This is a genomic window from Streptomyces sp. NPDC026062, from assembly GCF_055568375.1.
In genome coordinates this window covers 24,196-81,866 of record NZ_JBVHOQ010000020.1, presented here as the reverse complement: position 1 = coordinate 81,866, position 57,671 = coordinate 24,196, and the positions used below count along the sequence as shown (strand labels likewise).

The following is a 57,671-nucleotide window of genomic DNA, read 5'->3' as shown; positions in this document are numbered from 1 at the left end:
AACCTGCTCAAGGACATGCGCTGGAAGGACGACTCGCTCGGCCGGAACCTGCTCAACAACCAGAACGACGTCGTCAAGCAGTTCGCGGCCGGCCAGGTCGGGATGTTCATGGGGAGCCCGGGAACGTACCGGCTCGCCAAGATGCAGTTCGGCATGGAGGACACCGACGCCTTCGGAGTCGGCGCCATGCCGCAGTCCGGCGGCAACGCCACGCTGACCGGCGGCGACATCTACATGGTCCCGAAGTCGGCCGACAAGCGGCACGCGGCGGCCGCGGTCAAGTGGCTGACCTTCGCCTACGCCCAGCCGCAGTACAGCACCGCGATCGCCGCGCAGCAGGCCAAGGCGCTGTCCACCGACCCCAAGTCCGCGGTCGGCGTGCCGACCCTGCCGGTCTTCGACGCCGGGCGGCAGAAGCAGATCAACGCGGCCATCGAGCCGTACGTCAACGTGAAGCCGGAGCACTTCAGGCCGTACACCGACGGTCTGGCGAAGCTCGACCTCAAGGCCGAGCCGCCGTACCAGGCGCAGCAGCTCTACACGGCGCTCGATTCGGTCGTCCAGTCGGTGCTCACCAAGCGCGACGCCGACGTGGACGCCCTTCTGGCCGCGGCCGAGAAGGACGTCAACGCCAAGCTCTCCGCCGGCCAGAAGTAGTCCGCCATGAGTCTGCTCACGCCTTCGAGGCGCCCCGCCGCCGTACGCGAGGAGCCGCTGTCGCCGGACGCGGACCGGCGGAACGCGCCGCGCGGCGGGGCCCTGCGCAAGCAGTTCACCGCCTGGCTGTTCCTGGTCCCGACGCTGCTGGTCTTCGGGCTCTTCGCCTGGTGGCCGATCGTCCGCGGCCTGCTGATCAGCTTCCAGCGGACCAATCTCGTCGATCCCGCCGTCTGGGTGGGCCTGGACAACTTCCGGGCGGTCTTCGACGATCCGCTGCTGGGCACCGCCATCGGCAACACCCTGCTGTTCGTCGGCCTCGGTGTCCTGATCGGCTTTCCCGCGCCGCTCTTCCTGGCGGCCGTCATGTCCACAGTGCGGCGCGGCGCCGGGGTGTTCCGCTTCCTCGTCTATCTGCCCGTGGTCATTCCGCCGGTGGTGGCGATCCTGCTGTGGAAGTGGTTCTACGACCCGGGCAGCGGGCTCTTCAACAGCGCTTTGGGGGCCATCGGTCTCGGGCCGTTCTCCTGGCTGGAGTCGTCCGACAGCGCGATGCTCTCCCTGGTCCTGGAGTCGACATGGGCGGGCATGGGCGGCGCCGTGCTGATCTATCTCGCGGCCATGGTCGGCATCCCGGGTGAGCTGTACGAGGCCGCCGAGATGGACGGGGCCGGGATCTGGCGGCGGCTCTGGCACATCATGCTTCCGCAACTGCGCCCGGTCATCGGTCTTCTGCTGCTCGTGCAGCTGATCAACACGGTGCAGGTCTTCACCGAGCCCTACGTCTTCACCGGCGGCGGCCCGGAGAACTCCACCCTCACCGTGCTGCTGCTGATCTTCCGGTATGCCTTCCAGGACGGCGCCTACGGCCAGGCGGCCGCGCTCTCCTTCCTGATGGTGCTCGCCCTCGCCCTGCTCTCCGCGGTCTATCTGCGGGCCACCCGCAGCTGGAGCAAGTCATGACCTCCCTCACCACCTTCGTCTCCGTCAACGACCGTCAGCGGCCCGGCACCCGGGCGGCCGTGCGCTCCATCCAGGTCCTCACGCTCCTCCTGCTTCTGCTCATCGGCATCGGACCGCTCTACTGGATGGTCAAGGGCGCGGTGTCGCCGCCGACCGAGCTGACGACGCATCCTCTCGCCCTGTGGCCGGACCGGCCGCTGACCGGCAACTTCACCATCGCCTACCGGGACCTGGGCGTCGGCCACTACCTGATGAACACCGTTCTGGTGGTGGGCGGTTCGTGGCTGGTCCAGCTCTTCGTCTCGGCCACCGCCGGCTTCGCGCTCTCGGTGCTCCGGCCCCGTTTCGGCAAGGTCGTCTACGGGGCGGTCCTCGCGACGATGTTCGTGCCCTACACCGTGAACATGGTCAGCCTCTTCATGACCGTGATCGATGTGCCGCTCCTCCACCTCAACCTCGGTGACACCTACTGGGCGATCTGGCTGCCCGCGGGAACGAACGCGTTCACGGTGCTGCTCGCCAAGCAGTTCTTCGACGCACTGCCCCGGGAACTCTTCGACGCCGCCCGGGTGGACGGCGTCAGCACCCGCCAGCTGCTGACCGGAATCGTGCTGCCGATGAGCCGGCCGGTGCTCGCCGTGATCAGTCTGCTGGCCGTCATGCACAGCTGGAAGGACTTCATCTGGCCGCTGGTCGCGATCACGGACCCCGAGAAACAGCCGATCAGCGTCGCACTCGCACAACTCGCCACCCAGGCGCCGCAGGACCAGCTCATCGCCGCGATGGTGCTGGCCGTCGCGCCGCCCGTGCTCGTCTTCGCGGTCTGCCAGAAGTACATCGTCGCCGGGCTCGGTTTCACCGGCGTCAAGGGCTGAAGTCCGGCCCCACCTCTCATCGCAGCTTCCTCTACGGGACAAGAGAAAGGCACTGCCATGTCAGTCGCACGCCGCAGGTTCCTCCAGGGCACAGCCGTCGCCGCGGGCGCGGCCCTCATCCCGGCGGGGGCCGCGTACGCCGCGGACCCCGTCACCCTCACCGCCGAGGGCATCACGCTCGTCGGCCGCAGCGACGGGAGTGTGCTACTCAAGGACGCCGCCGGCACCGACCGTCTGGTGCTCACCCACTTCATGATCAAGGACAGTGTGCTGGGTCAGCAGCGCACCTTCGGCGGTACCCCGTCCCAGATCACGCTGGCCGACGGGCGCCCCGCGCTGCGGATCCGGTACATCCTGGGCGGCGGCGCCCCCGGCGTCACCGTGACCGGCACCTTCGACGTCACCGCGCACAAGGCGCATCTGAAGTGGGAGGTCAGCGGCTCCACCACGCTGACGCCGACCGGTTTCCTGTTCGCCCGCGCCGCGCAGGGCAGCGGCGCGACGGAGTCGTACGAGGCACTGACCGCCTGGGAGAAGGACGCCCGGGGCGGCATCCCGTACGAGGTGAACGCGGGCGCCGTCTACACCGAGTCGTGGCCGGACGCCACCGCGTTCGTGTGCGTCTCCTCCACCACCCCGGCCTACACCAACGCCACCTGGGTGCACGCCCCGGGCACCTCGACCGGCACGACCAGCGCCGTCACCGAGGCCGACATCGTGTTCGGCGGCATGCGGCCGCGCGGTGCGGGTGCCCTCGCGACCGGCCGGCCGCTGGGCGTGGAGGTCTGGACCGACCAGCCCTTCAACCTGTACAAGGCCGCCGGGCAGACCATGACGCTCAGGGCCCAGGTGGTCAACGGGGCGGGCTCCGACCGGAGCGTGACCATGAACTGGTGGGCGCGCGACTTCTCCGGCACCCGGATCGCCGGCGGCACCCTCTCCCGTACGGTGGCCGCCGGAACGGCGTGGGACGCGTCCTTCCCGATCACCTCCCCCTCCCAGGGCATCGTCTTCACCGAGGTGGAGGCGGTCTCGGGGAGCGACACGGCACTGGCCCGCACCAACCTCACGGTCCTGCCGGACTTCGCGTACCGGGCGGGCGACGAGTCGATGTTCGGCCTCGCCAACTACCCTTGGCTGCTCAAGCCGAGCCAGGACGCGGTTCTCGGGCTGATGAAGACGATAGGCGTCAAGCGGATCCGCAACGCCTACGCCGGAGCGCCCGGCATCGACATCGCGACCCTCGACGCCCACGGCATCGGGCACAACGTCGAGCTCAGCAGCATCCCCCTCGGCGGCACCGCCGAGCAGATCGCCGCCTGGGCGGACACCAACGTCGCCAAGGCGATCGACTCGGGCGCCCCGTACTTCGAGGTCGCCAACGAGGTCAACACGCCCTGGATGTCGGGGCGGGGCGCCGATGTGTACGTCAGGGACGGACTGCGCCAGGTCACCGACCGGCTGGCCGCCGCCGGCTCGACGATGAAGGTCATGAACGCGGGTCTCGGCGGCATGGACCACATCTGGACCGAGAACTTCCGCGCCGCCGGCGGCTGGGACCTCATCGACGCCTTCGCCATCCACCCGGGCCGGGGCAACTTCACCGCCGACTACGCGCCGCCGGTGGAGGACTGGACCCTGGGAACGACCGGCTCGTACTGGAACTTCCTCGGGGCGGTGCGCAAGGCTCGGGAGATCGTCGACACCTACGGCGGTGACAAGGAGCTCTGGCTCAGCGAGGCGTACGCCCCCACCAAGCCCAACTCCTGGTGGCACGACACCTACCGGCACGCCGCCGAGAACGTGCTGCTCTCGCTCGCCCTGGCCAAGTCCGAGGGGGTACGGGGCGTCAACTGGTACCAGCTGCACGACTCGGTCATCAGCCATCCCCAGTCGGCGGACCCCGCCAACGTCGAGTACCACACCGGCCTGATGAACCGTGACACCAGCGCCAAGCCCTCGCTGCTCGCGTACGCGACCGCCGCCCGTGTCCTGGACCGGGCCTCCTACGTCCGTCCGCTCGTCTTCGCGGACCCCGACGTCAAGGGGCTCCTCTTCAGCACGCCGGACCGCGGACCCGTCTCGGTCCTGTGGAGCCGCAAGGACGGCTACGTCCTCAACGCCGACCACGGAGAAGGCTCCTGGTACGCCTCGCCGGAACCCTGGACCGACACCTGGACGACGCGGACCGATGTCGTCGCCCACTCCGGGGCGGTCGCGGGCACGGTGACCGTACTGAACTGCATCGGCCAGGAGAGCACGCTCACCGCCGCCGGCGGCAAGGTCACGCTCACCCTCGACGGCGCCCCGCGCATCTACTACGGCCTCGCCGCCAACCCCGACTGGAAGTAGGAGCCTCCGGGCCATGAGGAACGAAACCGCACGTCACGACATCACCGTCGTCGGCGGCGGCCTGGCCGGGGTATGCGCGGCCATCGCCGCCGCCCGGCTGGGCCGCACCGTCGCCCTGATCAACAACAGGCCCGTCCTCGGAGGCAATTCGAGCAGTGAGGTCCGCGTCTGGGTGTGCGGGGCGACCGGGCACGGAAGGAATCACTTCGCCCGCGAGGGCGGCATCATGGGCGAGCTGTTCGTCGAGAACCAGTTCCGCAATCCCGACGGCAACCCGTACTACTGGGACGCCGTGGTGCTGGACGCGGTCCGCGCCGAGCCGGGCATCACGCTCTACCTCAACACCGATGTGCGCGAGGTGGACGCCGAGGGCCCCGAGGACGCCCGGCACATCACCGCCGTCACCGGCTGGATGATGGGGTCCGAGCGGCGGATCCGCTTCGAGAGCGAGATGTTCCTGGACTGTTCGGGAGACGGGCTCATCGGCCACCTCGCCGGTGCCCGGCACCGCGTCGGGCGGGAGTCCCGGGCCGAGTACGACGAGCCCTGGGCCCCGGAGACGGCCGACTCCCTCACGCTCGGCTCGACGCTGCTCTTCTACACCAAGGACGCGGGGCACCCGGTCAAGTTCGTCGCACCCGACTTCGCCCGGAACATCGCGGAGACCACCATTCCGCAGCGCCGCATCATCAGGTCCGGGGACAACGGCTGCGCGTACTGGTGGATCGAGTTCGGCGGCGAACTCGACACGGTGCACGACAACGAGCGCATCCGCGACGAACTGTGGGCGGTCATCCACGGCATCTGGGACCACATCAAGAACTCCGGTGAGTTCGACGCCGCCGGCATGACGCTGGAATGGGTGGGTTCGGTGCCGGGCAAGCGCGAGTACCGGCGCTTCCTCGGCGACTACGTCCTCCACCAGAACGACATCCTCGGCCAGACCGAGTTCGCCGACCGGGTGGCGTTCGGCGGCTGGTCCATCGACCTGCACCCGCCGAAGGGGGTGTACGCCACCGAGGACGGGGCCAGGCAGCGGTACGCGGACGGGATCTACCACATCCCGTACCGCAGCCTCTATTCGGTGAACACGACGAATCTGCTGTTCGCCGGGCGCGACATCTCCGCCAGCCATGTCGCCTTCGGCTCGACCCGGGTCATGGCGACCTGCGCCACCCTCGGCCAGGCCGCGGGCACGGCCGCCGCCCTGTGCGCCGAGGGCGGCTTCGCACCGCGTGCGCTGGACGCCGCCGAGCTGCAGCGGACCCTGCTGCGTGAGGACGCCTCGGTGATCGGTCTGGGCTCCTCGGACCCGGACGATCTGGCGCTGACCGCCGTGGCCACGGCCTCGTCGGCCCTGGCCGGGCCGGACGCGACGGTCCCCGGCGAGCGGTGGCCGCTGACCGCCGACGCCGGTCTCGTGCTTCCCGTCGATCCGGAGCTCACCGCACTCGACCTCCTGGTCGACGCCACCCGGGACACCGAACTCGTGGTCGAGCTGTACGACCCCGAGCTCGGACAGAACTACGTCCCGCGCCGCCTCGTCGCCTCCGCCACCGTCCCGGTCGCCGCCGGACCGGAACAGTGGGTGCGCACGGGGCTGCGCTGGTCGCCGAAGAGTTCCCGCAACGCGTTCGTCGTCGTACGGGCCTGCGAGGACCTCGCCCTGTACACCGCCCCCGAGCCGGCCCCGGGGGTGCTGGGCCTCACCCGCGTACCGCTGCGCCCGCAGGACGAGTCGCCGCAGCCGCTGCGGGAGTGGACCGACGCGGGACTGCTGCGCCGCACGTTCTGCCTGCGTACGGGAGCGAACGCGGCGTACTCCCCGGACAAGGCCGTGGACGGGTACGCCCGCCCGTACGCGGGACCGCACATGTGGGTATCCGAGCCGCTGCGGGAGGGCGGGGAGGAATGGCTGCGGCTGTCGTGGCCGCGGCCGGTCACCCTGTCGAGGATCGAGGTGCTCGCCGACGACGACGTCAACGAGGACCTGATCAATCTGCACCACCACAGGACCCCGTTCGACACGCTCCCCAGCCTGCTGCGCGACTACCGGGTCGAGGCGCGCCGGCCGGACGGCACCTGGCAGGTCGTCGCGCGGACGTCGGACAACCGGCGCCGCCGCCGGGTGCACACCCTGGACGGGCCGGTCACCGCGGCAGCGGTGAGGATCGTCGTCGAGGCAACCAACGGGGCGGCGTCGGCGCGTGTCGTCGCCGTACGCGCCTACGCATAGGAGCAGCAGGTGGTCACACGAGTCCTGGTCACCGGGGCGGCCGGGCGGATCGGCCGGGCGGTCCTCGCCCTGCTGGCCGAACGTTCCGTCGAGGCGAACGCTCTCGTCCTGGAGGATCCGGGCGATCTGACCGCCCGGCTGGTCGTCGCCGGGGACGCCTCCGACACGACGGCCGTGCGGGCGGCGCTGGACGGGGTGGACGGGGTGATTCATCTGGCGGCGATCCCCACGCCGGAGCGCACCCCCGCGCAGCAGCTCTTCGCCGTCAACACCCTCGCCACGTTCACCGTCCTGGAGGAGGCGGGGCTGGCCGGGGTGCGGCAGGCCTCGGTCGCCAGTTCCTGGGGGGTCACGGGCCTGCCATGGACGGCGGATCCCGCCCCGCACCCCGCCTATGTGCCGGTCGACGCGTCGCTGCCGTCGCAGGTGGCCGACGCGTACGGGCTGTCCAAACAGGTCGACGAGCTGACGGCCGCGACGATGGCGCGGCGGCACGGGATGAGCGTGGTCTGTCTGCGCTATCCGTTCGTCGGCGGGTTCGACGAGCGGCTGCGCGCGCACGCGGCGCGGCTCACCGAGCGGCCGGAGCTGGGGGCCCGGGACCTGTGGACGTATCTGGAGGTGCGGGACGCGGCGCGGGCCGCCCTGCTGGCTCTCGGCGTCCCGGGTCCGGGCGCGCACTCCGTCCATGTGTGCGCAGCCGAGACGCTCGTGCCGTTCCCCACGGAGGAGCTGATGCGCCGCTACCACCCGACGACCCGGCTGCTGTGTCCGCTGCCCGGACGCACCGCACCGGTGGACACCACGGTTGCCGAGCGGCTGTTCGGCTTCACGGCCGAGCATCTGCTCGACGCCTGAGTGAACTCCGGGAGGGGCTTCCCGGGAGAGGAGTGCCGCAGACGGAACCTCACCGATTGATCGGTTAGCTTCCGATAGTGATCACTTCTGTACGGAAAATTGCGGTGCTGGCAGCTCTGGGCACGGTGCTCGGAGCTGCCGTCGTCGGCTGCGGGAGCTCCGGGGACTCCCCCGGCCCTGCCGCCGCCCGTGTCCCGTCCGCCGCGCACACCCCGGCCCACGCCCACGCCACCGCATCCCCGGCCGCGGAGAAACCGCCGGTCCTGGCGCCGGGGCCCCGCGGCCTGACCCCCGTCCTCGAACACGGCCCGAACCGTACGGACAAGGTCGTGGCGCTCACCTTCGACGCCGATATGACGGCCGACGAGGGGCCACGCGCGGCGGCGGGTGAGCACTTCGACAATCCGGAGCTGATCGCGCTGCTGCGCCGGCTGAAGGTACCGGCGACCGTCTTCATGACCGGCCGGTGGGCCGAGGAGTATCCCGCCCAGGTCCGGTCCATCGGCACGGACCCGCTCTTCGAGATCGCCAACCACTCCTACAGCCACTACGCCTTCACCTCGCCCTGCTACGGACTGCCGACCGTGGAGAAGGACGCGATGCGCGGGGAGGTGGAGCGGGCCTTCGGGGCGATCAGGAAGGCCGGAGCCCGCCATGTGGTGCCGTACTTCCGCTTCCCCGGCGGCTGCTACGACGACGCCTCGCTGCGCGCGCTCGCGCCGGAGAAGGTGACGGCGGTGCAGTGGGACGTCGTCAGCGGCGACGCGTTCGCGACGGACGCGGACGCGGTGGCGGAGCAGGTGCTGGACGGGGTGGAGCCCGGGTCGCTGGTCGTCATGCACTGCACCCGCAGCGCGGCTCCGGTCACCGACGAGGCGGTGGAACAGGTGGTGCCGGAACTGCGGAAGCGCGGATACCGCTTCGTGAAGGTGTCGGAGCTGATGGCCGGCTGAGGCGTCTCAGCCCGAGCAGGCGGTGCGCTCCGCCTCCTGCCACGCACAGACCGGACAGAGCGTGATGCCCTTGACCGACTGCGCGTACTCGGTCGGCTTCCGGCACAGCACGCACTCGGCGTACGGGGGGCCCGCGGCGAGCGCGGGAGCGACCGGCGCTTCACCGTACGAGCCCCCGCCCGACCCGTTGCGCGAGTCGTGGCACGCCACGCCGTCCGGCGCCTCGCACGGCCCCTCGTACGGCTTGTTCGCGCGTTCCTTCGCCGGCTCGTTCATGCGGACGAGCCTAACTCTTCGTCCGTGGACCGGCGTCGGACGCGGCCCGGACATGGTGAGAGGGTCCGCGCAGTCCAACGGGGCCTGACGACGCGGTCACGCCCCTCCCGTACTCAGCCGCGTACCGAGGTGAGCCGGCAGGCGAGCGCGCCGGCGGCGGCTGCCACGGCGCCGGCCACGAGGAACGGGACGACGGGCACCTGGACCGTCCCGGTGCGCGAGCCGGTGACCAGTCCGGTGACCGCGGAGTTCGCGGGCGAACCGCTGGTCACCAGGGTGAGCAGCGCCCCGGTCACGGTCGCGGCGACCGACCAGCCGCGCCCGTGCAGCAGCGGCCGGGCGCACAGCGCCCCCACCGCCGCGCCCAGCAGCACGCAGCAGGCGGCGGCGAGCAGCCCGGCGAGGGCGGCGGACGCCGGCGGGACCCGGACGGTGTGGTCGGTGCTCGCCGGTTCGCTGATCAGCAGCACGAACGTGGTGGCGGCCGCACCCAGCAGTCCGGCGCACCCCAGCGCCGTGGACAGGGCCGCCAGGTGGGCCCGCGGCTGCCCGCCCGCCGCCGCGGCGACGACGGTACGGGCGGCGGCCGGTTCCTGGGTGGCGCAGACCTGGACCAGCCAGGCGGTGACGGGCAGCAGGGCGGCCGCCGCGAAGCCGAGCGAGTCCAGTACGGGCTGCCCCGCACGGACGCCGACGCCGAGGAAGGCCACGTACAGCACGACGGGGGCGAGCCAGCGCTGGGAGCGCAGCAGGAGGGCGGCGTGGTAGCGGATCAGCGCGGTCATGACGCCTCGCCGGGAGCGGCCGGGAGCCGGGCGGTGCCGGGGCCGCCCGGGAGGGCCGAGAGCCGCACGATGTGCCAGGGCGGGCGGGCCGCGAGCAGGGCGCCCAGCAGTGCGTCGGAGTGCGCGGCGGCGACCGTGAGCCACAGCGTTCCGTCCTCGGCGGCGGTCCGCTCGGGGGCGCCTGGCAGGGTGTCGGGCAGCGGGGTGGCGGGCGGGCCGGTCACCTCGATCCGGACGCGGGGCCCGGCCGTCGCCGCGGGCCGGCCGGTGGACACCAGCAGCCCGGTCCCCTCGACGCGCAGGACCGTGTCGACGGTGCCCGCCAGCCGGCGCGGGTCGTGGTCGACGAAGACCACGGTGGATCCGGCGGCGACCCGCGCCGCCACGGCCCGGTCCAGTTCGTCCCGGGCACCGGTGTCCAGGCCGGTCCAGGCCTCGTCCAGCACCAGCAACTCCGGTTCGGCCAGCAGCGCCTGGGCGACGGCGACCTTCTGGCTGGTGCCCTTGGAGAGCTCCGCCATCGGGGTACGGGCGTGGCCCGCGGCCCCGAAGCGGGTCAGCCACTCCTGTGCGCGTGCGGCGGCCTCGGCCCGGCGCAGTCCGTGGATCCGGCCGAGGTGGACGAGATACCCGGCGGCGGTGAACGGCAGGGCCGCCGGGAAACGTTCGGGGACGTAGGCGGTGCGCGGCCCGGTGCCGGTGATCCGGCCCTCGGTGGGGGCGTCGATCCCGGCGAGAAGCCGGAGCAGGGTGGACTTGCCGGTTCCGTTGGCCCCTTCGACGCGGACGAGGGCGCGGGCGGGCAGACCGAGGTCGACCCCGCGCAGCACCCATGGCCCGGCAAGGCCGTACCGCCGGCCCACCCCGTCCAGCCGCAGGGCGTCCGTACTCAGTTGGACGACGCCTTCTCGGTCTTGAGCTCGCTGGGCCGTACGATCACGAACCCCTCGCCGTCCAGACGCAGTTGGACCGCCTCCCCGGAGCCGCCGCGCAGCATCGAGCCGACGCTCTGCGAACGGTGCAGCGAGGTGTTCAGATGCGCGCTCCAGCCGACGACCGCGTCCGTGTCGACGCAGACCGGCTGCTGGGGCGAGACAGGGATCACTATGGGGTGCCCCTCGCACATCAGGCCGAGCTTTCCGTAGCCGGTGAAGACGCTGTTGAAGAGCCCGCCGCCGGTCATTCCGGCACCCTTCACGGTCTTGATCTCGTACGCGAGCGTGGCGTCGAAGCACAGGACGTTGCGGCCGTTGAGGGTGAGGACGTCACCCTGCTCCATCTCCACGATGAAGCAGTTGGCCGCCTCGTGCGCGAACCACGCCTCGCCCTGTCCGCGCACCGCCATCAGCGGCAGGCCCTCGCCGGTGACGGCACGCTTGAGCATGCCGCCGAGGCCCTGGCCCTTGCGCTCGAACTGGAGATCGCCACGGAAGGCGATCATCGATCCCTGGCGTGCGTGCATCTCGCCGTTGACCGCGTACTTGATGGATTTGGCGTTCTGCAGGGTCATTCCGGGGGCGGTCGCCGGCTGCGCCATGTGCTCGCTGGAGAATAGATCGCTCTTCATGCGGTGCATCCTCGCCCGGAGGATTTCATTCCGCCAAGAAGGAGTTCCGGGGCGCCTGGCAGACTGGACGGGTGAGCAGCAACGACACCTCCGGACCCCCTTCCGTTCCCGCCGCCCTGCCGGCGGACAGCCCCTTCCGCTCCGAGCGGACGGACCGGGACGAAGCACCTCAGTACGTACTGCCTTTGGTGGTGCACATCGAGAAGACGGACCCCCCGGCCCGCACCGACGCGCTGCGCACGGCCGCGCGGGCGGTGCTGGTGATGCTCTCCGACGAGCGGTCCGTGGGCGAGGGCGAGTGGGCGCAGGTGATGCGCGACTGGCAGGACGCCCGGATCCGGAAGGTGGTGCGCCGGGCGCGCGGCGCGGAGTGGCGCAAGGCCTGCGCACTGCCCGGGATCACGGTCACGGGCGAGACGGCAGAGGTGCGGGTCTACCCACCGGTGCCGCTCGACGGCTGGCCGAAGGAGCTTGCCAAGCTCCAGGTCTCGGGAACGGACCTGGACGACCCCGAACCGCCTGCCGCGCCCGACCTCGCCGGTCCGGTCCTCTGGCTGAACCCGGAGCTCGGCATGTCGGCGGGCAAGGAGATGGCGCAGGCCGGGCACGGGGCGCAGCTCGCCTGGTGGGAGCTGTCGGAGACGGAGCGCAAGGCGTGGCGCGAGGCGGGCTTCCCGCTCTCGGTCGCCACTCCGGACGCGGGCCGCTGGCGGGAGCTCACGGTGAGCGGACTGCCGGTGGTGCGGGACGCGGGGTTCACCGAGATCGCCCCCGGCTCGTGCACGGTGGTCGCCGACCATCCGGCGCTGCGCCGCTGACGGACGGGCGGCGGGCGTGAACACGTCGTTCACGTCACGGCCCCCACGTTCCGGTGCCCTGAGCTGCTGCGCACCCGTCCGGCCCCGGAACCTCAAGTCAAGCTCTGAACGTCTCCCTTCCCGGATTCACCGCTGCGCCGCGGGGTCATGACCCCTGCACGGAGCGAAGGAGGGGGACACCATGAAGCTGGGGACGGGGATCGGCTGGCGGCCGGAGATCGCCGATGCGGTGGAGGCGCTGCCGGGGATCGACTGGGTGGAGGCGGTCGCGGAGAACCTCTGCGACGACCATCTGCCCGCCTCGCTGGTACGGCTGCGGGAGCGCGGCGTGACCGTGGTGCCGCATGGCGTCTCGCTGGGCCTGGGCGGGGCCGACCGCCCCGACCCCGGCCGGCTCGCGGGCCTCGCCGCACGCGCCGCGCTGCTGGGCACGCCCCTGGTGACCGAGCACATCGCGTTCGTCCGGGCGGGCGGCGCGCGCACCGGGTCACCCGTGCTGGAGGCGGGGCACCTGCTGCCCGTCCCGCGTACGTGGGCGGCGCTGGACGTGCTGTGCGAGAACGTACGGGTGGCGCAGGACTCGCTGCCGGTGCCGCTGGCGCTGGAGAACATCGCGGCCCTGATCTCCTGGCCGGACGAGGAGCTGACCGAGGGGCAGTTCCTGGCGGAGCTGGTCGACCGCACGGGGGTGCGGCTGCTCATCGACGTGGCCAACCTGCACACGAACCACGTCAACCGGGGCGAGGACCCGGCCGGGCCCCTCGACGAGCTGCCGGTGGAGGCCATCGCGTACGTGCATGTGGCGGGCGGCGTGGAGAAGGACGGCGTCTGGCACGACACACACGCCCACCCGGTCACCGCTCCGGTGCTCGGTGTCCTCGCCGAGCTGTGCTCCCGCGTCGACCCGCCCGGGGTGCTGCTGGAGCGTGACGACGACTTCCCGCCGGCCGCCGAGCTGGCGGGCGAACTGGACGCGGTCCGCGCCACGCTCGACGCGCACCGGGGCGGTGTGCGGCCCGCACAAAAGGCGGCCCCGCGCCCCGCGCCCCCGGCCGCCGTCCCACGGCCCGACGGGGACGGTGGGGCCGGCGGGAACGCCGGGGCCGGCGCCGCCGGTGACGCCGTACGGGACCGGGTCGCGGTCGCTCAGACCTCGCTGCTCTCCGCCCTCGTCGCGGGCACCCCCGCCCCCGAGGGTTTCGATCAGCGCCGGCTCGGCGTCCAGAGCCGTGCCCTGGCCGCCAAGCGCGCCGATGTCGTCGCGAAGGTGGCCCCCGAACTCCCGGAGATCCTGGGCCGCCGCGACTACCGGGACGCGTTCCTCGCGTACGCCAGGAGCCGTCCGATGTCCGCCGGATACCGGCGCGACGCCCTGGACTTCGCCGAGCGGCTGCTCATCGCGGGCCACCCTGCGGACGACGCGGCGCGCCGCCGGCTGACGCACTGGTGGCAGGACCGGGCGGCCTCCAGGCCGCCCCGCCGTACCACCCGGCTCGTCCGGGCGGCCCGTTCCGTACTCGCAGGAAGGTGACCGGGATGAACACACTGGCCCTGGTCCTGTATCTCGCCGTGGCGATCTCCTCGACGCTCCTGATCGTGGGGCCGGGCCGTGCCCGCCACAGCCCCGGCGGGCCCGTCCACGACCTGGCCGAAGTGGCGTTCCTGAACGGCGGGCCCGGCCGTGTGGTGGACACCGCGCTGGCCGCGATGCTGGAGGACGGCCGGCTGGTCATCGGCGGGCCCGGGATCATCGCGGTCCAGCGGCCGGTCGCCCACGACCCGGTGGAGCGGGCCGTGCTCCAGGAGCAGGCCGCCGCTCCGAGCGGCGCGCTGCACACGCTGCGGAACGCGGTGATGCGCCACCCCGCCGTGCAGGAGGTCGGTGACGGGCTGGCCGAGCGCGGTCTGCTGAACGTGCCCGGGGCGAACCGGAAGTGGCGCCGCTGGGGCATGACGCAGGGGCTCGTCTGCCTGCTCGGCCTCCCGGTCTCCTTCGCACTGACCATCTCTCAGTTCGTCGGGGAGGACGACTACTCCGAGAGCACCTTCCCGTTCGTCCTCCTGGTGTTCCCGGCGCTGGCCGCCGGCACCCTCATCGGGTTCATCCGGGCGGCCACCGCCCGCGCCCGGATCACCAAGGCGGGGCGCAGGGCCGCGGCGGCGTTCCGTACCGCCCACATGTCGCGGACGGACGCCGCCCATCTGCTGGCGACGGCCGGGCCCAGGGCGCTGCCCGACCCCGTGCTGCGCGCACATCTGGTCACGGCGGCCCGGATGCGGCCCACGGGGTCGTCCGCGTCCTCGCACCACACGGCGGACTCGTCGGGGCTGCTGCTCGTGCCGGCGGTGTGGTGCGCCGGATCGGGCCCCGGCGACAGCGGCTGTGGCAGCTCCGCCGGCGGCGGAGGCGAAGGCGGTGGCGGCGGCGGGTGCGGATCGGGATCCAGCTGCGGTTCCGGATCGAGCTGCGGTTCCGGATCGAGCTGCGGCAGCAGTTCCGGGTCCAGTTGCGGCGGCGGGTCCAGCTGCGGCAGCAGTTCCTGAGCGTTCGCCGCCCGCGTCATGGACTCCCCGGCGCCCCGGGCCCGTACGTATCGCACATGACACCGGTGCGGCGCGCTCGAAGCGCGCCGCACCGGGAGCCGAACCCGGTGTCGCTGGAACGGCGGCCGGCACGGGGTGCCGGTGATTCCGCTGTCTGATCTTCCGGGTTGGGGTGGTCGGAACCCGCTCGCTACGCGAGCCCGGCCACCAGGTCTGCGACCGACTTGCGCCGGCCGGTGTAGAAGGGGACCTCTTCGCGGACGTGCATCCGCGCCTCGGAGGCCCGCAGGTGACGCATGAGGTCGACGATGCGGTGCAGCTCATCGGCTTCGAACGCCAGCACCCACTCGTAGTCGCCGAGGGAGAAGGAGGCGACGGTGTTGGCGCGCACGTCGGGGAAACCGCGGGCCATCTTGCCGTGGTCGGCGAGCATGCGGCGACGGTCCTCGTCGGGCAGCAGGTACCAGTCGTACGAGCGCACGAACGGGTACACGCTGATGTAGTCGCGCGGCGTCTCGTCGGCGAGGAACGCCGGGACGTGCGACTTGTTGAACTCGGCGGGGCGGTGCAGCGCCATGTTCGACCAGACCGGGTCGAGGCTCTTGCCCAGCCGGGTGCGCCGGAACAGGTTGTACGCCTCCTGCAGCGCGTCCGACGTCTCGGCGTGCCACCAGATCATCACGTCGGCGTCGGCCCGCAGGCCCGAGACGTCATAGGTGCCGCGCACGGTGATGTCCTTGGCCGCGAGCTGGTCGAACAGCTCCTGGACCTCACCGGAGTACGCCGCGCGGTCCGTGTCCGCGGGCAGCACGTCGCGAAGTTTGAAGACGGACCACAGTGTGTAGCGGACGACGTCGTTGAGGTCCTTCGCCTTCTTGCCGGCGTTGGGGGCCTTGCTTGATGTCACAGTCTCAGGAGCACTCATACGGCTATTGTCCCGCCTCGCTCCCTGTGCCCTGAACCAGGGTGGGGGTGGCGATGATCTCCCCGCCCTCGTCCCCGCCGCCCGCCCCCATGACGTCCCGGGCGATCTCGTCCGCGGCACGGTGGGCACTCGCGACGCAGGCGGGGATGCCGACCCCGTCGTAGACCGCGCCGCAGACGCGCAGCGCGGGCAGTTTCGCGACCTCCTCACGGATCCGGGCGACACGGCCGAGATGACCCACGGGGTACTGGGGCAGCCCGCCGATCCAGCGGGTGACCTCGGTGGAGACGGGCTTCGCGGTGAGTCCGGTCGCCGCGGTGAGATCGGCCAGCGAGACACCGACGAGCTCGGCGTCCTCGCGGTGGAGGTGGTCCTCCTCGCCGTAGCGGCCCACCGAGGTCCGCAGGACGAACAGGTCCGGGGCCGCGTCGGAGACCCACTGCCACTTGTGGGTGGAGAACGTGGAGGCCTTGATGGTGCGGCCGTCGACCGGGGGCACCAGAAAGCCCGAGCGGCCGTCGAAGGCCTCGGAGCCCGCCACGTCCGAACGCCGGAACGCCATGGTGATCAGGGCCATCGACGCGTACTCGACGCCCGCGAGCTCGGCGGAGGCGGCCGGGGACTCGGCGGCCAGCAGGGTGGAGGCGGACCAGGCGGGGGCGGCGAGGACGATTCCGTCGGCGGTGATCACCCGGGTGTCGGTGCGCACGTCCCATCCGCCGGCGGTACGGGTCAGGCCCAGCACGGGGGTCTCGGTGAGGATCTCGCCACCGCCCGCACGCACGGCGTCGGCGACGGCGCCCGGCAGGGTGCCGATGCCGCCGTCGATGCCCTGGAAGACCGGGCCGGTCAGCTGCCGGGCAGCGGCCTGCTCCTGGATACGGGTGACCCCGTCGAGCAGGGATCCCCCCTGCCGGGCGACCTCGAAGAGCTGCGGTACGGCGGCGCGCATCGAGATCCGGTAGGCGTCGCCCGCGTACACCCCGCCCAGGAGCGGCTCGACGAGCCGGTCGACGACCTCGCGGCCGAGCCGGTCCGCCACATAGGCGCCGACGGCCACGTCGTCACCGACGGCGGTCGGGGTGAGATCGCGTTCCTGCGCGATCCGGGCGAGACCCTCGGGCGAGAGCACGTCGCCCAGGACCGACGGGTCGCCCGGGACACCCATCACATGGCCCTTGGGCATGGGGCGCAGCGCGTCGCGCGTCCACAGCGCGGCGGTGGCGGTGGCGGGCGGCTGGAGCCGGTCCCCGATGCCGACGGCGCGGGCCAGGCCGACCGCCTCCGGACGCCTGGCGAGCATCGACTCGGCTCCCAGGTCGACCTGTACGCCCGCGACCTCACCGGTCATGAGCTTGCCGCCGAGCCGGCCGGTCGCCTCCAGGAGGGTGACCTTCAGCCCGGTGCCGAGAAGGCGGTGGGCGGCCGCGAGTCCGGCGATGCCGCCGCCGATGACGACGACGTGGCCGGGGGCCCTGTCCGGACGCTGTGTTGAACGCTGCATGCCCCCACTCTCTCAAACCTCATCCGAGTCCCGACCGTGACCGCTTCGAAACCGGCACCCCGAAACCGGGGCCACCCCCTCGTACGTCGAACCGGAGCCATCAAGCACACGTCCTGGGGGGACAGTTATGCAGACAGCACCCATCACCCGTACCGGCAGACGGCTGGCCGGCCGCACCCACACCGCGCTCGCCGCCGGGCTCCTGACCGCCGTCCTCGCACTGAGCGGCTGCGGCGCGGCGAGCGACAGCGACAACGGGGGCTCCGACAAGCGCGCCCTCTCCGCCGACCAGCAGGGCAGGGGCGGCGCCGCCGGGGAGGCGGCCTCGGACGCCAGGAAGGACGGGGCCAGGTCGGGGTCGCCGAAGAAATCGAATCCGGTGACCGCGACGCACGTCATCCGCACCGCGTCGCTGTCGGTCGAGGTGAAGAGCGCGCCCAAGGCCGCGGCAGCCGCGCGCACGGTCGCGCAGAACGCCGGTGGCCTGGTCGCCAACGAGACGACCGAGCAGGTGGACGACACGCACGACTCCTCGCATCTCGTCCTGCGGGTACCGCAGGACGAGTACGACGGTGTGCTGCGCGAGCTCTCCGGGTCGGGGAAGCTGCTCTCGCGGACCTCGACCGCTAAGGACGTCACCGACGAGGTCGTCGACATCGACAGCCGCATCGCCACCCAGCGCTCCAGCGTGGCGCGGGTGCGCAAGCTGATGGACCGGGCGGACAAGCTGGCCGACGTGGTCGTGCTGGAGGGCGAACTGAGCAGCCGTCAGGCATCGCTGGAGTCGCTGCTCGCCCAGCAGGCCTCGCTGAAGGACCGTACGACGCTGGCCACGATCACGCTGGACCTGATGGAGCCCGAGACCGCGTCCGAGGACGACGGGGACGACGGTCCGGGATTCCTGGACGCGCTGGCGGGCGGCTGGCACGCCTTCGTGACGGTGCTGCGGTGGCTCGCGATGGCGGTGGGCGCGGCCGCACCGTTCCTGGCCGCCGCGGCCGCGCTGCTGGTGCTGTGGCGGCTGGTGCGCCGCCGGGGCGGGAAGGCGGAGGCACCGCCGGCCGGCGAGTGAGGTGTACCCGGGGGCGCCGCGGCGCCCCCGGGCTCCACCGCGCCGTAGCGTGGGCCTCTCGGACGGGGTGTCGAAAGGACCTGGCATGGCGGCGGAACGACTGGTGGTCATCGGCGGTGACGCTGCGGGCATGTCCGCAGCGTCACAGGCGCGCCGGCTCAAGGGCCCGGACGAGCTGAGCATCACCGCCTTCGAGCGGGGCCATTTCACCTCGTACTCCGCCTGCGGCATCCCCTACTGGGTCGGCGGTGACGTGGCACGGCGGGACGATCTGATCGCCCGGACCCCCGAGGAGCACCGGGCCCGCGCCATCGACCTGCGGATGCGCACCGAGGTGACGGAGATCGATGTCGCCGGGCAGCGGGTGCGCTCACTCGACCGGGACTCGGGCGAGAGGTCCTGGACCGGCTTCGACAAGCTGGTGATCGCGACGGGGGCCCGTCCGGTGCGGCCCGCGCTGCCCGGCATGGACGCGGCCGGGGTGCACGGCGTGCAGACCCTGGACGACGGACAGGCCCTGCTGGACACCCTGGACCGGGCGAAGGGGCGTCGCGCGGTCGTCGTCGGCGCGGGCTACATCGGGGTCGAGATGGCCGAGGCGATGCTGACCCGCGGCTTCGAGGTGACCGTGCTCAACCGGGGCGAGCAGCCGATGGCGACGCTCGACCCGGACATGGGGCGCCTGGTCCATGACGCGATGGACGGGCTCGGGATCACCACGGTGAACGGGGCCGCGGTCACCGCGATCCGCACCGGGCCGGACGGCCGGGTCACCGCGGTCGAGACGGCCGGGGCGTCCTATCCGGCGGACGTGGTGGTGCTCGGCATCGGCGTCGAGCCGGAGACCACGCTGGCCCGCGCGGTCGGGCTGCCGCTAGGCCCGCACCGCGGGCTGCTGACCGATCTGTCGATGCGGGTCGTGGGCCACGACAACATCTGGGCGGGCGGTGACTGCGTCGAGGTCCTCGACCTGGTCGCGGGCCGCACCCGCCACATCGCGCTGGGCACCCACGCCAACAAGCACGGCCAGATCATCGGGTCCAACGTCGGCGGCGGCTACGGGACGTTCCCGGGCGTGGTGGGCACGGCCGTGAGCAAGGTCTGCGACCTGGAGATCGCCCGTACCGGGCTGCGCGAGAAGGACGCCCGCGCGGTGGGCCTGCGCTTCGTCACGGCGACGATCGAGTCGACGGGCCGGGCGGGGTACTACCCGGGGGCGCGGCCGATGACGGTGAAGATGCTGGCGGAGTACCGCACGGGGCGGCTGCTGGGCGTGCAGATCGTGGGCCGTGACGGGGCGGCGAAGCGGGTGGACGTGGCGGCGGTGGCGCTCACCGCGGGGATGACGGTCGAGCAGATGACGTCCCTGGACCTGGGCTACGCCCCGCCGTTCTCGCCGGTCTGGGACCCCGTCCTGGTGGCGGCCCGCAAGACGGTGGCCGCGCTGCGGAAGGCGGGCACCGCCTGAGCGGCGCCCGCCTCCGGGGTCAGCGGGCGGTGCTGGTGTGGACGTACTCGACGAGGCGGGTCAGCGCGTCCGGGTCCATCGACGGCATCACGCCGTGGCCCAGGTTGAAGATGTGGCCCTCCAGACCGGCGGCCGCGTCCAGCACCTCCTGGGCCTTGGTCTCCACCGCGGCGGTCGGGGCGAACAGCACGGCGGGGTCGAGGTTGCCCTGGAGCGCCTTGCCGGGGCCGACGCGGCGCGCGGCCTCGTCCATCGGGACCCGCCAGTCGACGCCCACGACGTCCGCGCCGGCCTCGCCCATGAGGCCGAGCAGTTCACCGGTGCCGACACCGAAGTGGATGCGCGGGACCTCGTAGTGCGCGACGGCGTCGAACACCTTCGCCGAGGCGGGCAGCACGGAGTGGCGGTAGTCGGCGGGGGCCAGGGCGCCGACCCAGGAGTCGAAGAGCTGCACGGCGGAGGCGCCCGCCTCGATCTGGACCTTGAGGAAGGCGCCGGTGATCTCGGCGAGGCGGTCGAGCAGGTCGGCCCAGAGTTCCGGGTCGCCGTACATCAGGGCCTTGGTGTGCTCGTGGTTGCGGGACGGGCCGCCCTCCACGAGGTAGCTGGCGAGCGTGAACGGCGCTCCGGCGAACCCGATGAGCGGCGTGGTCCCCAGCTCGGCGGTGAGCAGGCCGATGGCCTCGGTGACGTACCAGACGTCCTCGGGGGTGAGGTCGCGCAGCCGGGCCAGGTCGGCACGGGTGCGGATCGGCTCGGCGATCACGGGTCCGACGCCGGGCTTGATGTCGAGGTCGATGCCGATGGCCTTGAGGGGAACGACGATGTCGCTGAAGTAGACGGCGGCGTCGACCTTGTGGCGGCGCACGGGCTGCATCGTGATCTCGGCGACGAGCTCCGGCATCATGCAGGAGTCGAGCATCGGGATGCCCTCGCGCGCCTTCAGGTACTCGGGCAGCGAGCGCCCTGCCTGGCGCATGAACCAGACCGGCGTGTGCGGCACCGGCTCGCGCCGGCACGCCTTCAGGAAGGCCGATTCGTGGGTGGCGGAGGACTTCGTCTGGTGGCCCGAGGGGCGGTCAATGGCGCTCACACACAGAATCTTCGCACGCACGGGGAATGAGCCCGGCCCCGCGCGGGTGTCCTTTCGCGCGCGAGGCTCCGGTTCCGCCTACGCTTCCCCGCATGGCTCCGGCGCAGGGACACTTCTCCGATCAATCCGATGGTGCTGACAGCACGGACAGTGCGGAGGGTGGTTCCGTCCCGCCCGCGTTCCGTTCGGCGGTGGACGCGCTGCGCTCGGCGCGGCTGAGGCCCGAGCTGGAGGTGGAGCCGACCCGGCCGCCCAAACGCCTGGCTCCGTTCGCGTACGCGCTGGAGGCGGCGGTCGTCGACGGCGAGGACGATCTCGCCGACGGGCGGCTCGTGCTGCTCCACGACCCCGCCGGGCACGAGGCCTGGCAGGGCAATTTCCGGCTGGTGACGCTGGTGCGGGCCGAGCTGGAGCCCGAGATGGCCTCCGATCCGCTGCTGCCCGAGGTGTGCTGGTCCTGGCTGACCGGCGCGCTGGAGGCGCGTGGCCTGTCGTACGGGGAGGCGGGCGGCACGGTCACCCGGGCGGGTTCGCACTACTTCGGCGCGCTGGCGGCACGGCGTCCGGCGACGCAGATCGAGATCCGGGCGTCGTGGACGCCGCGAGAGGGCCGCGGCGGTGTGCCGGACACGGCGGCGCATCTGATGGCGTGGGGCGACCTGCTGTGCCAGATCGCCGGGCTGCCGCCGTCGGAGCCGGTGGACGCGGCGGTGGTGACGCTGCCGCAGCGGCGCGGTCCGCAGGTCTCCTGACCGAGGGCTGTCCCGACGCGTTCCCACCACTCCAGGTTCCGTGACTCTGCGTCACGGAACCTCTCGCATGTGCCTCACAGGCGCCGGTTCTCTTTTCGTACAATCGATCGCGCGTCCTATTTGCCCGAATTGTTACTCACCAAATAGCGATCTTCCTCTAAAGGAGCAGGGGTCTGCTGCCGAAGGAGTCAGTGACCCTTCAAGCACGGTTCGCTCCGGCTTCATCCCCGAGCCGGCTCCCGTCCCGCCACTCCCCAGGAGGCCTGGTGTCCGTTCTCCTAGAGCAGCCCGCAAGCCTGGTCGCCTACCGCCCGAACAAACCGACGGCCATGGTCGTCGTGGCCGACCCACGCGTCCGTTCCACCGTCACCCGCCATCTGTGGGCCCTCGGAGTACGTGACGTCATCGAGGCGTCGTCCATCGCGGAGGCCCGCCCCCGCGTCGGCAACCCGCGCGACATCTGTGTTGCCGACGTCCATCTGCCCGACGGTTCCGGGCTGACCCTGCTGTCCGAAACCCGAGCCGCCGGCTGGCCGAACGGCCTCGCCCTCTCCGCCGCCGACGACATCGGCGCCGTGCGCAACGCCCTCGCGGGCGGCGTCAAGGGCTACGTCGTCACCGGCACCCGTACCAACATCGGCCACCCCACCCGTCCCGGCGTCGCACCCATCGGCGCCACCGCCGCCCGTATGCACCGCCGGCCCCCCGGCACCCCGAGCCACCCGGGCGGCTACCGCGAACTGTCCGGCCGCGAGGTGGAGGTCCTGCGACTCGTCGCCGAAGGACAGTCCAACAAGGCCATCGGCGTCTCCATGGGCCTGTCCGCCCTCACCGTCAAGAGCCACCTCGCCCGAATCGCCCGCAAGCTCGGCACCGGAGACCGTGCAGGTATGGTCGCCGTCGCCCTGCGGACGGGCATCATCCACTGAACCCCACCGATATCCGCACCCCCGCCGGTGTGCAGAAATGCGGAACCGGCTGGAATACACGCATCGGCGCCCGCCGACGGATCATTCCGTCGACGGGCGCCGCGCATACACAGATACCCTTGACACGTGACCGACGCCCAAGAGACCGCAGCAGACACTTCACTGCGAACCACCGGGGGCGCCCCCCCGGACGACGTCGCCCCGGCGCCGACTCCCTTGCTCGAACCTCGCGAGGGCATTCCACCGGTGGTGGCCTCCGACGATGCCCTGGCCGGGGTGATCGCCGCCTTCGCCGCGGGCTCCGGCCCGGTGGCCGTGGACGCCGAGCGCGCCTCCGGCTACCGCTACGGACAGCGCGCCTACCTCGTACAGCTGCGCCGTGACGGCGCGGGCAGCGCGCTCGTCGACCCGGTCGGCTGCCCCGACCTTTCCGGGCTCGGCGAAGCACTGCGCGGCACCGAGTGGATCCTGCACGCGGCGACCCAGGACCTGCCCTGCCTGCGCGAGATAGGGATGACGCCGACCGGGCTCTTCGACACCGAGCTGGCCGGGCGGCTGGCCGGGTTCCCGCGGGTCGGCCTCGGCGCGATGGTCGAAAGCGTGCTCGGCTACTCCCTGGAGAAGGGGCACTCGGCCGTCGACTGGTCGACCCGCCCGCTGCCCGACCCCTGGCTGCGCTACGCGGCGCTCGACGTCGAGCTGCTGATCGACCTGCGCAACGCCCTGGAGAAGGAGCTCGACCGGCAGGGCAAGCTGGAATGGGCGCAGGAGGAGTTCGCCGCCATCGCCTCGGCACCCCCCGCTCCCCCGCGCCAGGACCCGTGGCGCCGCACCTCCGGCATGCACAAGGTCCGCAGGCGACGGCAGATGGCGGTGGTCCGTGAGCTGTGGACCATGCGTGACCAGATCGCCCAGCGCCGCGACATCTCCCCCGGCAAGGTGCTCGGCGACGCCGCGATCGTGGAGGCCGCCCTCGCGCTCCCGCCGAACGCCCAGGCGCTGACCGCGCTGCCCGGCTTCGGCCACCGCATGGGCCGGCGCCAGCTGGAACAGTGGCAGTCGGCCGTGGACCGGGCGAAGGCGCTGCCCGAGTCGGAGCTGCCGCAGCCCGGCCAGCCCCTCGCCGGACCGCCGCCGCCGCGCGCCTGGGCCGACAAGGACCCGGCCGCCGCGGCCCGGCTGTCGGCCGCCCGCGCGGCCGTGTCCGAGCTGGCGGAACGGCTGCACATGCCGCAGGAGAACCTCATCACTCCCGACACCGTGCGCCGGGTGTGCTGGGAACCGCCGAAGAACCTGACGCCGGACGCGGTCGAGAACGCGCTCCACGGATACGGGGCACGGCACTGGCAGATCGGACAGGTGGCCCCGATCCTGCTGCGCGCGCTCGCCACGGAGGCCTGAGAAGGCTTCGGACGGCCTCGGACCCCACCGCGAGGGGGCGTATTCACGCCAGGTTCCGGCGGCCCCGGCCCACACGCACCGTTGCTCTCCATGGCCCGGTCGGCCCCCTTTTCGGGGCCGACCGGGCCATTTCGCCGATGTGACCTTCGCCGCTCCCGCCACAAGGACTGGGCAGTCTGGTTACCCGCAAGTAGCATGAGGGTGGCGGCGCGCTCCTGGGCGTGCCCCGCAGCAGTGCCATCCCGCACCCTGGAGGAGAGCCACCGTGCCTCGTACCATCCGGGACGTCGTCTTCGTCGACGGCGTCCGCACCCCGTTCGGCAAAGCGGGCCCGAAGGGCATCTACCACGAGACCCGCGCCGACGATCTCGTCGTGAAGGCCATCCGGGAGCTGCTGCGCCGCAACCCGGACCTGGACCCCGCCAAGATCGACGAGGTCGCCATCGCCGCGACCACCCAGATCGGCGACCAGGGCCTCACCCTCGGCCGTACCGCCGGGATCCTGGCCGGACTGCCGCAGTCGGTGCCCGGCTACTCCATCGACCGCATGTGTGCGGGCGCCCTGACGGCCGTCACCTCGACGGCCGGCTCCATCGCCTTCGGCGCGTACGACGTCGTCGTCGCCGGCGGTGTCGAGCACATGGGCCGCCACCCGATGGGCGAGGGCGTGGACCCGAACCCGCGCTTCGTGTCGGAGAAGCTGGTCGACGAGTCCGCCCTGTTCATGGGCATGACCGCGGAGAACCTGCACGACCGCTACCCCACGATCACCAAGCAGCGCGCCGACGAGTACGCCGTGCGCTCGCAGGAGAAGGCCGCCAAGGCGTACGCCAACGGCAAGATCCAGCAGGACCTGGTACCCGTCTCCGTGCGCCGCACCAACGCGGAGGCCGGTGAGACGGGCTGGGGCCTGGTCACCGCCGACGAGCCGATGCGTCCGGGCACCACGATGGAGTCCCTGGCCGGTCTGAAGACCCCGTTCCGCGCGCACGGCCGCGTGACCGCCGGTAACGCGGCGGGGCTCAACGACGGCGCCACCGCCTCGCTGCTCGCCGCCGAGGACGTCGCCCGCGAGCTGGGCCTTCCGGTCAGGATGCGCCTCGTCTCCTACGCCTTCGCGGGCGTCGAGCCGGAGGTCATGGGCTACGGCCCGATCCCGGCCACGGAGAAGGCCCTGGCGAAGGCCGGCCTGTCCATCTCGGACATCGGTCTCTTCGAGATCAACGAGGCGTTCGCCGTGCAGGTGCTCGCGTTCCTGGAGCACTACGGCATCGCCGACGACGACGCCCGCGTCAACCAGTACGGCGGCGCGATCGCGTACGGCCACCCGCTGGCCTCCTCCGGTGTCCGGCTGATGACCCAGCTGGCCCGCCAGTTCGAGGAGCAGCCGGAGGTCCGCTACGGCCTGACCACCATGTGCGTCGGCTTCGGCATGGGCGCCACGGTCGTCTGGGAGAACCCGCACTTCAACACCGCCGGAGGCGACAAGTGAGCTCCACCACTGAGCTTCTGAAGGGTGCGGCCGAGCTGTTCCCCGGCGAGGTCGTCACCCAGGCGCACGTACGCCACCTGGACCTTCCGGCCGGTGCGGGCAGCTTCGCTCTCATCACGCTGGACAACGGCCTGGACCACACCAAGCCGACCACCTTCGGACCGCAGTCGCTGGCGAACCTGAACGCCGCCGTCGACCAGGTCGAGAAGGAGGCCGCCGAGGGTGCGATCACCGGTATCGGGATCACAGGCAAGCCGTTCATCTTCGCGGTCGGCGCCGACCTCAAGGGCGTCGAGCTGCTGAAGGAGCACAAGGACGCGCTCGCCATCGGCAAGGGCGGCCACGACGTCTTCCGCCGGCTGTCCTCCCTCGCGGTCCCCACCTTCGCGTACTACAACGGCGCGGCCATGGGCGGCGGTGTCGAGGTCGGTCTGCACTGCTCGTACCGCACCGTCTCCAAGGCGCTGCCCGCGTTCTCGCTGCCCGAGGTCTTCCTCGGCCTGGTCCCCGGCTGGGGCGGCTGCGCCCTGCTGCCGAACCTGATCGGCGCCGACCGCGCGGTCTCGGTGATCATCGAGAACTCGCTGAACCAGAACCGTCAGCTCAAGGGCAAGCAGGTCTTCGAGCTCGGCATCGCCGACGCCCTCTTCGAGGGTGCGGACTTCCTGGAGCAGTCGCTGATCTGGACCGCGAACGTGCTGAACGGCACGGTCACGGTGGAGCGCCCCGCGATCGACCGCGGTGACGCCTGGGACCAGGCCGTCGCCCGGGGCAAGGCCGTCGCCGACTCCAAGGTGCACGGCGCGGCCCCGGCCGCGTACCGCGCGCTGGAGATCATCGCCGCGGCCAAGGACGGCGACCTGGGCGCCGGCTTCGACCGTGAGGACCAGGCCCTCGCGGACCTGATCATGGGCGGCGAGCTGCGCTCCGGGATCTACTCCTTCAACCTGGTCCAGAAGCGCGCCAAGCGCCCGGCCGGTGCCCCGGACAAGAACCTGGCCCGTCCGGTCACCAAGGTCGGTGTGGTGGGCGCGGGCCTGATGGCCTCGCAGCTCGCGCTGCTCTTCCTGCGCCGTCTCGAGGTGCCGGTCGTGCTGACCGACATCGACCAGGCACGCGTCGACAAGGGTGTGGGCTATGTCCACGCCGAGATCGAGAAGCTGCTCGGCAAGGGCCGCATCAACCAGGACAAGGCCAACCGCCTCAAGGCCCTGGTCTCCGGTGTGCTGGACAAGGCGGAGGGCTTCTCCGACGCCGACTTCATCATCGAGGCCGTCTTCGAGGAGATCGGCGTCAAGCAGCAGGTGTTCGCGGAGGTCGAGGCGGTCGCCCCGGCGCACGCGATCCTGGCCACCAACACCTCCTCCCTCTCGGTCACCGAGATGGCGTCGAAGCTGAAGAACCCGGAGCGGGTCGTCGGCTTCCACTTCTTCAACCCGGTCGCGATCCTCCCGCTGCTGGAGATCGTCCGCGGCGAGCGGACGGACGACGCCTCGCTGGCGACGGCCTTCGGCGTGGCCCGCAAGCTGAAGAAGACCGCGGTTCTGGTGAAGGACGCCCCGGCGTTCGTCGTCAACCGCATCCTCACCCGCTTCATGGGCGAGATCCAGAACGTCATCGACGAGGGCACCCCGGTCGAGGTCGCGGAGAAGGCCATCGAGCCGCTCGGCCTGCCGATGTCCCCGCTGGTGCTCCTGGAGCTGGTCGGCCCGGCGATCGGCCTGCACGTCTCCGAGACCCTGAACCGCGCCTTCCCGGAGCGCTTCACCGTCTCCGAGAACCTGGCGGCCGTGGTCAAGGCCGGCAAGCGCGGCTTCTACGTCTACGACTCCGGCAAGCCGGAGCTGGACCCGGAGGTCGCCGCGCTCCTGAAGCAGGGCGACTCGGTCCTGTCCGAGGAGCAGGTCCGTGACCGCGTCCTGGACGCGGTCGCGCAGGAGATCGGTCTGATGCTGGACGAGGGCGTCGTCGCCGAGGCCCAGGACATCGACCTCTGCCTGATCACCGGCGCGGGCTGGCCCTTCCACCTGGGCGGGATCACGCCGTACCTGGACCGTGAGGGCGTCTCCGAGCGGGTCAACGGCAAGAAGTTCCTGGCGCGGGGTGTGGCGAGCGTTCCGGCGTAGCACCAGCTCCTCGAACACGACGAGGGCCGTACGGGATCGCTCCCGTACGGCCCTCGTCGGTCGCCCGGCCCGCTAGCGGATGCCCTCTTCCTTCACGAACTCCCCCAGCCAGGCACGGAAGTCCGGGCCGAGGTCCTCGCGGTCGCAGGCCAGCCGGACGACGGCACGCAGATAGTCGCCGCGATCCCCGGTGTCGTAGCGGCGGCCCGCGAAGACCACCGCGTGCACGGGGCCTCCGAGACCCGGGTCGACGGCCAACTGGCGCAGCGCGTCGGTCAGCTGGATCTCACCGCCCCGGCCGGGCGGGGTCGTACGCAGGACATCGAAGATCTGCGGGGCCAGGACGTACCGCCCGATCACGGCGAAGTTGCTGGGCGCGGTGCCGGGTTCGGGCTTCTCCACGAGATCGGTGACGGCCAGGACGTCGTCCGCCTCACCGTCCAGGGGGGCCACGGCCGCACACCCGTACAGATGTGTGCGGTCGTCCTCGACCTCCATGAGCGCCACGACGCTGCCGCCCCGCTGCTCCTGGACCTCCAGCATCCGGGCGAGCAGCGGATCGCGTTCGTCGATGAGGTCGTCGCCGAGCAGCACGGCGAACGGGGCGTCGCCGACGTGCGGTTCGGCGCAGAGGACGGCGTGGCCCAGGCCGAGCGGGTTGCCCTGCCGCACGTAGTGGACATCGGCCAGTTCGCTCGACTCGCGGACCTGGCGCAGCTTGCCGAGGTCGCCCTTCAGCTCCAGCAGGTGTTCCAGTTCGTAGGCACGGTCGAAGTGGTCCTCCAGGGCCCGCTTGTTGCGGCCGGTGACCATGAGCACATCATCGAGTCCGCTGCGTACGGCCTCCGCCACCACGTACTCGATGGCGGGCCGGTCCACGACCGGGAGCATCTCCTTGGGAGTCGCCTTGGTCGCGGGGAGGAATCGGGTGCCGAGACCCGCGGCCGGGATGACGGCCTTGCGGGTTCGGCGGTGGTGCGTAGGCATGAACGTGTACTCCACAGCGGGCGGTCGGACGGCGAGGTGACAGAGACGGGGACGGGGCTGGGGATCCAGGGCCGTCAAAAAGAAGGGGGTCAGCCCTTGTCGGGGCTGACGGTGAAGGACAGCTCGTTGCCGGGTGTGAAGAAGACCCTGCCGCGCGCCGGGCCCTGCGTCGGGTGGTGCCAGCGCTGCGTGGGATAGACGTCGATCCGCTTGCGCTCCAGGATGTCGTCGAAGAAGCGCGCCAGCCGGATGCGCGGCCTGCCGGGCTCACGCTCCAGCCAGAGGTCCCAGTCGTCGTGGCCGCCCGACGAGGCCGCCACCACTCCGGCGAACGGCAGATGCGCCTCGAAGGCTCCGTCGTGCCCCACGGAGACCTGGCCCGACACCGTGGACGCGAGACTTCCCTTACGGGGCGTGGCCCCCAGCCGCAGCCGGGACAGGTCGGTGCCCTGCGGAACGACGAGGCCGCCGCGCACGAGCCAGCCGTCCTGCCCCACCAGCACGGCACGCACCTCGGCGTGCTCCACGCGATGGCGGACGAAGACCGACAGATGGCCGTCCGCGGTGCGGTAGGGCACGGGCCAGTAGGCGGGACCTTCCGCCGGGATCCGGCGGACCAGCAGACCTCCGGTGTGGATGCCCTCCACGGCGAGCGGCCGGCGCCCGCCGTCCGGCAGTTCCAGGCCGATGTCGTAACGGCCCTCGGCGAGGACCGGCGGTTCGGCGGGAACCGCGTACACGGACCGCAGCACGCCCGTCGCCTCGTCCACCGAGGTACCCAGGGCGGCCAGGCTGACCAGCGTCTCGCCCCTGCGCGGGGCGACACGGAGCGCGGGGGGCTCCTCGCCGGGGTGCAGCAGGACGCGGACCTCGATCGTGCCGTCGCCGCGCACCAGTACGTCCGCCGGGACACCGGACGGGGCGGCGGCCGGGGCCGGGGCCGGGGCGGTGTGGTCCTCCGGTACCGAGGCCCTCACATCCCGCAGAAAGGCGTCGTAGCGGAAGGCGATCTGTTCGGCGCTGTAGAGCGGGGCCGTGGCGTAGGCGCCCTGGGACAGCTTCTCCCGTTCGGCCGGCTGCTCGATGAGGTGGCGCATCGCGTGCGACATGGCCTCCTCGTCACCCACGGGAACCAGGATGCCGTTGTGGCCCGGAACGACGATCTCGCCCGGACCGAAGGGCGCGTCGGCGGCGAGGACCGGAAGCCCGTGGTGCATGGCCTCCACCATGGTGAGACCGAAGGACTCACGGCGGGCCGCGCTCACCGCGAAGGCGGCCTTGTCCCACTCGGCGGTGAGGTCGGGCAGCGCGCCCATGAGGCGGACCGCGTCGCTGAGCCCGTGGGCGTGCACGAGTTCCTGCAGCCGTGCCTGTTCGGGCCCCCGGCCGAAGATGCGCAGCCGCCACTCCGGGTGGTGGGGGGCGACCAGGGCGAACGCGTTGATCAGTGTGTCGAAGCCCTTGCGCGGCACGAGCTGCCCCGCGGCGGCGATCAGCGGCAGGCCGCGCACCGGGGCGTGCCTGGCCGGCGGCGGCACGATGTTGCCGATGCCGGCGAGCAGGGGTGCCCGGTCGCCCAGCTGTCGCTGGTAGTTGTTCATGTCGGCCCGGGTGAGGCAGACGACGCCGTCCATCTCGCGGTACAGCTCCAGCGTCCGCTCGCGCAGCTCCTGGGAGGGCACCATCGAGCCCTCGTGGTCGATGACCACGCGCCCGTAACCGTGCCGTCCGTGGGCGATGAGGTACGCGGCGAGCGTCGGCCGGGCGGCGATCACGACATCGGCGCCGCCGCGGCCGAGGTGACCGAGGATCAGGTCGTCGACCTCCTCGGTGTACTGACCGGCCCAGTCGTCCTCGCGCGGCATGATCCGGGACGGCTTCGTGCCCTTGGCCCCGGCCGCCCCTTCGCGCCGGTCCTCCAGGTAGCGCACGGTCACGTCGCCGGCCGGCGGGAAGGACGGCCGGTCCGCCGTACGGAAGACCGAGACGATCTCCACCTCGTGGTGGACCGCGAGTGCGGAGGCCAGGCTGCTGGTCGCCCGCGGTACGCCGCCGAAATTGTCGATGCTGTGGAGCAGGAAGGAGATCCGCACAAGTGTCCTTCGGGATGGTTGAGGTCGGTGGAGGCGGCGGTCAGTGGTGCTCGGTCACCACGAGCGAGAGTTCGTTGTCCGCGGTGAAGTAGGGGCGCAGCCCGACGACGGCACGGCCGACGTCGGGGCCGAACAGGTCCGGCGGCTCCTCCCGCACCAGCTCCGGGAAGCGCTGCACATCGCGCCTCACCACCTGGTCGTCGGCGATGCGCGCCACCCTGACCGGCTCGCGGCCGCTGCCGTCGGTGAGCAGCACGTCCCAGTTCTCGCGCATGAGCAGTCGGGCCCTCATGGCCTCGTCCATGTTCAGCTCGGCGCCGAACCAGCCGTCCTCGAAGCGCACCCGGCCGGCCGCCATCGTGTGCGCGGGCTCCTGGCGCCGGCGCAGCAGCAACAGCGGCTCGCCGCCGAGCCGCCACTCCCCCTGGAGCCAGCCCGTCAGCCACAGGCTCGTGTCGCTGTAGTCGACGGTCACCAGCTCGGCGTGGCTGGGCCGGGACCAGACCCGCAGGCGCAGATAACCGCCCTCGGTCGCGTACGGCAGCGCCCAGTGGAAGTGGTCCAGGTCGCTCAGGTGCCCGACGTCGCGGGCCCCGCCGAGCGTGCACCACCCGTAGCGCAGGCGCCGCTCCTTGCCCTTGCCGTCCACCACGTGGAGATCGGCGCGGCCCTCGCCCAGCGCGGCAAGCGCGCGTGCGTCGATCATGGCCCTGGTGCCACCGCTGTCGACCGCGAAGTCGGCCACTGTCCCGCGGCCCTTGCCCTGCTCCTTGACGCGCACGTTGCGGGCGCCGGACACGCCGCGCAGGGTGAGCTCCCAGGCACCGTTCGGCAGCACCCGGCAGTCCGCGGTGGGAAGGGGGCGGCTCTCGGCGGGCGCACCGCCGGCCGCGCGCCGCCCCTTGCCCCAGCGGCCGCGTGCCCCCGCCTTGACGGCGCCGAACAGCTCCTCGTACGCGTCCGCGACCTGATCCGTGCCCGCGGACCACGCGGTCCGCAGGGCGTGGGCCCGGTGCAGGGAGCGCAGCAGTTCGTCGGCCATGTACCGCTCCAGGGCACCGGCCGTGGCCTCGACGTCGCCGACCGGCACCAGCAGCCCGCCGTGGCCGTCGGTGAGCACTTCGGGTGCCCCGCAGGGCACCTCCGTGGCGACCACGGGTGTGGCCTGGGCGAGTGCTTCCAGCACCGGGCGGGCACTGTCCAGGCGCTCGGCGGTGACCAGAGCGATGTCGGCGTCGTAGAAGTCCTCTTCGCCGGCTTCCCGGTCGAACAGCAGCACATGGTCGTGGAGTCCCAGCGCGGTGACCAGTTCGCGGGTCTCCCGGCGCAGCGGCCCGGTGCCGAACACTCGTAGCTGCCATCCCGGTTGGTTCGCGCAGGTCCGGGCGAAGGCGTGCAGTGCCAGGTCGACGCGGCGGTGCGAGACCAGCCGCCCGGCGCTGATGACCACGCCCGTCGTCGGCTTGTCCGGGCTGTCGGCGAGCAGCACCGGCTCGGCGATGTGACGCACCTCGACGCCGGCGGCGCGGAGGGCCTGGTACTCGGGGGCGGCGGCGTCGCTCCGGGTGAGCGGGACGACCGCGTCCAGTTCGCGGTAGAGCTCCGTCCAGCGGGCACGCACCGATTCCGGGAGCCGCTCGACCGGTGCGGGCTGGCGGGCGATGCGCCGCGCGTGGGGAACGCGGCACTGGGCCAGGGCGGCGCCGAGCGCGGAACTGAGGGCGATCACCACGTCGGCGCCGGTCGCGGCCAGGTGCTTCCGGATCCTTCCGTCGTCGGCGCGGTTGTAGCGCCGGAACTCGGGGTCGCCCGCGATGACGAGTTCCGAGGTGTTGTCGTCGTCCCGGTCGCCGGCCGCGACCGAGGGGGCCAGGGCGAGCACGGTGACGTTCTCCGGGAGCCGCAGCGCCTGGTGTGCCGCGGCGGCGCCTCGCACGGCGACGACGGTCACCCGGTGTCCGGTGACGAGGGACTGGGCGAGGCGGGCGGCTGCCCGCGCGCCGATGGAGTCGGTGGCCAGGGTGTGGACGAGTATCTCGATGTTCATGGCTCAGGCCGCTGCCTTCTCGTACGGGCTCGGCACCGGGTAGAAGGCTTCGAGGAATCGGTGGAGCAGCTGGCTCTGGTGCTCGATCTCGGCGGGGTCGCTCGCGGAGTCGTTGAGGCAGAAGGTGTCGCGGTCCCGGCGCAGCAGCAGGAGTTCCAGCTTGTGCTCCAGCTCGGGGTCGTCCAGCGCGAAGTAGCCGTACCGGAGGTCGCCGGGCAGGCTGCGCCCGGAGTAGTAGCTGTAGTAGTGGTGCAGCGAGGAGGCGATGGAGAGGTCGGTGACGGACCGCACGGCACTGGCGGAGGTGCGCCGGTGCTCTTCGGGGAAGTCCCGTTCGATGGCGGCGAGGACGTCGCGGTTGAGCGCGTACGGCACGTGCTTCATCTTCTGTACGAGCGTGCGGCCGAACCGCTCCTGGATGAGCCGGCGGTTGTTCTTGGCGGCGACCGAGGTGGGCACCTCGTCGGGTTCCGGCGGGCCGTAGGGGACCTGGGCCGGGGACGGGAAGAACTTGGCGATGCCGTTCGGGTGGAAGAACGCCGAGGGCGTGAGGGTGCGGCCGATGAACATGTCGTCGTTGAAGTAGACGAAGTGGCGCGACAGTCCGGGTATGTGGTGCAGCCTGGACTCGATCGCGTGGCTGTTGAAGGTGGGCAGGTGGGAGGGGTCGTCGAAGATCTCCCGGTGGTCCACCACACGGGCCCTGTTGTCGCCGGGGGACCACCAGTGCGGGGTCTGCTGATCGGTGACGATGTAGATGTTCCGCACCCACGGCATGAACATCCGCACCGAGCGGAGGCTGTACTTCAGCTCGTCGCGGGAGACATAGCGGGCCAGGCTCGCCGCCTCCGCGTGGAAGACCTCACCACGGCTCTCGGCGCGGCGCCGCTGCCAGGCCGGGTCGTCGCCGTCCACCCAGGTGTAGACGACGTCGATGGGGAAGGGGTGCTCGTCGGGGAAGAGGATGTCCAGTTCGGGGCGAGTGCGCGTCGGGCGCAGCGGCGGCACCTCGGACTCGTGGGCCCGGCCCACGAGCCTGGTCATCTGCTCCCCGGGCACGACACGCTGCTCGTGGCCGAGGGAGACCTGCTCGCTGGCGCGGTTGCGGCGGGGCGCGACGAGGCGGTCGGTTCCCTGGCCGGGCTCGCTCTCCGCGGGCTCCCAGAACTCGATGTCGCAGCCGGTGTCGGCACCATGCGTGAGGTGCCCTTCCTCCGTGGTGCGGAACCAGAAGGCGCGTACGACGGACAGGCTCTTCGCCCGCTCCCAGGTCTTGTCCGAGGAGCCCTCCCACGCGCCGTCGCCGGGGGCCATGCCTGTCTTGGGCCGGGCGAGGTAGCCCTTGCTGCCGGAGAGCCGGGCGCGGAGCGCCGCCAGGGCCTGGGGGCGTCGGCGCGCGTCGACGCCGATCGCGGAGGCGGTGTCGTCGAGACCCGGCACCGCGAACCAGTCGATCCCCTCGTGCTCCAGGGCGCGACGGACTTCGAGGTTGTTCAGCTCGCGCGCGGCGAGCGGCGTGAGACGGTCGTGCACCAGGGCGACACGTTTGTGCATGTCCACGATGACCTGCCGCTCCGTACGGCCCCTGCGCAGTTGCGCCGGCACCGGCTCCGGGCGCGGGCCGGTGCCCATGGAGGTCTCGCCGGCCGTTGCCGGGCCGGAGGTGTCAAACACGCGGTTCACTTTCGTTACGGGGGTCGGGTGCTGCGGCAGGTGGAGCGGTTCGCTCACCGTTGGATCTCGGCCTTCTCGGGCCCGGTGGACCGGCTCACGTTGCGGTACTCGTCCGAGTCCGCCCGCTCGAAGCGGCTGGGGACGGGGAAGTACGCGTCGAGAAAGGTCCTGACCATGTGTTCCTGGGCCTCCGGGTCGGGATGCTCGACGGTGTCGTTCAGGCAGAACGTGTCGAAGTTCCGGTGGGCGAGGAGATTGTTCAGGCGGCGCCGGGCCTGGTCTGCGGCGAGGTCGATGTACTGGTAGCGCAGGTTTCCGGCGGTCGTACGGCCGGTGTGGAAGCCGTAGTAGTGGTGCAGGGACGAGGCGATGGGGACGTCCTCGGGGGACCGGAAGCGGGAGTGCTGGGTGCGGTGGTGGTCCTCGCTGTAGACCAGCTCGATGTCGGCGAGGATGCTGCGGCGCAGCGGATGCGGGGTGTGCTTCATCTTCTGTGCGATACGGGTGCCGAAGGACCGCTCGATCAGTGCCCGGCTGTTCTTGCCCGCCGCGTTCACCGGCAGGTCGTCGGCGCCTGCGGGGCCGCTCGGTACGAGCGCCTTGGACGGGAAGAATTTGGTCAGGCCATTGGTGTGGAAGAAGCGGTCGGCACCGAGCGGGCGGCCGAAGAACACATCGTCGTTGAGGTAGAGGAAGTGCTCGGACAGGCCGTCGATGTGGTGCAACTGGCTTTCGATGGCGTGTGAGTTGAAGGTGGGCAGAGCGGTGGGGTCCGAGAAGATCTCACGGTGGTCGACGACCTGGAGGCCCGGGGCGTCGGCGTCCAGCCAGCGGGGCACCTGTCCGGCGGTGACCAGATAGACGGTACGGACCCAGGGTGCGTACTGGTGCAGGGAGCGCAGGGAGTAGCGCAGTTCGTCGCGGCTGGTGAAGCGCGCGTCGTTGGCCGCCTGGGCGTGCAGGGTCTTCGGCGCGCCGCCCATCCGTCCCGAGCGCACCGCGTCGCGTTCGGCGCTCCACTCGGGGTCGGAGTCGTCGACCCAGGTGTAGACGACGTCGATGGGGAAGAGGTGGTCCTCCGCCAGGGGCTGGGTGAATTCGGCCACGGTGCGTGCGCTGCCCGTGCTGTAGGCGCCGGGAACCAGGGCGAACAGGGCCTGCGGGACGGTGTGGCGTGGTGCGTCGGCCGGTACCTCGTCCACCACCCGGTTGGGGCGGGGCGCCTCCAGCCGGCCGTCACGTTCCGCCCAGAACTCCAGATCGCAGCCCTGGTCGGCGCCGAACACCAGCTCCTCGGTGGGATCGGTGACGTACCAGGCGACCCTGAGGGCGTCATGTCTGCGCAGCTGGCGCCAGGATCGGCCGTCGTCGCCGGGCCGCATGTCCGACTCCGACGCGGAGGACCCGCCCACGTAGCCCGGGGACTGTTCGAAGGCGATCTGGAGTATCTCCTGCGCCGCCTCGCGCAGCCGTGCGGGCACCGCGACCGTCGGAACGTCATGGGTGGCGCCCCGGACGCAGAAGTACTCGACGTCCCCGGCCTCCAGCGCGGCGATGAGGATGTGCAGATTGCGTGCCCGGGCAGCCCACGCCGTGGCGCCGTCCACGAGCAGGGCACGCATGTGCCGGCCCTTGATGCGTACGACCCGCTGCATGGCGGCCGCGCTGTGCCGGGGCGCGTTGCGGCGGCCTCCCATGGCCCAGACCACGGTCGCCGACCGGACGGCGTCCACGGAGGTGAACGAGGACTTGACCGCGGAGCGGAGCGGGGCGGGAACCTTGCGGACTATGCCTTTTCGCGCGCCGGCCGGTACCACGGACCGGTACGCCGAAACCAGCGATCCCGCCTCCGGATTGCCGGAACCGACCACGAGGCATCCACCACCCACGCCACTGCGGTCCAGCGTCTGTCGTGATCAGGCACCCCGTCGTGCCCGGCCGACGGACGGTACGAGACCGAAACCTGTCATCCACCATGCGGACCGCTCCACTGAGCGGTCGGATTTGCTCACTCGCGAGCAAGTCACAGAACCTTCACATAAAAAACGGATCAACGTCCAGCCGAAAGAATGGACATCAGCGACATAACCCCGTGATGAATCCCACCGGGAAGCCGTACAACCTTTTACAACTTCACGCGAACATCACATGACATCGAGGTGACGCGCCGTCGCCCGGCGATCCGCGCCGCTGCGGTCAGGTCAGGTCCCGCCCCGATCAGGTCCGGTCAGGGCGGGACATGTCAGGTCGGGTCACAGCCGGCGCCAGTGCGGCGAGAGCGTGAGACCGGGCCCCGCCTCCTGCCGGGCGACGGACACGGACCCGTCCCGCCCGCACACCGCCACCACGACGCGACCGTGTCCGTCGAGTACGAGCGCGGGATCTCCGACGCACTCCGCGGCGGTGTCCGACCACCAGACCCCGCCCTGCTCCCCCTCGGTTCCGCAGACCCCGATCAGCAGAGTGCCGCCCGCTCCGCGCTGCGCGAGAACCGTGCAGTCGTAGCCGTCGAGCGGGGCCCGCAACGCCACGACGGCGCCGTCCCCGGGGGACCCGCCCACCGGCACGGGCCAGGCACCCGCCCGATAGGAGACGACCCCTGCCCTGTTCGCGTCGGCCCAGTAGTAGGTGAAGCGCTCGGGCGCCGTCTCCAGCGCCGCCACGGAACCGTCCAGCAGCTGGAACGGCAGGGGCTGCGCCATCAGCAGCGGGCCGTCCGGACTCTCCTGACGCCACTGCCGCGCCCCGCGTTCGCCGGGGGCGAAGACCTCCACGAGTCCGCCGGAGGTCACCGACGCCACAAGCCCGGAGGCGAGCCCGGACCCTTTGAGGTCCTGCCAGGCCGCCCATGTGCCGCCCTTGCCCTCGCGGCGCATCTGCAGTCCGCGGCCGGCGTTGCGCACGAAGACGAAGACCGTCCCCTGCGCGTCGACCGCCCCGGCCGGGGCGCCGGCGTTCCGGCCCTCGTCCCGGTCACGGTGCGGGTTGCCGAGGGAGCGCCACTGGGTGACGGGACGGCCGGTCTGGTACTGGACGGCATGGACGAAGTCCACGGCGGGCCCGTCGGGGCCACGGCGTTCGCGTCGCCCGAGGAAGTGCACGTAGGCGTTGGCGCCCTGAACGACGGTCAGGTCCGTGAGGCCGACGACCGGTACGAAGTCCGGGCCCTGCCAGCGGTCCCCTCCCGGGCTCCGCTCCGTCCAGCGCAGCAGACCGCCGTCCGTGCGGGCATGGAGCGTGAGCCTGCCGTCCCTGCCGAGGGACATCCAGCGGCCACGCGGCACTCCATCGACCTGGTGGTTCCCGGGAGACGGGATGAGAGGACGGGCGCTGCGCGCGGAGTCCGGCCCTCTTCTCCGCATGACCTGTGACGCCCTCTCCGCTTCACCATTTCTCCATCGCACCCACACGGGTCCGCCACCATCATATGCTCAGCGCCTGCCCGCCCTCCGGCGGACCGTCGCACTCCGCCGCTCACCCGCCCCGCCCGTGGGGTGAACGGCGCGCGCCGCGGCGGAACCGGCACGCGCGATCGGCCGGGTCGCCGACGAGCGGTCGCCCGGAGGTGTTCGCGGTGCCGGAGCGGACCGGCCGCGCGATGTCAGTGAGCCGAACCGCTCAGAGCTCACGCCACTGTTCGAAGCTCAGCCCCGGCCCGTCCGTCTGCCGCGCCACACGCGGAACGCCGTCCGCACCGGTCACCGCCATCACCACCCGGCCCCGCGCATCGTGGATCAGGGCCGGAGTGGTCAGACAGGGCACTCCAGTGTCGGACCACCACACCCCGTCGCCCTCCTTCTCGGTCACCCCGACGCCGACGACCGCGCAGCCGTTCGCGCCGCGATGGGCCAGCACCGTGCAGTCGAAGCCGTCCAGCACCGTGCGGATCAGGGCCGGCGCACCCTCGCCCGGGGCGCCGCCGAGGGGCATGGGGCCGGTGTCGGGACGGTAGGCGACGACACCGCCGGCCGGATCGGTCCCGTAGTACGTGACCCGGCCGGGGGCGGTTTCCAGTGCGGCCGGCGAGCCGGGCGTCAGCGTGATGCCCAGGCGCTCGGACCCGCCCCACCGTCCGCTGGGCTCCGCCTGCTGCCAGTGCAGCGCACCCTCGTCCGTCGCGGCGAGGACCGTGACGCATCCGGTGCCGAGCGCGACCATGGCGGGTTCGCCCTTGATGTTCTTGCCGTGCAGGACCCCCCAGACACCCCACCTGCCGTTGGGCTTCTCGCGGAGCAGCCGCATACCGCCGTTCCCGTCGCGGACCGCGATGTGCAGCTCGCCGGGGCGGCTGACGACGGCGACCGGCGCGCCCAGACTGCCGCCCGTGTGGTCCTCCTTGTGCGGGGTGCCCAACGGGTGCCAGACCGAAGGGGGACGGCCCGTCTGGTACTGGATCGCGTGCACGATGCCGGCGGTGACGCTGCCGTCGGCCGAGGCCTGTTCGCGACGGCCGACGAGGTGCACATAGGCCTCGGCGGTCTGCGTCACGGCCAGATGCGTCAGACGCGGCGCCGGCACCTCGTCCGGAGCACCCCATTCCGGGCCTCCGGGGCGGCTCTCGGTCCAGCGGCGCAGCCCGCCGCCGCCGGGGGCGTAAGCGGTGAGCCTGCCGTCCTTCCCCCGGGTGAGCCAGATACCGCGCAATGCCCCGGCTTCGGGCACGGCCTTCGAGGCCGCACGGGCATCCTGTCCGCGCATGGTCTGCGATCACCTTCCGAGAGCTGACTTTCCACGCCTCGTACAATGTTTCGAAGCTGTCACATCCTAAAGCCCCGGCACGGAAGCCTCCCCCGGGTCCGAAAGCCCCCGGCGCGGAAGCCTCCCCAGGGTCCGGCCGGTGCCCGATCCGCCGCCGCCCCTCCGGCTCCGCCGCCCGCGCGCCCCGTCACCGTCAGGCCACAGACTCCGTACGTACACCAGAGCGACTGTCTATAGTGCTCACTCATCAGCAAACGCGGACCGGCTCCACCCCCCACCCGAGTCCCACCCCATCACCTGCGCCCCGACCAGGCCACAAGTTGTGAGGACTCACTCAGGATGAGCCAAGACGCCATCACGCCCGAACACCAAAGTCCTCCGGACACTCCTTCCCGCGGGCGCAAGCGTGTGCGGACACGGGGCCAGCGCATACGCCGGGCCATCCTGCTGTCCGTGCTGGTTCTCGTCATCGCGGCGGGCGGCACCGGCTACTGGCTGTACAGCCAACTGGACGGGAACATCAAGGGCGTCGACATCGACAAGGCCCTGGGGGACGACCGCCCCGAGAAGCTTCCGACCAGCGGACAGAACCTCCTGGTCCTCGGCTCGGACTCACGCGCCGGCGCCGAGAACAAGGAGCTGGGCGGCGGCGGCAGCGTCAGTGGAGCCCGCTCCGACACCGCACTGGTCGTACACATCCCCGAGGGCCGCAGCAGGGCCGTCGCCGTCTCCATCCCCCGCGACACCCTGGTGACCCGGCCCGAGTGCACCAAGACCGACGGGACGAAGGTGCCGTCCTCGGACCGCGAGATGTTCAACTCCGTCTACGCCCAGGTCGGTCCGGCCTGTGTGGTCAAGACCGTCGAGAAGATGTCCGGCGTACGCATCGACCACTATCTGGAGATCAACTTCTCCGGGTTCAAGGGTCTCGTCGACGCCATAGGCGGCGTCACCGTCGACGTCCCCCAGGACATCCACGACAAGTCCTCCGGCCTCGACCTCACCGCCGGACCCCACAAGCTCGACGGCACCCAGTCCCTCGCCTACGTCCGCACCCGGCACGGCATCGGCGACGGCAGCGACCTCGGCCGCATCGGTCTCCAGCAGCAGTTCCTGTTCGCCCTCCTCAGCGAGGTCAAGAAGCAGGACCTGCTGGGCAGTCCGACCAGCGCCTACAAGATCGCCAACTCCGCGACCAAGTCGCTGACGACCGACGAGGGCCTTGCCTCGCTCAAGTCGCTCACCGAGTTCGCCCGTTCGATGAACGGCGTCGACCCGGAAACGATGGAGACCATCATGCTCCCCGTCGCCTACGACAAGATCGACCCGAACCGGGTGATCTCCGCACAGCCGCAGGCCGACACCTTGTGGAAGGCGATCCGCGAGGACGCCACGATTCCCGAGTCCGCCAAGAAGTCCCCCGCCACCGGCGGCTGACGCGGCCACGAAGACTTCGGCCCCGCCGGCCCGGAAGGGCGGGCGGGGCCGAAGTCTGCCAGGCAGGGCGGGCGGGGCCGTCCTCGTCACGCCCCGGTCCGGTTCACCCGGCTGTGCCCGCGTCCGTACGCGAAGTAGATGATCACGCCGATCACCATCCAGATACCGAACCGCAGCCAGGTCTCCGCCGGCAGATTGAGCATCAGCCAGACCGAGGCGGCCACCGACAGGACCGGGATCAGCGGCACCCACGGCGTGCGGAAGGCCCGGTGCAGGTCCGGGCGGGTGCGGCGCAGGACGATGACGCCCAGGGCGACGACCACGAAGGCGAAGAGCGTGCCGATGTTCACCAGCGTCGCGAGCTCGTTGATGCTGGTGAAGCCCGCGATGACCGCGATGAGCCCACCCAGCAGGATGGTCGGCCGGTACGGGGTGCGGAACCTCGGGTGCGTCTTCGAGAAGAACCTCGGGAGCAGACCGTCACGGCTCATCGCGAAGAACACCCGGGTCTGCCCCAGCAGCAGGATCATGCAGACCGTGGTGAGACCGACGGCGGCGCCGAAGCTGATGACACCGGCGTAGAAGGGGTGCCCGACGGCCTTGAAGGCGTCGGCGAGCGGGGCGCTCACGGAAAGCTCGGTGTATTGCTGCATTCCGGTGACGACGATCGATACGGCGACGTAGAGCGCGGTGCAGATGAAGAGCGAGGCCATGATGCCGCGCGGCATGTCGCGCTGCGGGAGCTTGGTCTCCTCGGCGGCCGTGGCCACGACATCGAAGCCGATGAAGGCGAAGAAGACGATGGAGGCGGCGGTGAAGATGCCCATCACGCCGAAGTTCGTGGGCTCGTATCCGAAGATCAGCTGGACCAGCGGGGCGTCCAGGCCGGACCCGGACGGCTGGGGCTCGGCCTCGGGGACGAAGGGCGAGTAGTTCGCGGTGTCGATGAAGAACAGGCCCGCGACGATCACGATCAGGACGACGGCCACCTTGATGGCCACCACCACCGTCGTGACCCGGGCGGAGAGCTTCATCCCGAGCACCAGGATGACGGTCAGCACCAGCACCAGGGCGAAGGCGAGGACGTCGAAGCCGAACCCGTCCGCCACATCGGGTCCGGAGAGCGCGTCCGGCAGATGCCAGCCCGCGTTGTCCATCAGTGAGCGGACATAGCCGGACCAGCCGACCGCCACCACCGCGGTGCCCAGCGCGAACTCCAGGACCAGGTCCCAGCCGATGATCCAGGCGACGAGTTCGCCGAGGGAGGCGTAGGAGAAGGTGTAGGCCGAGCCGGCCACCGGGACCGTCGAGGCGAATTCCGCGTAGCAGAGCGCGGCCAGGCCGCAGACGACGCCCGCGATCACGAAGGCGATGGCGGTGGCGGGGCCCGCCGTCTCCTTGGCCACCTTGCCGGTGAGCACGAAGATTCCGGTGCCGATGATGACGCCGACGCCGAAGACGGTGAGGTCCAGGGCGGAGAGGGACTTCCTGAGGGCGTGCTCCGGTTCCTCGGTGTCGCGGATCGACTGTTCGACCGTCTTGGTCCTGAACAGTCCGTCTCCGCTGGGGGGCAGGTCCTGCTGGGTGCTCACCGGCGTACCTCCACGCACTCGTCGTGTACGCCATGATTGGGACCCGCTCTCCCCAGGGCCGCCCGCAGCACGCCGCCCACCAGGGGATTTCACACGATCGGGCCGGTCACACCACCCGTACAGGGTGGGCAACCGGCCCCATCGGCACGCGGCGGTGTGCGGTCAGTCCCGGACCTGCTCCACCACGGAGCGGGTCTGCGCGTCCGTGTCGTAGCGGCCGTCGAGCCTGGCCACCAGGCCGGTGACCTGGCGGGCGATGTCCGGTGCGGTCAGTCCGATCTCGGCCATGACCTCCTTGCGGGAGGCGTGGTCGAGGAAGACCGGCGGAATACCGAAGTCACGCAGCGGTACGTCGACGTCCGCGTCGCGCAGCGCCTGGGCGACGGCGGAGCCGACACCGCCGGCCCTGCTGTTGTCCTCGACGGTGACGACGACCCGGTGCTTCGCCGCGAGCGGGGCCATCGCCTCGTCGACGGGCTTGACCCAGCGCGGGTCGACGACGGTGGTCGAGATGCCCTGGGCGTCGAGCAGGTCGGCGATCTCCAGGCACATCGGGGCGAGCGCCCCGATGGAGACGAGCAGGACGTCCGGCCGGGCGGCAGCGGGCTCGCGGAGCACATCCATGCCGCCGACCGTGGAGACGGCCTTGACCGACGGGCCGACCGCGCCCTTGGAGAAGCGGACGACCGTCGGAGCGTCGTCGACCTCGACGGCCTCACGCAGCTGCGCGCGGACCTGGTCGGCGTCGCGCGGGGCGGCGATCCGCAGGGAGGGCACGCACTGGAGGATCGACATGTCCCACATGCCGTTGTGCGAGGCGCCGTCGGTACCGGTGACCCCCGCCCGGTCGAGGACGAACGTCACACCGCACTTGTGCAGGGCGACGTCCATCAGGACCTGGTCGAAGGCGCGGTTGAGGAAGGTGGCGTACACCGCGAAGACCGGGTGCAGACCGCCGGTGGCCAGGCCCGCCGCGGAGACCGCGCCGTGCTGCTCGGCGATGCCGACGTCGTAGATCCGGTCCGGGAACGCCTTCTCGAACTTGGTCAGCCCGACCGGCTGGAGCATGGCCGCGGTGATCGCGACGATGTCCTCGCGCTCCTTGCCGAGCTTGACCATCTCCTCGCCGAAGACGGAGGTCCAGTCGAGACCGGAGGTGGCGACGGGGAGGCCGGTGTCGGGGTGGATCTTGCCGACCGCGTGGAAGCGGTCGGCCTCGTCCTGCAGCGCCGGGGTGTAGCCGCGGCCCTTCTCGGTGAGGCAGTGCACGATGACGGGTCCGCCGAAGCGCTTGGCACGCTGGAGCGCGGACTCCAGGGCCTCCAGGTCGTGGCCGTCGATCGGGCCCACGTACTTCAGGCCGAGGTCCTCGAACATGCCCTGCGGCGCGATGAAGTCCTTGAGGCCCTTCTTGGCGCCGTGCAGCGTCTCGTACAGCGGCCTCCCCACGACGGGGGTGCGCTCCAGGAGGTCCTTGCCCCGGGCCAGGAAGCGCTCGTAGCCGTCGGTGGTGCGCAGGGTCGCGAGGTGGTTGGCGAGGCCGCCGATGGTCGGAGCGTAGGAGCGCTCGTTGTCGTTGACGACGATGACGAGGGGGCGGTCCTTGGCGGCGGCGATGTTGTTCAGCGCCTCCCAGGCCATACCGCCGGTGAGTGCGCCGTCACCGATGACCGCGACGACGTGGTCGTCCTTGCCCAGGACCTCGTTGGCCTTGGCGAGGCCGTCGGCCCAGCCGAGCACGGTGGAGGCGTGCGAGTTCTCGATGATGTCGTGCTCGGACTCGGCACGCGAGGGGTAGCCGGAGAGGCCGCCCTTGCTCTTGAGCTTCGAGAAGTCCTGGCGGCCGGTGAGGAGCTTGTGCACATAGCTCTGGTGGCCGGTGTCGAAGAGGACCTTGTCCTTCGGCGAGTCGAAGACCCGGTGCAGGGCGATGGTCAGCTCGACCACGCCGAGGTTGGGTCCGAGGTGTCCGCCGGTCTTGGAGACCGCGTCGACGAGGAAGGTCCGGATCTCTTCGGCGAGCTGCTCCAGCTGCTCGGGGGTGAGCCGGTCCAGGTCACGCGGTCCGCCGATGCGGGCCAGCAGGTCCCATCCCTCGCCCGTCACCGCCTGACGCGCTTCGCGCGGCTGTGTCACCGTGCCTCCTTGCGATTGTGCTGGTCGAGCATGCCGATCCGATGAGTCTAATGTTCCGTCCGCCGCGCCGGGCATCGGGCGGGGGTGTGCTGTCCCACCCCCGGCCGGTACATGACGGTGCCCGGCGCCCCGGAAAGGGGCGCCGGGCACTGTCCGGCGTCGTGAGGCCGTCGGTCCGCGGGAGCCGGTGGGCCGGGGCCTCCCGCTCGGATCATGCGGGGCCCGGGTGCCCCGGCACCGCGCTCCCGTCCGGCCTGACCCGAGCGAGATTCCTAGGCGCGGCCCGCGGTCTTCTGCGTACGGCGGGAGACCGAGTCGATGACCACGGCGGCGAGGAGGACCGCGCCGGTGATCATGTACTGAACGGCGTTGGCCATACCGATCATGTTCAGGCCCTGCTGGATCGACTGGATGACGATCATGCCGAGCAGTGCGGACCAGACCTTGCCCCGGCCGCCGAAGAGGCTGGTGCCACCGATGACGGCGGCCGCGATGACCAGCATCAGGGTGTTGCCGCCGCCGACGCTCTTGGTCGCACCGCCGGAGAGGCTGGCGATGAAGAGTCCGCCGAAGGCGCCCAGGGTGCCGGAGAGCGCGAAGACGATGATCCGGATCCGGTCGACGCTGATACCGGCGCGGCGCGCGGCCTCCGGGTTGCCGCCGACCGCGAAGACCTGACGGCCGAAGGTCGTACGGCGGGCGACGAAGTCCGCGATCACGAGCACGGCGAGGAAGAGCACCAGGGCCAGCGGCAGACCGCGGGCGCCCGACGGCTCGTTCAGGACGTACGCGACGACGAAGACCAGGACCGCCACGACGCCGGTGCGCAGCACGATCTCGGCGACCGGCCGGGCGGGCAGGCCCGCGGCCTTGCGGCGCTTGCTGTCCAGCAGGAGCGAGGCGCCGTACGCGACGACGGCGACGACGGCGAGGCCGTAGCCGACGCCCTTGTCCTCGAAGAAGTAGTTGGTCAGGTTCTCGACGACACTGCCGGAAGGCGTGTTGATCGAGCCCTCGCCGCCCATCAGCCAGTCCTGCAGTCCGCTCCAGCCGAGGAAGCCGGCCAGGGTGACGACGAAGGCCGGCACGCCGATCTTGGCGAAGAAGAAGCCGTGCAGGGCGCCCAGCGCCGTTCCGGCGAGCACGGCGGTGACGATCGCCAGCCACTCGGGCCAGCCGTGGTTGACGTTGAGCACGGCCCAGGTCGCCGCGCCGACGCCCGCGACGGAACCGACCGACAGGTCGATCTCGCCGAGCAGCAGCACGAAGACGATGCCGACCGCCATGATGCCGAGGCCGGAGCTGTAGACGGCGATGTTGGCGACGGAGCTGGCGGAGAGGAAGTTGCTGTTCTGGAGCTGGAAGACGATCGCGATGACGATCAGGCCGACGAAGACGGGCAGCGAGCCGAGCTCTCCGCCGCGCACCTTGCGGGTGAACTCCGACCAGTAGCCCTTGAAGCCCTCCTCACGGATGAGCAGACGCGGGTCCACTGCCGGGACCGGGGCAGCGGACTGCTCGGCCTGGGCCGGCACCGCGGCGGACTTCTCGGTCTTCTCGGTGGAAGTCCCGGGGGTCTTGGCGAGGTCGCTCACTTCGCGTCCTCCTTCGTGGCTGTGCGTGCCTTGCGGCGCGTGACGGCATTGTCCGTGGCGCCGGTGATCGCGGCGATGACCTCTTCGTGGGACGTGGACGCCACATCGAAGACACCGTTGTTGCGGCCCAGTCGGAGCACCGCGACCCTGTCGGCGACGGCGTTCACATCGGCCATGTTGTGGCTGATGAGGATGACCCCGTGGCCCCGCTCGCGCAGCCGCTCGACCAGGTCGAGGACCTGGGCGGTCTGCTCGACGCCGAGGGCGGCGGTCGGCTCGTCCAGGATGACGACCTTGGGGTCGCCGATCAGGGCGCGCGCGATGGCCACGACCTGGCGCTGACCGCCGGAGAGCGCGGCGACCGGGATACGGACGCTCGGGATCCGGATGGACAGGGTGTCCAGGAGCTCCTTGGCGCGCTTCTCCATCGCGATCTCGTCGAGGACGGAGACGCTGCGGAGCTCGTTGCCGAGGAAGAGGTTGGCGACGACGTCGAGGTTGTCGCAGAGCGCCAAGTCCTGGTAGACGGTGGCGATTCCGAGGTCCTGGGCGTCGTTCGGCCGGTTGATCCGGACCGTCGCACCCTCCCACTCGATGGCGCCTTCGTCGATCGGGTGGACACCCGAGATGGTCTTGACAAGGGTTGACTTGCCGGCGCCGTTGTCGCCGACCAGGGCAACCACTTCGCCGGAACGAATCTCCAGGTCCACATCGGTGAGCGCCTGAACGGCGCCGAACCGCTTGGAGATTCCGCGCAACGCCAGCACGGGCGTAGCGGACACGTGAATCATCTCCTTCGCCGCCTGACCGGCGGGGATGGTGCCAGTGCCGGGGCCCGGCGGTGTCTGCGCGACGGGGCAGAGGGTGCCGGGGCGAACTGGTACAGAGGGGGTGCCGGGCCGGGTCGTCGGGCCGCCGTCGCCCGGCGGCCGGAGGCCTGGGACGGCGGCGGTCCGACGGCCCGGCCCGGGAAGAAGAGTCCGGCCCCGCCCCCGCTTGCGGGGCGTTGACGGGGCGGGTGCCGGACTGGTTCGAGGGGCCGGGGGGCTCTGGCGCCGGAGTTACTTGATACCGGCGGCGTCGCAGGCCGCCTTGAACTCGGCGGTGCAGATGTCGGAGGCCTTGTAGACGCCGTCCGCGATGATCGTGGAGGCGATGTTCTCCTTGGTCACGATCGTGGCGTCGTACAGACGCGACGGGGTGGCCTTGAACTCGCCCGACAGGCTGTCGACCTTGGTGTTGGTCAGCTCGTCGATCTTCTCGCCCTTGAGCAGCTTGACCGCGATCTCGGCGGTGACCTCCGCCTGCGGCTTGATCTGCTTGTAGATCGTGAAGGACTGCTCGCCCGCGATGATGCGCTGCAGACCGGCGAGTTCGGAGTCCTGGCCGCCGACCGGGACCTTCACGCCCTGCTTCTTGAGGGCGGTGATGATGCCGCCGGCCATGCCGTCGTTGGCGGAGTAGACGCCCTGGAAGCCGCTCTTGCCGAGCGAGTCGATGGCGGCACCCATCTTCTTGTTCGCCTCGTCCGGCGACCAGTCCGGGATGTCCTGCTCGTAGACGACCTTCTTGACCTGGGTGTCCAGGACGCTGTGCGCGCCCTTCTTGAAGAAGGGGGCGTTCGGGTCGAGCGGCGAGCCGTTGATCATGACGACATTGCTGTCCTTGGCCTTGTCGCCCAGGGCCTTGACCAGGGCCTCGCCCTGCAGACGGCCGATCTTCTCGTTGTCGTACGAGACGTACGCGGAGATCGGGCCCTCGGCGAGCCGGTCGTACGCGACGACCTTGACGCCCTTCTTGTCGGCCTGCTGGATCCAGGACTTCGCGGCCTTGTAGTCGACCGTGTCCAGGATGATGACCTTGACGCCCTGCGTGATCAGCGCGTCGAACTGCTTCTTCTGGGTCTCCGTGTCACCCGCGGCGTTGTTGTACTTGACGTCGCAGTCGGAGCAGAGAGCCTTGAGCTTCGCCTCGATGAGCGGGCGGTCGAAGGTCTCGTAACGCGTGGTCTTGTTCTCCGGCAGCAGCAGACCGATGGTCTTGCTGTCACCACCGCTGCCGCTGTCCTTGTCGTCGCCCGCCTTGCCACAGGCGGCGAGGGAGACGGCCATGGAAACTGCGGCCGTGCCTATGACGATGCGTCGCGTCATTGCGTTCATTGCGGGTGTGCCTCCCTGACGAGGCCGCAACGTTGCGGCCGAGGTGGGTTGGAGTCAACTCGGCCGCAGGCGTGACGTCAAGGAGTAAATTCTTAACGAGATGACAACGGTGCCATCCGTTATCTAAGTGAAGGCAGGGGTCGCCGCGGGCAGGGTGCTCTCCAAAAGGGTCGAATCCCCCATCTCGTTCAGAACGAGGGCCAGCGCACCCAGCACCTCCGCCCGTCCGCCGAGCGCGCCAGGCAGCACCGAGAGCTGGCGTGCGGCGCTGGGGATGGCGTAGCGCGACACGGAGTCCCGTATGGGGCCGAGCACCAACTCCCCTGCCTCCGCGAGCGATCCACCGAGAACCACGCGGCTCGGGTTCAGCAGATTGCAGAGGTTGGCCACCCCGCTGCCGATGTGCCGTCCCACGTCGCCGATCACCCGCCGGCACCCCGGATCGCCCTCGCGTGCCAGCTGGACGACCCGCTCCATGGTGAGATCGGGCCCGTGGCTGGGCCGGAGCAGGGGCAGGACGTAACGCGCGGCCGTGAAGGTCTCCAGGCACCCTCGGTTGCCGCAGCGGCAGACGGGGCCCGATTCGTCGAGGGTGATGTGGCCGATCTCGCCGGCCGTGCCGCCGGGGCCCCGGTAGATGTGCCCGTCGATCACCAGACCGGCGCCGACACCGCTCGCGACCTTGATGTACGCGAGGTCGCGGACCCCTCGGCCGCCTCCCCACACCAGCTCGCCCAGCGCCCCGAGGTTGGCGTCGTTGTCGACGTAGACCGGCACACCGAGGCGTCCGGCGAGCTCCTCGCCGGGGTTGATGCCCGTCCAGCCCGGCAGGATCGACGTGGAGCCCAGCGTGCCGGACTCGACGTCGATCGGGCCGGGAACTCCGAGCCCCACCCCGATGACCTTGCCGGGGCTGATCCCGGTGGTCTCGATCAGCCGGTTGACCAGCTGTTCCGCCCGTCCGAAGCCCTCGGCCGACGAGGCGTCCACGTCCAGCGGCTCGGACTCCTCGGCGAGCACCTGGTGGGCCAGGTTGCCGACCGCCACGCGTAGGTGCGTATGTCCGAAATCGACGCCGATGACGATGCCCGCGTCCCCGCTGAGCGAGACGCTGCGGGCCCGGCGGCCGCCTGCCGAGGTGGGGGTCACCTCGACGGTGCCGCCCTCCTTCAGTTCGCGAACGATATTGGAGACGGTGGCCGCGGAGAGGCCCGTGCTCCTGGCGATCTCCGCCTGGGTGAGCGAGCCCGCCATACGTACGGCGCGCACGACCCGCTCAAGGTTGGCGCGATGCAGAGATGTCTGCGACCCCGGAGTCTCCATCGACTCTCTCACTCCTGCCATATTCTCCAACATGTGAACCCTAAGCTGACCGTTTTGGGGTACGCCCCGTCAAGACCTTGAGCAGCCGAAGCCTCGGATGAGCACAGGGCCCGCGCACGGCACGCTCCGCGAACTCCCCCGTACACAGACGAACCGCCCACCGGCAGGGCTGCCGGTGGGCGGTTCGGTGGTTCGACGGAGAAAGCGCTTGAGCTATTACTTCACCACTGTGCGCGGTCCTTCACCGCTGTCCGAACCTCATCTCCGTTGTACGGGCTCCTCGTTCAGCACTGCTTGAGCGCCTCGTCAGCACGGCTCGGGGCCACTCGTCCAGCACTGCGTGGGCAACTCGTCCACCGCTGCTCGCGCGCTACTTCACCGCTCCCGCGGTCAGACCGGCCACGACCTGGCGCTGGAAGACGATGTAGGCCGCGAGGACCGGGAGCATCGCCATCACCAGGCCGGCGAAGAGACCGGACCAGTCGCCCTTGTAGCCCTGGCTGTTGGCCAGTTCGACCAGCCCCTGGGAGAGCACCCGGTGGTTGGGGTCGCTGTTCAGCACGGTCGGCAGCATGTACTGGTTCCACTGCCCGAGGAAGTTGAAGATGCCGACGCTGATCAGGCCCGGCTTCGCCATGGGCAGCATCACCTGGAAGAACGTCCGGGTGTGTGAGGCCCCGTCGAGCATCGCCGCCTCCGCGACGGAGCCCGGCAGCGTCCGGAAGAACGAGGTGAGGAAGAAGACCGTGAACGGCAACGAGTAGGCGATGTAGACCAGGATCAGCCCGTGCGTCGTGTTCAGGAGCCCCATGTTGTTCATCACGAAGAACAGCGGGACCAGCGCCAGGATGATCGGGAAGCTCATCCCGCCGATGAACAGGTAGTACACGAAGCGGTTGCCCGGGAAGTCGAACCGCGCCAGGACGTACGCCGCCATCGAGCCGAGCAGCAGCGTGCCGATGAGCGAACCGCCCACCACCACGACCGTGTTCAAGAAGTATTCGCTCATGTGCGCCTGACCCCAGGCGCGTGACCAGTTCTCGAAGTGGAGCTTGTCCGGCAGCGCCCAGGGCGTCGACAGGATCGAGTCATCGGTCTTGAACGAGGTCATGATCGCCCAGAGCAGCGGCAGGACCACCAGGATCGCCCAGATGATCAGCACACCGTGCGAGAAGACGTTGAGGACCTTGCCCTCGCTGCTCTTCGCCTTGCCGCCCTGCGCGGGCACCTTGGACACGGGGGCCGGTTCCGTCACCGTGACCACGGGAGGGGTTTCAGTGGCCTTCACGTGTGCTCACCTCGTACTGTCGAGCCGGCCGCCGGGGCCGGGCTGTCTTGCCCGCTGGGGATCCGGGCGCCGTGTCCCGGGAAGCACAGCATCAGAACTCCAGCCGCTCACGCCGGCCGAGACGCATCACGACGGCGGCGAACACCATGGTGACGATGAGCAGCCCGACACCGATCGTGGTCGCGTATCCGGCCTGACCGTCACGGAACGCCGTCTGGTAGACGTACAGGGGCAGGATCGAGGTCGCGTAGTCGGGACCGCCGGGGCCCACGGTCATGACCTGCACGGCCGTGAACGCCTCGACGCCGAGCGCCAGGATGCCCATGTAGACCCACCCCGACTGCACGGTGTCCCAGAGCAGCGGCAGGGTGATCTTGAAGAACGTCGTGACGCGGCTGGCCCCGTCCAGGAGCGCCGCCTCGTAGAAGTCCTTCGGGATGGACGCCATGCCGGCGGAGAAGAGGACGACGAAGAATCCGACCGTCGACCAGACCAGCACCACCATGACGCAGATGAGTGCCAGATTCGGGTCGCCCAGCCAGTCCGGCTGGACGGAGTCGAGCCCGATTGCCTTGAGCGCCGAATTAAGCATTCCGCTGCGCGGGTTGTACGCGAACTGGAACAGCAGGGCGACGATGACGATCGAAAGCACCTGCGGGAAGAAATAGGCGATCTTGTAGAACCCCGAGCCCCGCACGCCGGAGACCGCGGCGTTCTTGCGCCGCCGGCCTCCGACATTGAGCATGAAGGCGAAGAAGAGCGCGAGGCCCAGCGTCACCAACGGCAGCAGCAGCACGAGCAGCACGCTGTGCTGCAGCGACTTCCAGAAAATGTCGTCCTTGAACATCCTCGTGTAGTTGTCGAGGCCGACCATCTTGAAGTCCGGGCTCAGGCCGGTCCAGTCCGTGAACGAGTAGTAGATGGACTGGATGAACGGCCAGATGACGAAGACCGCGTACAACGCCAGTGGGGCTACCAGGAACCCCACAATGAACCGGTACTTGCCGTGCTGCATCGTTTACCGACCCCGATCTTTCCGCGGGTGCCGCCGCTGGTGACGGTTGCTCACTGGTGCTTGTACTTCTTGACGGACGAGTCCTTGGCCGCGGCGTCCGCGTAGCCCTGGATCTTCTTGATGGCCTCGGCGGGCGTCAGACGCCCGGCCATCATCTCGCCGATGCCGGCGGTGCCGATCTGCTCCTTCTGGAGCTTCACGTACCAGTCCTGCATACGGGGGTTCACCACGTTGTCGCCGGCCTTCTTCAGCGCGTCGACACCGGCCTGCATGGCCGTGGAGAGGGTCAGGCCGTCGGTGCCGCCGTTGAAGGCGCTGAGGGACTTGACCTGCTTGGTGAAGTTCTTGGAGGACTCCTCGGAGAGCATGATGCGCAGCTGCTCCATGCCGCCCTGCGGGTTCTTCGCCTTCGCCGGGACGACGAAGGGCTCGCCGCCGGACGCCCAGATGGTGCCGAAGGGCAGCTTGTCCGACGAGTCGAGGCCGGAGGGGGCCGCGACCATCATCTTGAAGTCCTTGGGCGTGGTCGGGGCCGCCTCGTTCTCCACCCACGAGCCGTTCGGGATGAAGAGCGCCTTGCCCTTGGTCCACTCGGTCTGCGACTGGATGTGGGTCAGGCCCGGGGTGCCCTTGAGGATGTACCCCTTCTTGTACAGCTCGTAGTACGCCTCGAACGCCGCCTTGACGGCGGGGTCCTTCCAGGCGTTCGGCTCCAGGTTGTCGATCTTGTCGAGAACCTCCCGGCCACCGATCTTGCCGATGAACGGGTAGAGGGAGAACGGCAGGTAGTACGGGTACTTGCCCGGGTACGTCCAGCCGGCGACGCCCTGCTTCTTCGCCTTCGCGCACAGGGCGAGCATGGCGTCCCAGTCCTCGGGATACTCGGCGTCCAGCTTCTCCAGGTTGGTCTGCGAGTACCAGACGCCGTACACGGTGTACGCGTAGTACATGATCCAGACCGGGTCACCGTCGAACTGACCCATCTCCAGGACGCCCGGGCGCAGGGTGTCTCGGACCTTCTTGTTCGGGTCGTCGATGGACGGGGCGTCCATCAGCGCCGTCAGGTCGAACAGCTGCTTCTTGTCGACGAGGACGCCCATGTCCATCTGCTCGGCACCGGAGTTGTCGATGAGGTCCGGCGGGGTGCCACCGTTGAAGCGCGGCTGCAGCTGGGACTGGATCTTCTGGGTCGCGGAGTGCTTGACCTTGGCCTTCGGGAAGGCCGCGGTGTACTTCTTCTCGGCGTCGATCGCGTACTGCTGACCGAAACCGCCGTCGAAGATGACCACGTCGAGCGCGGCCGTGTCATTGACGCCCAGCGGGTTCTTCGCGCTGGTCTTGCCCTTCTCGACCTGGTCGTCGCTGCCGCCGTCGCTGCTCGCGCACGCCGACAGGAAACTCATCGTCGGAACGGTGATCAGACCGAGTGCGGCAGACCGCTTGATCAGATCGCGACGGCCAAGGCCCTCATTCTTGTGGGCGGAGGTGGATCCCATGCTCAAGTCCTCGCCTTCTCCAGGACTCAGGCGGTGTGTACCGGTCGCCCGTCGATATTCGCCTCAGGCGAAGGGCCCCGCCACCGCGTTCAGTTGCGCTTGGGTGGTGCAGATTTCTGGCTGGTCGATGCAGTGGGGGCACGGGGAGACCGAACAGCGAACGCACCTGCGGCGCCCCCGTTGTCCTGCCCCCGCGTCTCCCCTTGCCGCACAGTTTGGAATGAAGCTGTGCAGACGCCGACAGGTATAGTCCACTTGTCGCCAACTGAGCAAGATCGAATGCAGGTTTGGACGGCAGTCTTTCCCGAGTTGAGACCTCGCGGATACCTCGGCACCGCACGCCCTCCTTCGGATGTAACGATTTCCGCATTACGGTCGATTCGCACGCGGCCTCTGATCCAACACCCTTGACACCACCGGCCACTTCACTCCCTACTGGTTCCTGCGCCCCCCAATGACAACGTTGTCCAAGCGCACTTCCCCGGGAGGAATGGCTCGGCATGCAGCCCCGACACGGTTCCCGCAAGAGACAAAGCAGCATGGCCGCACTGATCGCGGCCTCCCTCGTCCTGCTCGTGGCAGCCCCCACCGCAGCCGCGGCCACCGCGGCCGGCACCGGCGCGAAGGGCCAGGAGCCCACCGGTGAAAGGACGTTCAGCTCATCCTTCGAGGCAGACGAAAAGCAGCCGGACTGGCGTAATACCGTCGAAGGAGGTCCCGACGGCAAGAAGCGGGCATCAGGCATCGATGGCGGCTTCTCCGCCGGAATACCGGGCAATGTGACCGACAAGGTCACCGACGTCCGCGCCAGCGACGAGAACAGCGGCGGCGGCGAGGTGAAGGAGAACCTCGTCGACGGCGAACCCGGCACGAAATGGCTGTCGTTCGAGCCCACCGCCTGGGCCGAGTTCGATCTCGTCGAGCCGGTCAAGGTCGTGACGTACGCGCTGACTTCGGCCGACGACCACGACGAGCGGGATCCGAAGAGCTGGACCCTCCAGGGCTCCGAGGACGGCACGAGCTGGACGGACCTGGACACCCGGACCGGCCAGACCTTCGGCGAGCGCTTCCAGACCAAGTCGTACGACTTCGCGGCGGACAGGGCCTACCAGCACTTCCGCCTGGACATCACGGAGAACAACGGCGCTTCGGACGCGACCCAGCTCGCCGACGTGCAGTTCTCCGACGGGGACACCTCCGCCCCCGCCCCCGACGACATGCGCAGCCAGACCGACCGTGGCCCCTCCGGCTCCCCCACCGCCAAGGCGGGCGCGGGCTTCACCGGGAAGAAGGCGCTGCGGTACGCGGGCACGCACAAGGCGGACGGCCGGGCGTTCTCGTACAACAAGATCTTCGACGTCAACACGGCTGTCACCCCGGACACCGAACTTTCCTACCTGGTCTACCCCCAGATGGGCGAAACGGACCTGTCCTACCCGGCCACGCATGTCGCCGTGGACCTCGCCTTCACGGACGGCACCTACCTCAGCGATCTGCGCGCGACCGACACCAACGGCGGGCTGCTGACACCCCAGGGCCAGGCCGACGCCAAGCGGCTGTACGTCAACCAGTGGAACAAGGTCGACGCGCGGATCGGCGGTGTCGCGGCCGGCAGGACCGTCGACCGGATCCTCGTCGCGTACGACTCCCCCAAGGGCCCGGCGAAGTTCCAGGGCTGGATCGACGACCTCAAGATCGCCCCGAAGGCTCCGGAGAAGCGCGGGAAGCACCTCTCGGACTACGCCTCGACCGTCCGGGGCACCAACTCCAGCGGCGGCTTCTCCCGGGGCAACAACTTCCCCGCGACCGCGGTACCCAACGGTTTCAACTTCTGGACGCCGGTCACCAACGCCGGATCGACCAGCTGGCTGTACGACTACGCGCGGGGCAACAACGACGACAACCTGCCCACCCTCCAGGCCTTCGGCGCCAGCCATGAGCCGAGCCCCTGGATGGGCGACCGGCAGACCTTCCAGCTGATGCCGTCGGCGGCCTCCGGCACCCCGGACGCCTCGCGCACGGCACGCGCGCTGCCGTTCCGGCACGAGAACGAGACCGCGAGGCCCCACTACTACGGGGTGACGTTCGAGAACGGCCTGAAGGCCGAGATGACGCCGACCGACCACGCGGCGCGGATGCGCTTCACCTACCCCGGTGACGACGCGAGCATGGTCTTCGACAACGTCTCCAACGACGGCGGGCTCACCCTCGACCCGGGGACCAGCTCCTTCACCGGCTTCTCCGACGTGAAGAGCGGCGGCTCGACCGGCGCCACCCGGCTCTTCGTCCACGGAGTCTTCGACGCGCCCGTCACCGGGAGCGGCAAGCTCTCCGGCGGCGGCGGTGACGACGTGACCGGCTACCTGCGCTTCGACGCCGGCAAGGACCGGACCGTCGGCCTGCGCCTGGCGACCTCGCTGATCAGCATCGACCAGGCGAAGCGGAACCTCGCCGCCGAGATCCCCGCCTCGCGCTCCTTCGCCCGGGTCGAGGACAGGGCGCAGGACGCCTGGGACGAGCTGCTGGGCAGGGTCGAGGTCGAGGGCGCGACGGCCGACCAGCTGACCACGCTGTACTCCAGCATGTACCGGCTGTACCTCTACCCGAACTCGGGCTTCGAGCAGGTCGGCGGGAAGGACAAGTACGCCTCCCCGTTCTCCCCGCAGGTGGGCCCGGACACCCCGACACACACCGGCGCCAAGATCGTCGACGGCAAGGTGTACGTCAACAACGGCTTCTGGGACACCTACCGGACGACATGGCCCGCCTACTCCTTCCTCACACCGAAGAAGGCCGGCGAGATGGTCGACGGATTCGTCCAGCAGTACAAGGACGGCGGCTGGATATCCCGCTGGTCCTCCCCCGGCTACTCGGACCTGATGACGGGCACCTCGTCGGACGTCGCGTTCGCCGACGCGTACGTCAAGGGCGTGAAGTTCGACGCGGAGGCCGCGTACGACGCGGCCCTGAAGAACGCCACGGTCGTCCCGCCGTCCTCGGGCGTCGGCCGCAAGGGCATGGAGACGTCCCCGTTCGTCGGGTACGCCGACACCTCGACCCATGAGGGCATGTCCTGGTCGATGGAGGGATACGTCAACGACTACGGCATCGCGCGGATGGGCCGGGCGCTCTACGAGAAGACGCACAAGCAGCGCTACAAGGACGAGTCCGAGTACTTCCTGAACCGGGCCCGCAACTACGTCGAGCTCTTCGACGACAAGGCCGGCTTCTTCCAGGGCAAGGACGCCAAGGGCGACTGGCGCCTCCCGTCCGACCGGTACGACCCCCGGGTCTGGGGCTACGACTACACGGAGACCAACGGCTGGGGCTACGCCTTCACCGCTCCGCAGGACAGCAGGGGCCTCGCCAACCTCTACGGCGGCCGGGACGGTCTGGCCAAGAAGCTGGACACGTACTTCTCCACCCCCGAGACGGCGGGCCCCGAGTTCGTCGGCTCGTACGGCGGGGTCATCCACGAGATGACGGAGGCCCGTGACGTACGGATGGGCCAGTACGGCCACAGCAACCAGGTCGCCCACCACGTCACCTACATGTACGACGCCGCCTCGCAGCCGTACAAGGCGCAGGAGAAGGTCCGCGAGGTCCTCGGCCGGCTGTACACGGGCAGCGAGATCGGCCAGGGCTACCACGGCGACGAGGACAACGGCGAGCAGTCGGCCTGGTTCCTCTTCTCCTCGCTCGGCTTCTACCCGCTGGTCATGGGCAGCGGCGAGTACGCGATCGGCTCCCCGCTGTTCACCAAGGCCACGGTGCACCTGGAGTACGGCCGCGACCTGGTGGTCAAGGCGCCCAGGAACAGCGCGAAGAACATCTATGTGCAGGGCCTGAAGGTCAACGGCAAGAAGTGGACCTCCACCTCGCTCTCCCACGACCTGCTGGCCAGGGGCGGGGTGCTGGAGTTCGGCATGGGCCCGAAGCCGTCGGCCTGGGGCACCGGCAAGGACGCCGCCCCGGTCTCGATCACCAAGGACGACAAGGTGCCGGCGCCGAGGAAGGACGTGCTGAAGGGCGAGGGCGCGCTGTTCGACGACACCTCGGCCACCACGGCCGCCGTCTCCTCGGTGGAGCTGCCGGTCCCCTCGGCGACGGACGCGGTCCAGTACACGCTGACCTCGGGCGACGCGGCCAGGGCCCCGAGTGGGTGGACCCTGCAGGGGTCGTCGGACGGCACGGCGTGGAAGGACCTCGACAAGCGGTCCGGCCAGTCGTTCGCCTGGGACAGACAGACGAGGGCCTTCACGGTGAACGCCCCTGCCTCGTACGCGCGTTACCGGCTGGTGCTCAGCGGTGAGGCGACGCTCGCGGAGGTGGAGCTGATCTCCTGACCGTCCGAACGGTACGTCCGGTCCCGTCGGGGGGGGGGGCCCCCCCCGCCCCGGGGGGGGGCCCCGCCCCGCGCGCGCCGCCCGGCCCGCGGCGCGGGCCGGCGCCCCCCCCGCGGGGGGGGGCCGCGGGCCACGCATG

General features: G+C 70.7%; 42 protein-coding genes (1 of these 42 running past the window's edge). 19 read left to right on the top strand and 23 right to left on the bottom strand.

The window, feature by feature from the left end; translation table 11 throughout:
* From ACZ4LX_RS19835 to ACZ4LX_RS19805, 7 genes are all read left to right on the top strand, one after another.
* Nucleotides 1–657: the 3' portion of an ABC transporter substrate-binding protein gene (locus ACZ4LX_RS19835; protein WP_467646377.1), read on the top strand. Its footprint begins 723 nt before the window's first position; only the last 657 of its 1,380 coding nucleotides appear in the window; its start codon lies beyond the left edge, outside the window; its stop codon occupies nt 655–657.
* Between the two features lie 6 nt (nt 658–663).
* Nucleotides 664–1,620 (top strand): carbohydrate ABC transporter permease, encoded by a 957-nt coding sequence (locus tag ACZ4LX_RS19830; RefSeq protein WP_467646375.1) that lies wholly within the window; start codon nt 664–666, stop codon nt 1,618–1,620.
* Nucleotides 1,617–2,495, top strand: coding sequence for a carbohydrate ABC transporter permease (locus tag ACZ4LX_RS19825; RefSeq protein ID WP_467646372.1), 879 nt, complete (start codon nt 1,617–1,619; stop codon nt 2,493–2,495). The genes ACZ4LX_RS19830 and ACZ4LX_RS19825 overlap by 4 nt, the downstream gene beginning before the upstream one ends.
* A 57-nt stretch (nt 2,496–2,552) precedes the next feature.
* A complete protein-coding gene (locus ACZ4LX_RS19820; RefSeq protein WP_467646368.1) occupies nt 2,553–4,847 on the top strand; it encodes a hypothetical protein in 2,295 nt (764 codons plus the stop codon).
* Between the two features lie 13 nt (nt 4,848–4,860).
* A complete protein-coding gene (locus tag ACZ4LX_RS19815) occupies nt 4,861–7,083 on the top strand; it encodes an FAD-dependent oxidoreductase (RefSeq protein ID WP_467646364.1) in 2,223 nt (740 codons plus the stop codon).
* Between the two features lie 9 nt (nt 7,084–7,092).
* Nucleotides 7,093–7,941, top strand: coding sequence for an NAD-dependent epimerase/dehydratase family protein (locus ACZ4LX_RS19810; protein WP_467646360.1), 849 nt, complete (start codon nt 7,093–7,095; stop codon nt 7,939–7,941).
* A 107-nt stretch (nt 7,942–8,048) separates the two neighbouring features.
* On the top strand, nt 8,049–8,894 hold the full coding sequence (locus tag ACZ4LX_RS19805) for a polysaccharide deacetylase family protein (RefSeq protein WP_467646559.1): 846 nt from the start codon (nt 8,049–8,051) through the stop codon (nt 8,892–8,894).
* A gap of 6 nt (nt 8,895–8,900) precedes the next feature.
* On the opposite strand, the gene ACZ4LX_RS19800 is transcribed toward ACZ4LX_RS19805, so the two are convergent.
* The 4 genes from ACZ4LX_RS19800 to ACZ4LX_RS19785 all read right to left on the bottom strand — a co-directional run bounded on the left by ACZ4LX_RS19800 (nt 8,901) and on the right by ACZ4LX_RS19785 (nt 11,522).
* On the bottom strand, nt 8,901–9,104 hold the full coding sequence (locus ACZ4LX_RS19800) for a hypothetical protein (RefSeq protein ID WP_467646555.1): 204 nt from the start codon (nt 9,102–9,104) through the stop codon (nt 8,901–8,903).
* A gap of 179 nt (nt 9,105–9,283) precedes the next feature.
* Nucleotides 9,284–9,955, bottom strand: coding sequence for an ABC transporter (locus tag ACZ4LX_RS19795; RefSeq protein ID WP_467646358.1), 672 nt, complete (start codon nt 9,953–9,955; stop codon nt 9,284–9,286).
* Nucleotides 9,952–10,818: an ABC transporter ATP-binding protein gene (locus tag ACZ4LX_RS19790; RefSeq protein ID WP_467646356.1), complete on the bottom strand. Its 867-nt coding sequence runs from the start codon at nt 10,816–10,818 to the stop codon at nt 9,952–9,954. Before ACZ4LX_RS19790 ends, ACZ4LX_RS19795 begins: the two co-directional genes overlap by 4 nt.
* A 26-nt stretch (nt 10,819–10,844) precedes the next feature.
* Entirely contained in the window at nt 10,845–11,522 is a 678-nt protein-coding gene (locus ACZ4LX_RS19785) for an AIM24 family protein (protein ID WP_467646353.1), read from the bottom strand.
* Nucleotides 11,523–11,593: 71 nt separating this feature from the next.
* Here ACZ4LX_RS19785 and ACZ4LX_RS19780 point away from each other — a divergent pair, with 71 nt between their 5' ends.
* From ACZ4LX_RS19780 to ACZ4LX_RS19770, 3 genes are all read left to right on the top strand, one after another.
* On the top strand, nt 11,594–12,340 hold the full coding sequence (locus ACZ4LX_RS19780) for a peptidyl-tRNA hydrolase (RefSeq protein ID WP_467646350.1): 747 nt from the start codon (nt 11,594–11,596) through the stop codon (nt 12,338–12,340).
* Nucleotides 12,341–12,521: 181 nt separating this feature from the next.
* Nucleotides 12,522–13,871 carry an MbnB/TglH/ChrH family RiPP precursor modification enzyme gene (locus tag ACZ4LX_RS19775; RefSeq protein WP_467646347.1) on the top strand — a complete coding sequence of 450 codons (1,350 nt, stop codon included), beginning with the start codon at nt 12,522–12,524 and terminating at the stop codon, nt 13,869–13,871.
* A 5-nt stretch (nt 13,872–13,876) separates the two neighbouring features.
* The gene (locus ACZ4LX_RS19770; RefSeq protein ID WP_467646343.1) at nt 13,877–14,884 is read left to right on the top strand and encodes a TIGR04222 domain-containing membrane protein; all 1,008 of its coding nucleotides are present in this window, start codon (nt 13,877–13,879) and stop codon (nt 14,882–14,884) included.
* A gap of 190 nt (nt 14,885–15,074) precedes the next feature.
* On the opposite strand, the gene hemQ is transcribed toward ACZ4LX_RS19770, so the two are convergent.
* Both hemQ and hemG read right to left on the bottom strand, forming a co-directional pair.
* On the bottom strand, nt 15,075–15,809 hold the full coding sequence (gene hemQ, locus ACZ4LX_RS19765) for a hydrogen peroxide-dependent heme synthase (RefSeq protein ID WP_148021503.1): 735 nt from the start codon (nt 15,807–15,809) through the stop codon (nt 15,075–15,077).
* 4 nt (nt 15,810–15,813) lie between these two features.
* Nucleotides 15,814–17,313 (bottom strand): protoporphyrinogen oxidase, encoded by a 1,500-nt coding sequence (gene hemG, locus ACZ4LX_RS19760; protein ID WP_467646340.1) that lies wholly within the window; start codon nt 17,311–17,313, stop codon nt 15,814–15,816.
* A gap of 127 nt (nt 17,314–17,440) precedes the next feature.
* Between hemG and ACZ4LX_RS19755 the strand changes: the two genes are divergently transcribed.
* On the top strand, nt 17,441–18,385 hold the full coding sequence (locus tag ACZ4LX_RS19755; RefSeq protein ID WP_467646337.1) for a DUF4349 domain-containing protein: 945 nt from the start codon (nt 17,441–17,443) through the stop codon (nt 18,383–18,385).
* Nucleotides 18,386–18,470: 85 nt separating this feature from the next.
* Nucleotides 18,471–19,853 (top strand): FAD-dependent oxidoreductase, encoded by a 1,383-nt coding sequence (locus ACZ4LX_RS19750; RefSeq protein ID WP_467646334.1) that lies wholly within the window; start codon nt 18,471–18,473, stop codon nt 19,851–19,853.
* Nucleotides 19,854–19,872: 19 nt separating this feature from the next.
* On the opposite strand, the gene hemE is transcribed toward ACZ4LX_RS19750, so the two are convergent.
* Nucleotides 19,873–20,946, bottom strand: coding sequence for a uroporphyrinogen decarboxylase (hemE, locus tag ACZ4LX_RS19745; protein ID WP_467646331.1), 1,074 nt, complete (start codon nt 20,944–20,946; stop codon nt 19,873–19,875).
* Nucleotides 20,947–21,038: 92 nt separating this feature from the next.
* Here hemE and ACZ4LX_RS19740 point away from each other — a divergent pair, with 92 nt between their 5' ends.
* The 5 genes from ACZ4LX_RS19740 (at nt 21,039) to ACZ4LX_RS19720 (ending at nt 27,646) form a co-directional block, all read left to right on the top strand.
* Nucleotides 21,039–21,698, top strand: coding sequence for a DUF3000 domain-containing protein (locus ACZ4LX_RS19740; protein ID WP_467646328.1), 660 nt, complete (start codon nt 21,039–21,041; stop codon nt 21,696–21,698).
* A 266-nt stretch (nt 21,699–21,964) separates the two neighbouring features.
* Nucleotides 21,965–22,627 carry a helix-turn-helix transcriptional regulator gene (locus ACZ4LX_RS19735; protein WP_093899280.1) on the top strand — a complete coding sequence of 221 codons (663 nt, stop codon included), beginning with the start codon at nt 21,965–21,967 and terminating at the stop codon, nt 22,625–22,627.
* 126 nt (nt 22,628–22,753) lie between these two features.
* Nucleotides 22,754–24,028 carry an HRDC domain-containing protein gene (locus ACZ4LX_RS19730; protein WP_467646322.1) on the top strand — a complete coding sequence of 425 codons (1,275 nt, stop codon included), beginning with the start codon at nt 22,754–22,756 and terminating at the stop codon, nt 24,026–24,028.
* Between the two features lie 265 nt (nt 24,029–24,293).
* Entirely contained in the window at nt 24,294–25,520 is a 1,227-nt protein-coding gene (locus ACZ4LX_RS19725) for a thiolase family protein (RefSeq protein ID WP_467646317.1), read from the top strand.
* Nucleotides 25,517–27,646 (top strand): 3-hydroxyacyl-CoA dehydrogenase NAD-binding domain-containing protein, encoded by a 2,130-nt coding sequence (locus tag ACZ4LX_RS19720; RefSeq protein ID WP_467646313.1) that lies wholly within the window; start codon nt 25,517–25,519, stop codon nt 27,644–27,646. The genes ACZ4LX_RS19725 and ACZ4LX_RS19720 overlap by 4 nt, the downstream gene beginning before the upstream one ends.
* 72 nt (nt 27,647–27,718) lie before the next feature.
* Here the strand turns inward: ACZ4LX_RS19720 and galU are convergent, their stop codons facing one another.
* The 7 genes from galU to ACZ4LX_RS19685 all read right to left on the bottom strand — a co-directional run bounded on the left by galU (nt 27,719) and on the right by ACZ4LX_RS19685 (nt 39,145).
* Nucleotides 27,719–28,633 carry a UTP--glucose-1-phosphate uridylyltransferase GalU gene (gene galU / locus ACZ4LX_RS19715; RefSeq protein ID WP_467646308.1) on the bottom strand — a complete coding sequence of 305 codons (915 nt, stop codon included), beginning with the start codon at nt 28,631–28,633 and terminating at the stop codon, nt 27,719–27,721.
* Nucleotides 28,634–28,722: 89 nt separating this feature from the next.
* Nucleotides 28,723–30,726: a glycosyltransferase gene (locus tag ACZ4LX_RS19710; protein WP_467646305.1), complete on the bottom strand. Its 2,004-nt coding sequence runs from the start codon at nt 30,724–30,726 to the stop codon at nt 28,723–28,725.
* 40 nt (nt 30,727–30,766) lie between these two features.
* On the bottom strand, nt 30,767–32,773 hold the full coding sequence (locus ACZ4LX_RS19705) for a glycosyltransferase (RefSeq protein ID WP_467646302.1): 2,007 nt from the start codon (nt 32,771–32,773) through the stop codon (nt 30,767–30,769).
* A gap of 3 nt (nt 32,774–32,776) precedes the next feature.
* A complete protein-coding gene (locus tag ACZ4LX_RS19700) occupies nt 32,777–34,447 on the bottom strand; it encodes a stealth family protein (RefSeq protein ID WP_467646300.1) in 1,671 nt (556 codons plus the stop codon).
* Nucleotides 34,448–34,500: 53 nt separating this feature from the next.
* Nucleotides 34,501–36,318 (bottom strand): stealth family protein, encoded by a 1,818-nt coding sequence (locus tag ACZ4LX_RS19695; protein ID WP_467646297.1) that lies wholly within the window; start codon nt 36,316–36,318, stop codon nt 34,501–34,503.
* 381 nt (nt 36,319–36,699) lie between these two features.
* Complete coding sequence (locus tag ACZ4LX_RS19690) at nt 36,700–37,713, bottom strand: PLL family lectin (RefSeq protein WP_467646293.1); 1,014 nt, start codon at nt 37,711–37,713, stop codon at nt 36,700–36,702.
* 352 nt (nt 37,714–38,065) lie between these two features.
* Nucleotides 38,066–39,145: a PLL family lectin gene (locus ACZ4LX_RS19685; protein WP_467646289.1), complete on the bottom strand. Its 1,080-nt coding sequence runs from the start codon at nt 39,143–39,145 to the stop codon at nt 38,066–38,068.
* A gap of 339 nt (nt 39,146–39,484) precedes the next feature.
* Here ACZ4LX_RS19685 and ACZ4LX_RS19680 point away from each other — a divergent pair, with 339 nt between their 5' ends.
* Complete coding sequence (locus tag ACZ4LX_RS19680) at nt 39,485–40,582, top strand: LCP family protein (RefSeq protein ID WP_467646285.1); 1,098 nt, start codon at nt 39,485–39,487, stop codon at nt 40,580–40,582.
* An 86-nt stretch (nt 40,583–40,668) separates the two neighbouring features.
* Here ACZ4LX_RS19680 and ACZ4LX_RS19675 read toward each other — a convergent pair whose 3' ends face one another.
* The 9 genes from ACZ4LX_RS19675 to ngcE form a co-directional block, all read right to left on the bottom strand.
* Complete coding sequence (locus ACZ4LX_RS19675; RefSeq protein ID WP_467646282.1) at nt 40,669–42,174, bottom strand: amino acid permease; 1,506 nt, start codon at nt 42,172–42,174, stop codon at nt 40,669–40,671.
* 162 nt (nt 42,175–42,336) lie between these two features.
* Nucleotides 42,337–44,310: a 1-deoxy-D-xylulose-5-phosphate synthase gene (gene dxs / locus ACZ4LX_RS19670; RefSeq protein WP_467646278.1), complete on the bottom strand. Its 1,974-nt coding sequence runs from the start codon at nt 44,308–44,310 to the stop codon at nt 42,337–42,339.
* A gap of 272 nt (nt 44,311–44,582) precedes the next feature.
* Nucleotides 44,583–45,905 carry a sugar ABC transporter permease gene (locus ACZ4LX_RS19665; protein WP_467646275.1) on the bottom strand — a complete coding sequence of 441 codons (1,323 nt, stop codon included), beginning with the start codon at nt 45,903–45,905 and terminating at the stop codon, nt 44,583–44,585.
* Nucleotides 45,902–46,696: an ATP-binding cassette domain-containing protein gene (locus tag ACZ4LX_RS19660; protein WP_467646272.1), complete on the bottom strand. Its 795-nt coding sequence runs from the start codon at nt 46,694–46,696 to the stop codon at nt 45,902–45,904. The genes ACZ4LX_RS19665 and ACZ4LX_RS19660 overlap by 4 nt, the downstream gene beginning before the upstream one ends.
* Before the next feature lie 270 nt (nt 46,697–46,966).
* Entirely contained in the window at nt 46,967–48,064 is a 1,098-nt protein-coding gene (locus ACZ4LX_RS19655; RefSeq protein WP_467646268.1) for a sugar ABC transporter substrate-binding protein, read from the bottom strand.
* Nucleotides 48,065–48,187: 123 nt separating this feature from the next.
* Nucleotides 48,188–49,387 carry an ROK family transcriptional regulator gene (locus ACZ4LX_RS19650; protein ID WP_467646550.1) on the bottom strand — a complete coding sequence of 400 codons (1,200 nt, stop codon included), beginning with the start codon at nt 49,385–49,387 and terminating at the stop codon, nt 48,188–48,190.
* 370 nt (nt 49,388–49,757) lie between these two features.
* The gene (locus ACZ4LX_RS19645; protein WP_467646266.1) at nt 49,758–50,675 is read right to left on the bottom strand and encodes a carbohydrate ABC transporter permease; all 918 of its coding nucleotides are present in this window, start codon (nt 50,673–50,675) and stop codon (nt 49,758–49,760) included.
* A 91-nt stretch (nt 50,676–50,766) separates the two neighbouring features.
* Complete coding sequence (locus ACZ4LX_RS19640) at nt 50,767–51,690, bottom strand: carbohydrate ABC transporter permease (protein ID WP_467646263.1); 924 nt, start codon at nt 51,688–51,690, stop codon at nt 50,767–50,769.
* A gap of 50 nt (nt 51,691–51,740) precedes the next feature.
* Nucleotides 51,741–53,186, bottom strand: coding sequence for an N-acetylglucosamine/diacetylchitobiose ABC transporter substrate-binding protein (ngcE, locus tag ACZ4LX_RS19635; RefSeq protein WP_467646261.1), 1,446 nt, complete (start codon nt 53,184–53,186; stop codon nt 51,741–51,743).
* Nucleotides 53,187–53,725: 539 nt separating this feature from the next.
* On the opposite strand from ngcE, the gene ACZ4LX_RS19630 reads away from it, so the two are divergent.
* Nucleotides 53,726–57,532 (top strand): GH92 family glycosyl hydrolase, encoded by a 3,807-nt coding sequence (locus tag ACZ4LX_RS19630; protein WP_467646258.1) that lies wholly within the window; start codon nt 53,726–53,728, stop codon nt 57,530–57,532.
* Nucleotides 57,533–57,671 lie beyond the last annotated feature (139 nt).

What these genes read in the sequence shown, in the direction of transcription:
- ACZ4LX_RS19830 (WP_467646375.1), top strand. Translation starts at nt 664, where the DNA reads ATGAGTCTGCTCACGCCTTCGAGGCGCCCCGCCGCCGTACGCGAGGAG.
- ACZ4LX_RS19825 (WP_467646372.1), top strand. Translation starts at nt 1,617, where the DNA reads ATGACCTCCCTCACCACCTTCGTCTCCGTCAACGACCGTCAGCGGCCC.
- ACZ4LX_RS19820 (WP_467646368.1), top strand. Translation starts at nt 2,553, where the DNA reads ATGTCAGTCGCACGCCGCAGGTTCCTCCAGGGCACAGCCGTCGCCGCG.
- ACZ4LX_RS19815 (WP_467646364.1), top strand. Translation starts at nt 4,861, where the DNA reads ATGAGGAACGAAACCGCACGTCACGACATCACCGTCGTCGGCGGCGGC.
- ACZ4LX_RS19795 (WP_467646358.1), bottom strand. Translation starts at nt 9,955, where the DNA reads ATGACCGCGCTGATCCGCTACCACGCCGCCCTCCTGCTGCGCTCCCAG.
- ACZ4LX_RS19785 (WP_467646353.1), bottom strand. Translation starts at nt 11,522, where the DNA reads ATGAAGAGCGATCTATTCTCCAGCGAGCACATGGCGCAGCCGGCGACC.
- ACZ4LX_RS19775 (WP_467646347.1), top strand. Translation starts at nt 12,522, where the DNA reads ATGAAGCTGGGGACGGGGATCGGCTGGCGGCCGGAGATCGCCGATGCG.
- ACZ4LX_RS19770 (WP_467646343.1), top strand. Translation starts at nt 13,877, where the DNA reads ATGAACACACTGGCCCTGGTCCTGTATCTCGCCGTGGCGATCTCCTCG.
- hemQ (WP_148021503.1), bottom strand. Translation starts at nt 15,809, where the DNA reads ATGAGTGCTCCTGAGACTGTGACATCAAGCAAGGCCCCCAACGCCGGC.
- hemG (WP_467646340.1), bottom strand. Translation starts at nt 17,313, where the DNA reads ATGCAGCGTTCAACACAGCGTCCGGACAGGGCCCCCGGCCACGTCGTC.
- ACZ4LX_RS19755 (WP_467646337.1), top strand. Translation starts at nt 17,441, where the DNA reads ATGCAGACAGCACCCATCACCCGTACCGGCAGACGGCTGGCCGGCCGC.
- ACZ4LX_RS19750 (WP_467646334.1), top strand. Translation starts at nt 18,471, where the DNA reads ATGGCGGCGGAACGACTGGTGGTCATCGGCGGTGACGCTGCGGGCATG.
- ACZ4LX_RS19740 (WP_467646328.1), top strand. Translation starts at nt 21,039, where the DNA reads ATGGCTCCGGCGCAGGGACACTTCTCCGATCAATCCGATGGTGCTGAC.
- galU (WP_467646308.1), bottom strand. Translation starts at nt 28,633, where the DNA reads ATGCCTACGCACCACCGCCGAACCCGCAAGGCCGTCATCCCGGCCGCG.
- ACZ4LX_RS19705 (WP_467646302.1), bottom strand. Translation starts at nt 32,773, where the DNA reads ATGAACATCGAGATACTCGTCCACACCCTGGCCACCGACTCCATCGGC.
- ACZ4LX_RS19690 (WP_467646293.1), bottom strand. Translation starts at nt 37,713, where the DNA reads ATGTCCCTCGGCAGGGACGGCAGGCTCACGCTCCATGCCCGCACGGAC.
- ACZ4LX_RS19685 (WP_467646289.1), bottom strand. Translation starts at nt 39,145, where the DNA reads ATGCGCGGACAGGATGCCCGTGCGGCCTCGAAGGCCGTGCCCGAAGCC.
- ACZ4LX_RS19680 (WP_467646285.1), top strand. Translation starts at nt 39,485, where the DNA reads ATGAGCCAAGACGCCATCACGCCCGAACACCAAAGTCCTCCGGACACT.
- ACZ4LX_RS19660 (WP_467646272.1), bottom strand. Translation starts at nt 46,696, where the DNA reads ATGATTCACGTGTCCGCTACGCCCGTGCTGGCGTTGCGCGGAATCTCC.
- ACZ4LX_RS19655 (WP_467646268.1), bottom strand. Translation starts at nt 48,064, where the DNA reads ATGAACGCAATGACGCGACGCATCGTCATAGGCACGGCCGCAGTTTCC.
- ACZ4LX_RS19650 (WP_467646550.1), bottom strand. Translation starts at nt 49,387, where the DNA reads ATGGAGACTCCGGGGTCGCAGACATCTCTGCATCGCGCCAACCTTGAG.
- ACZ4LX_RS19640 (WP_467646263.1), bottom strand. Translation starts at nt 51,690, where the DNA reads ATGCAGCACGGCAAGTACCGGTTCATTGTGGGGTTCCTGGTAGCCCCA.
- ngcE (WP_467646261.1), bottom strand. Translation starts at nt 53,186, where the DNA reads ATGGGATCCACCTCCGCCCACAAGAATGAGGGCCTTGGCCGTCGCGAT.
- ACZ4LX_RS19630 (WP_467646258.1), top strand. Translation starts at nt 53,726, where the DNA reads ATGGCCGCACTGATCGCGGCCTCCCTCGTCCTGCTCGTGGCAGCCCCC.